At 63.4% G+C, this 57671-nt stretch carries 50 protein-coding genes and 1 tRNA gene (2 of these 51 cut by a window edge); 22 read left to right on the top strand and 29 right to left on the bottom strand.

The features are described 5' to 3' along the window. Positions 1–511: the 5' portion of a MarR family transcriptional regulator gene (locus QA643_RS02440; protein ID WP_283035088.1), read on the bottom strand. Its footprint begins 5 nt before the window's first position; 511 of the gene's 516 nt are visible here — the first part of the coding sequence; it begins with the start codon at positions 509–511; its stop codon lies off the left edge, out of view. Positions 512–646: 135 nt separating this feature from the next. Here QA643_RS02440 and QA643_RS02445 point away from each other — a divergent pair, with 135 nt between their 5' ends. The 5 genes from QA643_RS02445 (at position 647) to fahA (ending at position 6236) form a co-directional block, all read left to right on the top strand. After that, on the top strand, positions 647–2260 hold the full coding sequence (locus QA643_RS02445) for an FAD-dependent oxidoreductase (RefSeq protein ID WP_283031628.1): 1614 nt from the start codon (positions 647–649) through the stop codon (positions 2258–2260). An 8-nt stretch (positions 2261–2268) separates the two neighbouring features. Continuing rightward, entirely contained in the window at positions 2269–2496 is a 228-nt protein-coding gene (locus tag QA643_RS02450) for a DUF2783 domain-containing protein (protein ID WP_283031629.1), read from the top strand. Positions 2497–2517: 21 nt separating this feature from the next. Then, positions 2518–3486, top strand: a complete 969-nt coding sequence (locus tag QA643_RS02455; protein ID WP_283031630.1) for an MBL fold metallo-hydrolase — start codon at positions 2518–2520, stop codon at positions 3484–3486. Positions 3487–3488: 2 nt separating this feature from the next. Then, positions 3489–4835, top strand: a complete 1347-nt coding sequence (gene hmgA / locus QA643_RS02460; RefSeq protein ID WP_283031631.1) for a homogentisate 1,2-dioxygenase — start codon at positions 3489–3491, stop codon at positions 4833–4835. A gap of 129 nt (positions 4836–4964) precedes the next feature. Then, complete coding sequence (fahA, locus tag QA643_RS02465) at positions 4965–6236, top strand: fumarylacetoacetase (protein WP_283031632.1); 1272 nt, start codon at positions 4965–4967, stop codon at positions 6234–6236. Positions 6237–6335: 99 nt separating this feature from the next. Here fahA and QA643_RS02470 read toward each other — a convergent pair whose 3' ends face one another. Continuing rightward, positions 6336–6647: a DUF1272 domain-containing protein gene (locus QA643_RS02470; protein ID WP_283031633.1), complete on the bottom strand. Its 312-nt coding sequence runs from the start codon at positions 6645–6647 to the stop codon at positions 6336–6338. Positions 6648–6883: 236 nt separating this feature from the next. Continuing rightward, entirely contained in the window at positions 6884–7351 is a 468-nt protein-coding gene (locus QA643_RS02475; RefSeq protein WP_283031634.1) for an Lrp/AsnC family transcriptional regulator, read from the bottom strand. A gap of 122 nt (positions 7352–7473) precedes the next feature. Here QA643_RS02475 and hppD point away from each other — a divergent pair, with 122 nt between their 5' ends. Then, positions 7474–8598 (top strand): 4-hydroxyphenylpyruvate dioxygenase, encoded by a 1125-nt coding sequence (gene hppD / locus QA643_RS02480; RefSeq protein WP_283031635.1) that lies wholly within the window; start codon positions 7474–7476, stop codon positions 8596–8598. 92 nt (positions 8599–8690) lie between these two features. Here the strand turns inward: hppD and QA643_RS02485 are convergent, their stop codons facing one another. The 4 genes from QA643_RS02485 to QA643_RS02500 form a co-directional block, all read right to left on the bottom strand. Further along, positions 8691–9797, bottom strand: coding sequence for a CaiB/BaiF CoA-transferase family protein (locus QA643_RS02485; protein ID WP_283031636.1), 1107 nt, complete (start codon positions 9795–9797; stop codon positions 8691–8693). 156 nt (positions 9798–9953) lie between these two features. Then, positions 9954–10754 carry a xanthine dehydrogenase family protein subunit M gene (locus tag QA643_RS02490; protein WP_283031637.1) on the bottom strand — a complete coding sequence of 267 codons (801 nt, stop codon included), beginning with the start codon at positions 10752–10754 and terminating at the stop codon, positions 9954–9956. A 16-nt stretch (positions 10755–10770) separates the two neighbouring features. Then, on the bottom strand, positions 10771–13110 hold the full coding sequence (locus QA643_RS02495; protein ID WP_283031638.1) for a xanthine dehydrogenase family protein molybdopterin-binding subunit: 2340 nt from the start codon (positions 13108–13110) through the stop codon (positions 10771–10773). Positions 13111–13197: 87 nt separating this feature from the next. Continuing rightward, complete coding sequence (locus QA643_RS02500; RefSeq protein ID WP_283031639.1) at positions 13198–13683, bottom strand: (2Fe-2S)-binding protein; 486 nt, start codon at positions 13681–13683, stop codon at positions 13198–13200. 461 nt (positions 13684–14144) lie between these two features. On the opposite strand from QA643_RS02500, the gene QA643_RS02505 reads away from it, so the two are divergent. Further along, on the top strand, positions 14145–16184 hold the full coding sequence (locus tag QA643_RS02505) for a HAMP domain-containing methyl-accepting chemotaxis protein (protein ID WP_283031640.1): 2040 nt from the start codon (positions 14145–14147) through the stop codon (positions 16182–16184). Between the two features lie 122 nt (positions 16185–16306). On the opposite strand, the gene QA643_RS02510 is transcribed toward QA643_RS02505, so the two are convergent. Further along, positions 16307–16660, bottom strand: a complete 354-nt coding sequence (locus QA643_RS02510) for a DUF3175 domain-containing protein (RefSeq protein WP_283031641.1) — start codon at positions 16658–16660, stop codon at positions 16307–16309. 490 nt (positions 16661–17150) lie between these two features. On the opposite strand from QA643_RS02510, the gene QA643_RS02515 reads away from it, so the two are divergent. The 3 genes from QA643_RS02515 to QA643_RS02525 all read left to right on the top strand — a co-directional run bounded on the left by QA643_RS02515 (position 17151) and on the right by QA643_RS02525 (position 21132). Further along, positions 17151–18620, top strand: a complete 1470-nt coding sequence (locus tag QA643_RS02515; protein WP_283031642.1) for an MFS transporter — start codon at positions 17151–17153, stop codon at positions 18618–18620. Positions 18621–18656: 36 nt separating this feature from the next. Next, positions 18657–19472 carry a trehalose-phosphatase gene (gene otsB, locus QA643_RS02520; protein WP_283035089.1) on the top strand — a complete coding sequence of 272 codons (816 nt, stop codon included), beginning with the start codon at positions 18657–18659 and terminating at the stop codon, positions 19470–19472. Positions 19473–19668: 196 nt separating this feature from the next. Then, positions 19669–21132, top strand: coding sequence for a trehalose-6-phosphate synthase (locus QA643_RS02525; RefSeq protein ID WP_283031643.1), 1464 nt, complete (start codon positions 19669–19671; stop codon positions 21130–21132). A 255-nt stretch (positions 21133–21387) separates the two neighbouring features. Here QA643_RS02525 and QA643_RS02530 read toward each other — a convergent pair whose 3' ends face one another. Next, positions 21388–21732, bottom strand: a complete 345-nt coding sequence (locus QA643_RS02530; protein WP_283035090.1) for a hypothetical protein — start codon at positions 21730–21732, stop codon at positions 21388–21390. A 199-nt stretch (positions 21733–21931) separates the two neighbouring features. Between QA643_RS02530 and QA643_RS02535 the strand changes: the two genes are divergently transcribed. Then, a tRNA-Ser gene (locus QA643_RS02535) sits at positions 21932–22021 on the top strand. A gap of 312 nt (positions 22022–22333) precedes the next feature. Here QA643_RS02535 and QA643_RS02540 read toward each other — a convergent pair. The 5 genes from QA643_RS02540 to QA643_RS02560 form a co-directional block, all read right to left on the bottom strand. After that, complete coding sequence (locus QA643_RS02540; protein WP_283031644.1) at positions 22334–23050, bottom strand: PEPxxWA-CTERM sorting domain-containing protein; 717 nt, start codon at positions 23048–23050, stop codon at positions 22334–22336. A gap of 600 nt (positions 23051–23650) precedes the next feature. Further along, a complete protein-coding gene (locus QA643_RS02545) occupies positions 23651–23842 on the bottom strand; it encodes a hypothetical protein (RefSeq protein ID WP_283031645.1) in 192 nt (63 codons plus the stop codon). Between the two features lie 362 nt (positions 23843–24204). Continuing rightward, positions 24205–25317: a murein L,D-transpeptidase family protein gene (locus QA643_RS02550; protein ID WP_283031646.1), complete on the bottom strand. Its 1113-nt coding sequence runs from the start codon at positions 25315–25317 to the stop codon at positions 24205–24207. 33 nt (positions 25318–25350) lie between these two features. Next, positions 25351–26028: a nitroreductase gene (locus QA643_RS02555; protein WP_283031647.1), complete on the bottom strand. Its 678-nt coding sequence runs from the start codon at positions 26026–26028 to the stop codon at positions 25351–25353. Between the two features lie 315 nt (positions 26029–26343). Further along, a complete protein-coding gene (locus QA643_RS02560) occupies positions 26344–30207 on the bottom strand; it encodes a LuxR C-terminal-related transcriptional regulator (RefSeq protein ID WP_283031648.1) in 3864 nt (1287 codons plus the stop codon). Positions 30208–30960: 753 nt separating this feature from the next. Here QA643_RS02560 and QA643_RS02565 point away from each other — a divergent pair. After that, positions 30961–31143, top strand: coding sequence for a hypothetical protein (locus tag QA643_RS02565; RefSeq protein ID WP_283031649.1), 183 nt, complete (start codon positions 30961–30963; stop codon positions 31141–31143). A gap of 43 nt (positions 31144–31186) precedes the next feature. Here the strand turns inward: QA643_RS02565 and QA643_RS02570 are convergent, their stop codons facing one another. Beyond that, complete coding sequence (locus tag QA643_RS02570) at positions 31187–31834, bottom strand: 2-dehydro-3-deoxy-6-phosphogalactonate aldolase (protein ID WP_283031650.1); 648 nt, start codon at positions 31832–31834, stop codon at positions 31187–31189. Between the two features lies 1 nt (position 31835). Beyond that, positions 31836–32750, bottom strand: coding sequence for a 2-dehydro-3-deoxygalactonokinase (locus tag QA643_RS02575; protein ID WP_283031651.1), 915 nt, complete (start codon positions 32748–32750; stop codon positions 31836–31838). Between the two features lie 206 nt (positions 32751–32956). On the opposite strand from QA643_RS02575, the gene QA643_RS02580 reads away from it, so the two are divergent. Continuing rightward, the gene (locus tag QA643_RS02580; protein WP_283031652.1) at positions 32957–33949 is read left to right on the top strand and encodes a tripartite tricarboxylate transporter substrate-binding protein; all 993 of its coding nucleotides are present in this window, start codon (positions 32957–32959) and stop codon (positions 33947–33949) included. Between the two features lie 48 nt (positions 33950–33997). On the opposite strand, the gene QA643_RS02585 is transcribed toward QA643_RS02580, so the two are convergent. The 3 genes from QA643_RS02585 to QA643_RS02595 form a co-directional block, all read right to left on the bottom strand. Then, positions 33998–36127, bottom strand: a complete 2130-nt coding sequence (locus QA643_RS02585; protein WP_283031653.1) for a VCBS domain-containing protein — start codon at positions 36125–36127, stop codon at positions 33998–34000. A gap of 336 nt (positions 36128–36463) precedes the next feature. Then, complete coding sequence (locus QA643_RS02590) at positions 36464–37453, bottom strand: tripartite tricarboxylate transporter substrate binding protein (RefSeq protein ID WP_283031654.1); 990 nt, start codon at positions 37451–37453, stop codon at positions 36464–36466. A 221-nt stretch (positions 37454–37674) separates the two neighbouring features. Continuing rightward, positions 37675–38916 (bottom strand): glycosyltransferase family 87 protein, encoded by a 1242-nt coding sequence (locus QA643_RS02595; RefSeq protein ID WP_283031655.1) that lies wholly within the window; start codon positions 38914–38916, stop codon positions 37675–37677. 269 nt (positions 38917–39185) lie between these two features. On the opposite strand from QA643_RS02595, the gene QA643_RS02600 reads away from it, so the two are divergent. After that, positions 39186–40445: a trypsin-like peptidase domain-containing protein gene (locus QA643_RS02600; RefSeq protein WP_283031656.1), complete on the top strand. Its 1260-nt coding sequence runs from the start codon at positions 39186–39188 to the stop codon at positions 40443–40445. Positions 40446–40508: 63 nt separating this feature from the next. Here QA643_RS02600 and QA643_RS02605 read toward each other — a convergent pair whose 3' ends face one another. Then, entirely contained in the window at positions 40509–40811 is a 303-nt protein-coding gene (locus tag QA643_RS02605) for a hypothetical protein (protein WP_283031657.1), read from the bottom strand. A gap of 250 nt (positions 40812–41061) precedes the next feature. Between QA643_RS02605 and QA643_RS02610 the strand changes: the two genes are divergently transcribed. Further along, complete coding sequence (locus QA643_RS02610; protein WP_283031658.1) at positions 41062–41256, top strand: hypothetical protein; 195 nt, start codon at positions 41062–41064, stop codon at positions 41254–41256. 18 nt (positions 41257–41274) lie between these two features. Beyond that, positions 41275–41541, top strand: a complete 267-nt coding sequence (locus tag QA643_RS02615) for a hypothetical protein (RefSeq protein ID WP_283031659.1) — start codon at positions 41275–41277, stop codon at positions 41539–41541. A 144-nt stretch (positions 41542–41685) separates the two neighbouring features. Here QA643_RS02615 and QA643_RS02620 read toward each other — a convergent pair whose 3' ends face one another. Further along, positions 41686–42261 carry a hypothetical protein gene (locus QA643_RS02620; protein WP_283031660.1) on the bottom strand — a complete coding sequence of 192 codons (576 nt, stop codon included), beginning with the start codon at positions 42259–42261 and terminating at the stop codon, positions 41686–41688. A 103-nt stretch (positions 42262–42364) separates the two neighbouring features. Continuing rightward, the gene (locus tag QA643_RS02625; protein ID WP_283031661.1) at positions 42365–42829 is read right to left on the bottom strand and encodes an Lrp/AsnC ligand binding domain-containing protein; all 465 of its coding nucleotides are present in this window, start codon (positions 42827–42829) and stop codon (positions 42365–42367) included. A gap of 158 nt (positions 42830–42987) precedes the next feature. Here QA643_RS02625 and QA643_RS02630 point away from each other — a divergent pair, with 158 nt between their 5' ends. Further along, positions 42988–44001 carry a 1-aminocyclopropane-1-carboxylate deaminase gene (locus QA643_RS02630; protein WP_283031662.1) on the top strand — a complete coding sequence of 338 codons (1014 nt, stop codon included), beginning with the start codon at positions 42988–42990 and terminating at the stop codon, positions 43999–44001. A 187-nt stretch (positions 44002–44188) separates the two neighbouring features. Here the strand turns inward: QA643_RS02630 and recQ are convergent, their stop codons facing one another. Then, entirely contained in the window at positions 44189–46051 is a 1863-nt protein-coding gene (gene recQ, locus QA643_RS02635; protein ID WP_283031663.1) for a DNA helicase RecQ, read from the bottom strand. A 235-nt stretch (positions 46052–46286) separates the two neighbouring features. Between recQ and QA643_RS02640 the strand changes: the two genes are divergently transcribed. The 3 genes from QA643_RS02640 to QA643_RS02650 are packed head-to-tail and all read left to right on the top strand — an operon-like array spanning position 46287 to position 50361. Continuing rightward, positions 46287–47645, top strand: coding sequence for a cytochrome c (locus QA643_RS02640; RefSeq protein ID WP_283031664.1), 1359 nt, complete (start codon positions 46287–46289; stop codon positions 47643–47645). Next, positions 47642–48139: a (2Fe-2S)-binding protein gene (locus tag QA643_RS02645; protein ID WP_283031665.1), complete on the top strand. Its 498-nt coding sequence runs from the start codon at positions 47642–47644 to the stop codon at positions 48137–48139. The genes QA643_RS02640 and QA643_RS02645 overlap by 4 nt, the downstream gene beginning before the upstream one ends. Next, entirely contained in the window at positions 48136–50361 is a 2226-nt protein-coding gene (locus QA643_RS02650; RefSeq protein ID WP_283031666.1) for a molybdopterin cofactor-binding domain-containing protein, read from the top strand. The genes QA643_RS02645 and QA643_RS02650 overlap by 4 nt, the downstream gene beginning before the upstream one ends. Before the next feature lie 5 nt (positions 50362–50366). On the opposite strand, the gene QA643_RS02655 is transcribed toward QA643_RS02650, so the two are convergent. The 3 genes from QA643_RS02655 to QA643_RS02665 form a co-directional block, all read right to left on the bottom strand. Then, on the bottom strand, positions 50367–51743 hold the full coding sequence (locus tag QA643_RS02655; protein WP_283031667.1) for a VWA domain-containing protein: 1377 nt from the start codon (positions 51741–51743) through the stop codon (positions 50367–50369). Between the two features lie 6 nt (positions 51744–51749). After that, positions 51750–52697, bottom strand: coding sequence for a MoxR family ATPase (locus QA643_RS02660; RefSeq protein WP_283031668.1), 948 nt, complete (start codon positions 52695–52697; stop codon positions 51750–51752). Positions 52698–52806: 109 nt separating this feature from the next. Further along, a complete protein-coding gene (locus QA643_RS02665) occupies positions 52807–53439 on the bottom strand; it encodes an HAD-IA family hydrolase (protein ID WP_283031669.1) in 633 nt (210 codons plus the stop codon). Between the two features lie 113 nt (positions 53440–53552). On the opposite strand from QA643_RS02665, the gene QA643_RS02670 reads away from it, so the two are divergent. Continuing rightward, positions 53553–54314 carry a trypsin-like serine protease gene (locus QA643_RS02670; protein WP_283031670.1) on the top strand — a complete coding sequence of 254 codons (762 nt, stop codon included), beginning with the start codon at positions 53553–53555 and terminating at the stop codon, positions 54312–54314. A gap of 122 nt (positions 54315–54436) precedes the next feature. Here the strand turns inward: QA643_RS02670 and QA643_RS02675 are convergent, their stop codons facing one another. Both QA643_RS02675 and QA643_RS02680 read right to left on the bottom strand, forming a co-directional pair. After that, positions 54437–56659, bottom strand: a complete 2223-nt coding sequence (locus tag QA643_RS02675; protein WP_283031671.1) for an acetate--CoA ligase family protein — start codon at positions 56657–56659, stop codon at positions 54437–54439. Positions 56660–56841: 182 nt separating this feature from the next. Continuing rightward, positions 56842–57411 carry a class GN sortase gene (locus tag QA643_RS02680; RefSeq protein WP_283031672.1) on the bottom strand — a complete coding sequence of 190 codons (570 nt, stop codon included), beginning with the start codon at positions 57409–57411 and terminating at the stop codon, positions 56842–56844. Between QA643_RS02680 and QA643_RS02685 the strand changes: the two genes are divergently transcribed. Continuing rightward, positions 57401–57625, top strand: a complete 225-nt coding sequence (locus QA643_RS02685; protein ID WP_283031673.1) for a hypothetical protein — start codon at positions 57401–57403, stop codon at positions 57623–57625. The genes QA643_RS02680 and QA643_RS02685 overlap by 11 nt on opposite strands. On the opposite strand, the gene QA643_RS02690 is transcribed toward QA643_RS02685, so the two are convergent. Next, a protein-coding gene (locus QA643_RS02690) for a marine proteobacterial sortase target protein (protein ID WP_283031674.1) crosses the window boundary here: on the bottom strand, positions 57614–57671 show its end. The gene runs 2219 nt beyond the window's last position; 58 of the gene's 2277 nt are visible here — the last part of the coding sequence; the start codon falls outside the window, past its right edge; it ends in the stop codon at positions 57614–57616. The two genes, QA643_RS02685 and QA643_RS02690, sit on opposite strands and share 12 nt — an antisense overlap.

The following is a 57671-nucleotide window of genomic DNA, read 5'->3' on the forward strand; positions in this document are numbered from 1 at the left end:
AAGCTTCCTTTGCGTCGGCCTCTTCGCTGGTCTGCACCAGATCGAGGCTCGCCTCGATCTTGCCGAGCAGCCGCGCAAAGTCCCTGCGCTCCTGTGCGGAAAGGCACGACAGGATCTCCTGCTCGCGGCGAAGCAGGCGCGGGATCAGCTCTTCATAAAGTGCCGCGCCCTTGCCGGTCAGTTGCAGGCGGAATTCGCGGCGGTCGTCGGCGTTCTCGACGCGCTCGATGATCTGCCGCTTCAGCAGCGAGGTGACGGCGCGGCTGATGGTGGATTTGTGGGTGCGGGTGCAATCGGCGACGTATTGTGCACTGCAGGGCTCATGACGAAAACCGAGCGTCGCCAGCACACGCCATTCCGGAATGTCGAGCCCATAGCGCGCCGCGTACTCCGCCGACAGTGCGGAACTGACCTCCGCCGCCAGGCGGTTGAGCTGAAACGGCACGAACTTCAACAGGTCGAGCCGCGTCGCCTTTTTCGGCACGCTATCTTCCTGCGGACCGGCAGCCATTTCGCCTGACATCGCCTTTGGCAAGAATCGCCTCGATTTGAGTTGCGCCCGGGCCGGCCCGGGGGTTAAGATAGTTGCAAGTGAGACTAATTTAGCAGGGCCACAGGCTCTTGGCTAGTCGCAGGGTTGAGCCCCATGGCGTCGACTAAAACCCAATTCGGCTATTGTCGCCACCCTGACCAGGACCGGGCGGGCGCTGATATCGCCGAACACGCGGTTGTGGTGGTTGGCGCAGGCCCGATCGGACTGTCGCTGGCGATCGATCTGGCGCAGCGCGGGCAGGCGGTCGTGCTGCTCGACGACGCCGACCGCATCGGCGAGGGCTCGCGCGCGATCTGCTTTTCAAAACGCTCGCTCGAATTCTGGGACCGGCTCGGCATTGGCCAGCGCATGGTCGACAAGGGCGTGGTGTGGAGCGTCGGCAAAATCTTTCACGGCGACTCCCAGCTCTACCAGTTCAACTTGCTGCCGGAGGAGGGCCACAAGCGGCCGGCCTTCATCAACCTGCAGCAATTCTATGCCGAGGCCTATCTGGTCGATCGCGTCGCGGAATTGCCGGCGATCGACCTGCGCTGGCGAAACAAGGTCACAGCGCTCGAGCCCCATAACGATCATGTGGTGCTGACGGTGCAGACGCCGGACGGTCCCTACCGGCTCGCCGCGCAATATGTCATCGCCTGCGATGGCGCGCGGTCCGCGCTGCGGCAGATGGTCGGCGCGGATTTTGCCGGCCAGGTTTTCGAGGACCAGTTCCTGATCGCCGATGTCAAGATGACGGCGGCGTTCCCGACCGAGCGCTGGTTCTGGTTCGACCCGCCATTCCATCCCGGACGTTCCGCGCTGTTGCACAAGCAGCCGGACGACGTCTGGCGCATCGACCTGCAGCTCAGTCGCTTTTCCGATCCGGCCGTCGAAAAGCTGCCGGAGAATGTGCGGCCGCGCATCGCGCGGATGCTCGGCCACGACAAGTTCGAGTTCGAATGGATCTCGCTCTACAAGTTCCAGTGCCGGCGGATGAACAAGTTCGTCCATGGCCGCGTGATCTTCGCCGGCGATGCCGCGCATCAGGTCTCGCCGTTCGGCGCACGCGGCGCCAATTCCGGGCTGGAGGATGCCGAAAACCTGGCGTGGAAGCTCGATCGCGTGCTGAAGGGCATCTCGCCCGAGGCGTTGCTCGAAAGCTATCACATCGAGCGCAGCGCAGCTGCCGACGAGAACATCCGCGAATCCACCCGCTCGACTGATTTCATGGCGCCGAACTCCCATCAGGAGGCGCGGTTGCGCAAGGCGGTGCTGTCGCTCGCCAAGGAAACCGAGTTCGGCAAGCGCATGGTCAATGGCGGCCGGCTTTCGACGCCCTCGATCTACGACACGCCGCTCTCCACCGCGGATGGCGATAGCTGGCGCGGCGGCCTGCGGCCAGGCGCCTCGATGGCGGATGCGCCGGTGTCAGGCCGCGGCGGCGAGCCGCTGTATCTGACCGACGCCTTCATCGGCGCTGGAACGGGATTCACGTTGCTGGAGTTCAGCAATGGTGCGGGGCCGGAGCTGCCGGAAGGTGTGGGAACGATCCGGATCGGCGGCAACGATGGCCTTGCCGATTCGGCGGGACTTGCCGGCAAGCGCTACGATGCCGAACCCGGCACCGCCTACCTGCTGCGGCCCGATGGTTACGTCGCGGCGCGCTTCCGTCATCCGACGCGTGCGGCGCTGGATGCCGCGCTCGCCCGTGCCGCGGGCCAGATCTGAGGTTTCTTATGGCGCTATCGACCGCCTCGAACTTCGCCAAACCTGACGATGCATTCCGCGCCATCGTCGAGGCGCATCGCGGCCTGAGCGACGAGCAGAGCGCCGATCTCGACGCGGCGCTGGTCCTCGTGCTCGCCAACCATATCGGCGACATCGCCGTTCTGCAGGAGGCGATCGCGCTCGCCAAGCGGCGCATGCTCGACGCAGGCCAGCAGCAACAACAGCAACAGCAGTAAACGAATTGTAGGAATGAATTGATGGCCGAGAGCACCGCAAAGGGTTTTGCATCGACGACCGACCTCTCGGAGAAGAAGATCACCTTCTCCGAGATCGGCACCGACCTCTACGCGTTCACCGCCGAGGGCGATCCGAACTCCGCTGTTATCGTCGGCGATGACGGCTGCCTGGTGTTCGACGCCCAGTCGACGCCGGCGATGGCGAACAAGGTGATCGAGCGCGTCCGCACTGTCACCGACAAACCGATCAAATATGTCGTGCTGTCGCATTACCACGCCGTGCGCGTGCTCGGCGCGTCCGCCTACAAGGCGCAGGGCATCGTGGCCTCGGCCGAAACCTACCGGTTGATCGAGGAACGCGGCCAGCAGGATTGGGACTCCGAGTACGGCCGATTTCCCCGCCTGTTCCAGGATGCCGAGAGCATTCCCGGCCTGACGTGGCCGACGCTGACCTTCGAAGGCGAGATGTCGATCTTTCTGGGCAAGCGCGAGGTGCGGCTGATGCAGCTCGGCGCCGGGCATACGTCCGGCGATATCGTGGCCTGGGTGCCGGATGCCGAGGTGATGTTTTCAGGCGATCTCATCGAATATCACTCGGCCTGCTATTGCGGTGACGCGCATCTGCGCGAATGGCCCTCGACGCTGAATGAAATCCGCGCCTTCAATCCCAAGGCGATCGCGCCGGGGCGCGGCGATGCGCTCAAGGGTCTTTCGACCGGGCGCGATGCAATCGCGATGACACGCGATTTCGTCACCTCGCTCTATGGCGCCGCCGAAAGCTCGGTCGCCAAGGGGCGCACGCTGAAAGAGACCTTTGCCGCAACGCGCGAGGTGATGGACCCCAAGTTCTCCAGCTTCGCCATCTATGAGCACTGCCTGCCGTTCAACGTCTCGCGCGCCTTCGATGAAGCATCGGGCATCGACGATCCCGTGATCTGGACTGACAAGCGCGACCGCGAGATGTGGGCCGCCCTGCAAGGAGGAGGATAGTCATGAACATCAACACCTCGCCGGATCAGATTATCAGGAGCACCGCGCAGATCACGCCGGGATACATGTCCGGCTTCGGCAACAGCTTTGAGACCGAGGCCTTGCCCGGCGCGCTGCCGATGGGGCGCAACTCGCCGCAGCGCTGCGCCTACGGCCTCTATGCCGAGCAGCTTTCAGGCTCGCCCTTCACCGCGCCGCGCGGCACCAACGAGCGCTCGTGGCTCTATCGTATTCGCCCGTCCGTGAAGCATTCCGGCCGCTTCGAAAAGGCCGATGCCGGACTGTGGCGCACCGCGCCGTGCCATGAATATGAGTTGCCGATCGCGCAGCTGCGCTGGGACCCGGCGCCGATCCCGAAGGAGGACATGACCTTCCTGCAGGGCGTGCAGACCATGACGACGGCCGGCGACGCCAACACCCAGGCCGGCATGGCCGCGCATGTCTATCTCATCACCAAATCGATGGTCGACCAGCATTTCTACAATGCCGACGGTGAGATGATGTTCGTGGCGCAGCAGGGCAATTTGCGCCTCGTCACCGAGTTCGGCCGCATCGATATCGAGCCGGGCGAGATTGCGGTGATCCCGCGCGGCGTGAAATTCCGCGTCGAGATTCCGAACGGCCCCGCGCGCGGCTATCTCTGCGAAAACTATGGCGGCGCGTTCACGCTGCCGGAGCGCGGACCGATCGGCGCCAACTGCCTCGCCAATTCGCGCGACTTCCTGACTCCAGTCGCCTTCTATGAGGACAAGGACACACCGACCGAGCTTTACGTGAAATGGGGCGGCGCGCTGTTCAAGACCACGCTGCCGCATTCGCCGATCGACGTGGTGGCCTGGCACGGCAATTACGCGCCGTACAAATACGATCTTCGCACCTTCTCCCCGGTCGGCGCGATCGGCTTCGACCATCCCGATCCCTCGATCTTCACGGTGCTGACCTCGCCGTCGGAGACCGCCGGCACCGCGAATATCGACTTCGTGATTTTCCCGGAGCGCTGGATGGTGGCGGAGAACACCTTCCGGCCGCCCTGGTATCACATGAACATCATGAGCGAGTTCATGGGCCTGATCTACGGCGTCTACGACGCCAAGCCGCAGGGTTTTGTCCCCGGCGGCATCTCGCTGCACAACTGCATGCTGCCGCACGGCCCCGACCGCGAGGCGTTCGATCACGCCAGCAACAGCGAGCTGAAGCCGGTGAAGCTGACCGGCACCATGGCCTTCATGTTCGAGACGCGCTTTCCGCAGCGGGTCACAAAACATGCGGCGACGACCTCCGCGTTGCAGGATGACTACGCCGATTGCTGGAAGGGCTTGGAGAAAAGGTTCGATCCGAACAAGCCGTAGCGCTCTGTTCGTCATTCCGGGGCATCGCGCAGCGATGAACCCGGAATCTCGAGATTCCGGGTCTGGTCCTTCGGACCATCCCGGAATGACTGCGGTGAGAGTTCGTCGCGATATTAGCAGGACAGCATTGTGCCCCATCCCAACGACCCCAAACTCCGTTCCTTCATCGACGTCGCCCCCAATTCTCATTTCCCGATCCAGAATCTCCCTTACGGCGTGTTCTCCGCCAAGGACGGCCTCGCCCCGCGCGTCGGTGTCGCAATCGGCGATTACGTGCTCGACCTCTGGGAACTTGAACAGGACGGACGGCTGGATTTTCTTGAACCAGTCGTGTTTGCCGGCGGCGGGCTGAACCACTTCATGTCGTTGGGTCCAAAGGTCTGGTCGAAAACCCGCGCGCGGATCAGCGAGCTGTTGCGGCACGATCACCCCGAGCTGCGCGACAATGAAAGCCTGCGCAAGCGCGCACTGGTGCCGATGGCCGACGTCAAACTGCATCTGCCATTCTTGGTGAACGGCTACACTGATTTCTATTCCTCGAAAGAGCACGCCACCAATGTCGGCGTGATGTTCCGCGGCAAGGATAATGCGCTGCAGCCGAACTGGCTGCACATGCCGATCGGCTATAACGGCCGCGCCTCGACGGTGGTCGTCAGCGGCACGCCGGTCCGCCGCCCGCGCGGGCAGTTGAAGCCGCCGACGGCTGACATGCCGAGCTTTGGGCCGTGCAAGCGGCTCGATTTCGAACTCGAGATGGGTGTCGTGGTCGGCCAGCCGTCTGTGATGGGCGAGATGCTCACCGAGAAGCAGGCCGAGGAGATGATCTTCGGCTTCGTGATCCTGAACGACTGGAGCGCGCGCGATATCCAGCAATGGGAATATGTGCCGCTCGGTCCGTTCCAGGCCAAGGCGTTCGCGACCTCGATCAGCCCGTGGGTCGTGACGCGCGAGGCGCTGGAGCCGTTCCGCCTCCATGGCCCCGCGCAGGAGCCAAAACCGCTGCCGTATTTGCGGCAGACGCAGCCGAACAATTACGACATGGCGCTCGAAGTCGATTTGCGCGCCGCGCCGATGAATACAGCGAAGAACATCAGCCGTACGAACTTCAAGTACATGTACTGGTCGTCGGTGCAGCAACTGGTGCACCACGCCTCCAGCGGCTGCGCGATGAATGTCGGCGATCTCCTAGGCAGCGGTACCATCTCCGGCCCGGAGAAGGACCAGCGCGGCAGCCTCCTTGAAATAAGCTGGAACGGCACCGAACCGGTCGAACTCGCCGAGGGCGTCAAGCGCTCGTTCCTGGAAGACGGCGATACGCTCGTGATGCGCGGCTGGTGCCAGGGCGACGGCTACCGCGTCGGATTTGGCGAAGTCGAGGGGACGATTCTGGCGGCGGGGTAACTTGCTCCGTCATTCCGGGGCGATGCGAAGCATCGAACCCGGAATCTCGAGATTCCGGGTCTGGTCCTTCGGACCATCCCGGAATGACGACGGCGACGCTCACCGCTCCTGCGGCGAAATATCTTTCAGCCGCGCACAATGGGCGGCGACGTCTTCCAGCGAATATTTCAAATGCACCCGCTTGTCCGACGGCACCTGCTTGGTCACGCAAACGCCCGGCCGCCGCTCGGTCGCGGGCCGGATCGGGCGCCGCTCGAACCCGCCGCCGCAGTTCGGGCAGACATTGTGCAGCTTGTTGTCGGCACAGTCCGCGCAGAACGTGCATTCGTAGGAACAGATCCGCGCGTCCATCGCTGACGGCGGCAGGTCCTTGTCGCAATATTCGCAGTTGGGGCGGAGTTGCAGCGCCATGGGTGTCTCGTGGTTTTGATTCCTCAGGGATCATCGCAAATCGGCCGAAAAACGCGAATGCCAAATTTCCCTCGAATTGCGCCATGCGCGAGCGGTGGGGCTTTCATCCTTCGAGACGCATCGCTCCGCGATGCTCCTCAGGATGAGGTCCTCTTTCTCCTCGGGATGAGGTCTTCTTTCCCCTCATGGTGAGGAGCATCGCGAAGCGACGCGTCTCGAACCATGTGGCCCGGATGCTAACCTCGCAGCGGCAGCCGCGCGCTCTCCTTCAGCCTATCAAGCACGATCGAGGAGCGGACATGCGCCACGCTCTGGTGCGGCATCAGCACGTTGTTAACGAGATCGGAGAGGTCCTTCAGATCGCGCAGCACCGCCTTCAGCACGTAATCGGCGTCGCCGGTCAGCGAATAGGCTTCCTGGATGTCGTCGACGCGGTTCACCAGCGCGCGGAACTTCTTGGAATTGTCGGGCGAATGCGTCGCCAGCGTGACGTGGATGAAGGCGATCAGGTTGAAGCCGAGCGCCTCGCCGGCGAGGTCGGCGTGATAGCCCGCGATCACTTTTTCCTCCTCCAGCCGCATTCGCCGCCGCGAGCATTGCGAGGCTGACAGCCCGACGAGGTCGGCGAGCTGCTGGTTGGTCAGGCGGCCGTCGTCCTGCAGCGCGGCGAGCATTTTGAGGTCGAAGGTGTCTACGGAGATCATGCGCGAAATATCCATTCGGTGCACGAAGCATGCATCATCATAGCCAAATGCAGGCCCGTATGCATGCACTTTGCGCCGGTTACGACCGATATTGATCCAGATCAATTTTCGGGAGTTTCGCCATGGGTCCGTTTCCGCACGATGCGCCGGCCGCCACCATCTCGTCAGACAATCCGATGGGCACCGACGGGTTCGAATTCGTCGAATATGCGCATCCGAAGCCGGAAGAGCTGCACGCGCTGTTCAAGCTGATGGGCTATGTCCCGGTCGCCCGCCACAAGAGCAAGAAGATTACCGTCTACCGCCAGGGCGACATCAACTATCTCGTCAATGAGGAGTCCGGCAGTCACGGCCACGCCTTCGTCGCCGCGCACGGGCCCTGCGCGCCGTCGATGGCGTTTCGCGTGGTCGATGCGAACAAGGCCTATGAGCGGGCGCTCTCGCTCGGCGCCGAGCCGGCCGATATCCCGTCGGCGCAGAAGACGCTCGACGTTCCCGCAATCAAGGGCATCGGCAGCAGCTTGCTCTATTTCGTCGACCGCTACGGCGCCAAAGGCTCGGCCTATGACCTCGAATTCGAATGGCTAGGCGCGCGGGACCCGCGGCCTGCCGGCGCCGGCCTCTATTACATCGACCATCTCACCCACAACGTCCATCGCGGCCGCATGGATGTCTGGACCGGCTTCTACGAAAGACTCTTCAACTTCCGCCAGATCCGTTTCTTCGACATCGAGGGCCGCGCGTCCGGCCTATTCTCGCGCGCGCTGACCAGTCCGGACGGCAAGATCCGGATTCCGATCAACGAGGACGCCGGCGATTCCGGTCAGATCGAGGAATATCTCAACACCTATCGCGGCGAGGGCATCCAGCACATCGCCTGCGGCGCCCGCGACATCTACCGCACCGTCGAGACGCTCCGCGCCTCCGGCCTGCCGTTCATGCCGTCGCCGCCGGATACCTATTTCGAGAAGATCGACACGCGTTTGCCGCAACATGGCGAGGACGTCGAGTGGCTGCAGACGAATGGCATTCTCATCGACGGCGAGGGCGTCGTCGACGGCGGCCAGACAAAAGTGCTGCTGCAGATCTTCTCGGCGAACGCGATCGGGCCGATCTTCTTCGAATTCATCCAGCGCAAGGGTGACGATGGATTCGGCGAGGGTAATTTCAAGGCGCTGTTCGAATCGATCGAGGAGGATCAGATCCGGCGCGGGGTGTTGAAGGTTGGGCACGATCACGCGGCGTAATTGTTGTCGCCCCGGCGAAGGCCGGGGCCACCAGTTATTTCGGTCACAACGATTCGTGGTTATGGGTCCCGGCCTTCGCCGGGACGACGGCGTCATCGCTTCCACGCACTTACCAACTCCGCCAGCTCCACCTTCTCCGGCTCGCGGATCGCCGACGGCGTTCGCGAAAACCGCGGCGCCGGCGCCGGCTGGGTCACGCCGTGGCGTTCGACGAACACTTTTCGCGCCGCCATGTGCGGATGCTTGGGTGCTTCCGCCATGGTCAGGATCGGTGCAAAGCAGATGTCGGTGCCTTCCATGATCTTGCACCAGTCCTCGCGCGTCTTGCTCTTAAAGACTCTTGTCAGCTTCTCCTTCAGGCCCGGCCACGCCTTGCGGTCCATCTGCGCATCGAAATCGGCGTCGGTCAGGCCGGCATGCTGGCGCAGCAGCGCGTAGAACTGCGGCTCGATCGAGCCGATCGAGATGAAGTTGCCGCAGGAGCATTCATAGACGCCGTAGAAATGCGCGCCGCCGTCGAGAAAATTCTGGTCGCGGCCCTCGGTCCAGCGCCCCATTGCGGTCATGTCGAAGAACATCGACATCAGCGAGGCCGCGCCGTCGCACATCGCTGCATCCACCACCTGGCCCTTGCCGGATTTCGAGGCTTCCAAGAGCGCAGCCAGCACGCCGACCACGAGATAGAGCGCGCCGCCGCCGAAATCGCCGACCAAATTGAGCGGCGGCACCGGCTTTTCCTTTGTGCCGATCGCCGCCAGCGCGCCGGTAATGGAAATGTAGTTGATGTCGTGGCCGGCGGCGTTCGCGAGCGGGCCTTCCTGGCCCCAGCCGGTCATGCGGCCATAGACCAGCTTTGGATTGCGCGCGAGCACGACGTCCGGGCCAAGGCCGAGCCGCTCCATCACGCCGGGACGAAAGCCCTCGATCAGCGCATCGGCACCGGCGAGCAGATCGAGCACCCCCGCGATCGCCGCCTTGTCCTTCAGATCGAGCTCGACGACCTTGCGGCCGCGTCCCGCCGCCGACTTCATATTCTTCTTGGCGCCGACGCGGTCGAGCGTCACGACCTCCGCACCCATGTCGGCCAGCATCATGCAGGCGAACGGGCCCGGACCGATGCCCGCGAACTCGACGATGCGGAAGCCGGCAAGCGGGCCGGAGGTGCCGATAGCGGATTGGCTGGCTGGTTTGTCGAGCACGTGTTTTTCTCCCGGGAAAGCCTCACAAGGAGCGCCTTAATTAGTTGATTAGCTAAATTGTCCCGCCGAAGCCAGCGCATGGCAAGCGAATCTTGGCCCAAAAGCAGTGCGGCGCGCATCGCTGCGCGCCGCATGCATGGCTTAAAGCGGGATAGATCAGCCGGCCGCTTGCACCGCCCGCTGCGCCATCACCTTGATCAGGTTGGCGCGGTAGTCGGACGAGCCGTGGATGTCGCTCAGCAGGCCGTCGGCCGAAACCGTGACGCCGTCGATCGCGCCCGCCGACCAGTTCGCCTTCAATGCCGCCTCGATCGCGGAAACCCGCATGACGCCGCTCTGCGAAGCGCCGGTGGCGGCAACGCGGACGTCGCCGCCATGCGTCCGCGCCACGAACACGCCGGTCAGCGCGAAGCGCGAGGCCGGATGCGGGAATTTGGCGTAGCCCGCCTTGTCGATCACGGGGAAATCGACCGCGGTGATGATCTCGCCGTCCTCCAGCGCCGTCGTGAACAGGCCCTGGAAGAAATCATCCGCCGCAATCGTGCGCTTGTTGGTCTTGATGGTCGCGTTCAGCGCCAGCACGGCGGCGGGATAATCCGCGGCCGGATCGTTGTTGGCGAGCGAGCCGCCGATGGTGCCGCGATGGCGCACGGCCGGATCGCCGATCTGCGAGGCGAGGGCGCACAGCGCCGGGATCGCCTTTCGCACGGTGGCATCCTGCGACACCTCGTAATGCGTGGTCGCCGCCTTGATCTGGATGCCGGAGGTGGTTCCCGAGCAGCCGACGAGATCCTTGATCTTGGCGAGATCAATCACGTCGGATGGCGAAGCCAGCCGCTGCTTCATCACAGGAAGCAGCGTCTGGCCGCCGGCAAGATATTTCGCCTCACTGCCTTTGGCGAAGAGCGCGGCTGCCTCATCGACCGAGGAGGCGCGATGATAAGTGGTCTCGTACATGATGCGTCCTCCCTGATTAACCGTGGATCGCGTGCCAGACGCGATCGGGCGTTGCTGGCATTTCCAGCTTGTTGTGGCCGATCGCGTCGGTGATGGCGTTGATGACCGCGGCCGAGGCGCCGATCGCGCCGGCTTCGCCGCAGCCCTTGACGCCGAGCGGGTTACTCGGACACAGCGTCGTGGTGTGCTGCACCTTGAACGACGGCAGGTCGTCGGCGCGCGGCATGGTGTAGTCCATGAACGAGGCCGTCACCGGCTGGCCGTTCTCGTTGTAGAGGGCGTGCTCGAGCAGCGCCTGCCCGATACCCTGGGCGAGGCCGCCATGGACCTGGCCCTCCACCACCATCGGATTGATCAGGCGGCCAAAATCGTCGGCGGCGACGAAGTTGACGAACGAGGTCTTGCCGGTTGCGGCATCGACCTCGACCTCGCAGATATACGCGCCGGCCGGGAAGGTGAAGTTGGTCGGGTCGTAGAAAGCGGTTTCCTTCAGGCCCGGCTCCATCCCGTCGGGCAGGTTGTGCGCGGTGTAGGCCGCGAGCGCGACCATCGGCAGCGCGATCGACTTGTCGGTGCCGGTCACCTTGAACTCGCCGTTCTCGATGACGATGTCGTTCTCGCTCGCTTCCAGCGCGTGGGCGGCGATCTTCTTGGCCTTGGATTCGATCTTCTCCATGGCCTTGACGATGGCGGTGCCGCCGACCGCGATCGAGCGCGAGCCGTAGGTACCCATGCCGAACTGCACCTTGTCGGTGTCGCCGTGCACGATCGAGACCTGGCTGATCGGAACGCCCAGCCGCTCGGCGATCAGCTGGCAGAACGTGGTCTCGTGGCTCTGGCCGTGGCTGTGCGCACCGGTGAGCACCTCGATGGTGCCGACCGGATTGACGCGGATCTCGGCCGATTCCCACAGGCCGACGCCGGCGCCGAGCGAGCCGACCGCCTTCGACGGCGCGATGCCGCAGGCCTCGATGTAGCAGGATACGCCGATGCCGCGCAGCTTGCCTTCGGCTTTCGACTTGGCCTTGCGGGCCGCGAAGCCGGCGTAATCGATTGCCTTCATCGCCGCATCGATCGAGGCGTTAAAGTCACCAGCGTCATAGGCCATGATCACGGGCGTCTGGTAGGGGAATGTGGTGATAAAATTCTTCTTGCGCAGCTCGGCTGGATCGACCTTGAGCTGCCGCGCCGCGGTCTCCATCATGCGCTCGAGCAGGTAGCTCGCCTCGGGCCGGCCGGCGCCGCGATAGGCATCCACCGGCGTGGTGTTGGTGTAGACAGCCAGCACCTCGGCATAGATCGCGGGGATGACGTACTGGCCCGACAGCAGCGTCGCGTAGAGATAGGTCGGCACCGCCGAGGAGAACAGCGACATATAGGCGCCGAAATTGGCGTGGGTCTTCACCCGCAAGCCGAGGATCTTGTTGTCCTTGTCGAATGCCATCTCGGCATGGGTGACGTGGTCGCGGCCATGCGCGTCGGTGAGGAAGGCTTCGGTGCGGTCGCCGGTCCACTTCACGGGGCGACCGACCTTCTTGGACGCCCACAGCGCCACCATCTCTTCCGGATAAATGTAGATTTTCGAGCCGAAACCGCCGCCGACGTCGGGCGCGATCACCCGCAGCTTGTGCTCGGGCGCGACGTTGTAGAACGCCGACAGCACGAGGCGGGCGACGTGCGGGTTCTGCGAGGTCGTGTAGAGCGTGAAATGCTCTTCCGCCGCGTCGTAATCGGCAATCGCCGCGCGCGGCTCCATCGCGTTCGGCACCAGGCGGTTGTTGGTGAGGTCGAGGCTCACCACGTTGGCGGCCTTGGCAAAGGCGGCCTTGACCGCGGCCTCGTCGCCGAGGTGCCAGTCATAGATCACATTGCCCGGCGCTTCCGGGTGCAGTTGCGGCGCGCCCGGCTTGATCGCGGCTGTGACATCGGCCACCGCCGGCAATTCTTCGTAATTGATAACCACGGCTTCGGCGGCATCGCGCGCCTGGTTCTTGGTCTCGGCGATCACCACCGCCACCGCTTGGCCGACGAACCGCACCGTCTCCGGCGCCATCGCCGGCCAGGCGCCCATCTTCATCGGCGAGCCGTCCTTGGAGGTAATGGCCCAGCCGCAGATCAGGTTGCCCATCTTGTCGTCGACGATCTGCTGGCCGGTCAGCACCGCGATCACGCCCGGCATCTGCGCCGCCGCGGCGCTATCGATGCCCTTGATCTTCGCATGTGCATGCGGGCTGCGGATGAAGTGGGCGTGGGTCATGCCCAGCAGCTTGATGTCGTCGACGTAACGGCCCTTGCCGGTGATGAAACGGCGGTCTTCCTTGCGCACCACGCTTGCGCCAATGCCTTCAACGCCCATGTCCTGTCCTCCCAACCGGAGTTATTGGTTTGCCGCCATTCGTTTCGAAAACGCGGCCTTGAATTCGGAAAACGTGCTGGCCGGCGGCTATTCAGCCGCCTGCGCCACCTTCATGCGGCCGGCCGCGTCGAGCACAGCCTTGACGATGTTGTGGTAGCCGGTGCAGCGGCAGATATTGCCTTCCAGCTCGTGCCGGACGGTCGCCTCGTCGAGCTGGCCGCTGTGGCGGTGCACAATATCGATCGCCGACATGATCATGCCCGGGGTGCAGAAGCCGCACTGCAGGCCGTGATTGTCGCGGAACGCGGCCTGCATGGGGTGCAGCTCGTCGCCCTTGGCGATGCCCTCGATGGTGGTGACACTGGAGCCGGCGGCCTGGGCCGCCAGCACGGTGCATGACTTTACCGCCTGGCCGTCGATATGAACCACGCAGGCGCCGCATTGGCTGGTGTCACAGCCGACATGGGTGCCGGTCAGGTTCAGATGGTCGCGCAGGAGATTGACGAGCAGGGTTCGGTCTTCGACCTCGGCCGAGACGGCCTTGCCGTTTACGGTCAGCTTGACTGTAGACACACGTAGTTCCTCCCGATGTTTTGTAATTATTCCAATTAGAAACAGCGGCGCGGGAACTTGCAACTAGGATTTTTTTAAAGGCCCGTCATCGTGATGACATTCGTGCATGTGCAGCGACCCACGATGCGAATCTTTCTTACCCTCCCCTGGAGGGGAGGGTCGGCTCATATTGAGCGAAGCGAAATGTGAGACGGGGTGGGGTGATCTCTCCACTCGGGCACTGTTGGATGCGGAGAGACCGTCACCCCGCCTCGGTTCGCATTTCATGCGAACCGATCCACGAGCGAGCTTCGCTCGTCTCGGACCCCTTCCAGGGGAGGATAAGAAGCCGGCCCCTTCCACACCCCTTGCCACCTTTGCCCGGATTTACGCCCCCTTATCCATTCTGCCTTAAGTTTGCGCACCGGATTGGGGGCTGGGCCTCCCGATGCCTGTTTTTCAGGATGAAAACGGGGGGTGACATGCGATTTCTGAAGCGTAGCGGCGGCGCGTCTTTCAGGCTCCCAGCGCTGCGGTTCCGCGCCAAGATCATGCTCGGCTTTGCCGTCGTGCTGGCGATTTCGGCCGCCAGCATGGGCTTTGCCTATCTCGGGTTCGAGCGTACCTCCGGCGTCGTGGAGTCCTACCGGCGCGGCGTACAGGAAGCCGACCTGTCGCGCGACATCGACCGCGAGCTGCTGTCCTATCGATTGTTGGCGCGCTATTTCGTCGTGACCGGCAAGGAAGAGGATGGCAAGGCCGCGCTGGAGGCGGAAGCCCGCCTCAAGGATGCGATCCTGGCCTCGATGAAGGGGACCACCGATCCGGCGCGGCTGGAGCAGCTCGCCAAGCTGGAGCGGGAATTCCGCACCTTTACCAAGATTTTCGCCGACATGCTCAAGGTCAAGGACGAGAGCGCACGCATCGCGCAGAACCAGCTTGGGCGCACCGGCAACTCGCTGCGCTACAAGCTCGACGATCTCCCGAGCAATGCCGAGGACGACGAGATGCCGGTGATCACGCTTGGCGCCAAGAAGGTGACGGAGCAGTTCCAGGCGGTCATCGCGCTTGCCAATACGTTCGTGGTCAATTCCGACCAAACGGTCGCCAACAGCGCGCTGGCGCGCCTGAAATTCGTCGAAAATGCCCTGAAGGCGATCTCGACAACCAACGCAAAAATCCTTGATGGCATCAAGGAAGTTGCCGGCCTGCTGGAGGAATACCGCACGTCGCTTGCCAAGCTGATCGGCAATGCCAAGGAGATCGACGGGCTGATCCAGGAAATGACGGAGACCGCGGCCGAGATCAACAAGGCCTCGGCCGTGATGAAATCTGCCCTGCTCGCCGATCAGAAGCGGCTTGAGGCGGAATCGGATGCGACCATCGGCGAGACCGAGCGGCTGATCGCGATCCTCGCCGCGGGCGGCTTCCTGCTCGGCTGCATCTGGGCGTTCCTGCTCGGCACCGGCATTTCCAGGCCGATGACGGCGATGTGCAACGCGATGCGCAAGCTCGCCGCCGGCGATTTCGAGGTCGTGCTGCCCGGCCTTGGCCGAAGGGACGAGCTGGGCGAGATGGCGGGCGCCGTCGAGGAATTCAAGGTGCAGGCGATCGCCCGTGCCGAGCGCGACGCGGCCGCCCAGGAAGCGCAGAACAAGGCGGCGAGCGCCGCGCGCCGCGCCGAGCTCATTCGCTTCGCCGACGAGTTCGAAGCCGCAGTCGGCGCCATCGTCGCCAACGTTTCATCTTCCGCCGTGCAGCTCGAAGCCGCGGCCGATACGCTGACGCGGACGGCGGAAACCACGCAAAATCTTTCGAGCCAGGTCGCCGGCGCCTCGGAAGAAGCCTCCAGCAACATGCAGTCGGTGGCCTCGGCGACCGAGGAATTGTCGAGTTCGGTCGACGAGATCGGGCGGCGCGTCAAGGAATCCAGCGAGATCGCGGACGCGGCCGTCCGGCAGGCCGAGCAGACCGACGGGCGGATCGGCAAGCTGTCGCGCGCCGCGCAGGAGATCGGCGACGTGGTCAAGCTGATCACCGCGATCGCCGAGCAGACCAACCTCTTGGCGCTGAACGCCACCATCGAAGCGGCGCGCGCCGGCGATGCCGGTCGCGGCTTTGCCGTGGTCGCGTCCGAAGTCAAATCGCTGGCCAGCCAGACCGCGAAGGCGACCGACGAGATTTCCAATCACATCGCGGGCATGCAGGGCGCGACGCAGGAATCGGTCGCCGCGATCAAGGAGATCGGCGGCACGATCGGAAAGATCTCCGACATCGCTGCGACGATTGCCAGCTCCGTCGAGCAGCAGAGCCTGGCGACGCAGGAGATCGCGCGCAGCGTCCAAAACGTGGCGCAAGGCACGCAGGAGGCCGCCAGCAATGTCATGCAGGTCAACCGCGGCGCGACCGAAACCGGCTCGGCGTCCGAGGAAGTGCTGAACTCGGCGCGCACATTGTCGAGCGAAAGCGCCCGCCTGCGCGAGGAGCTCGACCGCTTCATGGCGAATATCAGGGCGGCGTAGCCGTCGCCCCTGCGAACGCAGGGGCCCATAACCACCGCTGAGCGTTGTTGACGTGCAACTGGCCGCGTGCCTCTTGCGAGGGTCGCGGCGTATGGGTCCCTGCGTTCGCAGGGACGACGAAGTCACTCCCGCCCGAACTGATGCTTCAATTCCAGCTTCGCCCGCTCCAGCCGCGCGCGCTGCGTTTTCGGCAAGGTCTTGCCGGCGCGGTTGATGTAGAAGGTCAGCATCGACAATGCGGATCGGTACGCGCCCGACTTGCGGCGCGAACTGTGCTCGGCGGAGCGCTTCAGCGATGCGGCGATCTTTTTCGCGCTGGTCTGCTTGAAGACGCCGCGCTTGAGATCGAGCGCGTCGCTCCCCTCGGTCACGCGCTGCGACCATCGCTTCGGCGATGATTTCTTCGCCTTGGTGGTGCGGCTGCTCTTTCGGGCCGCGGTCTTCCGCGGCTGTGTCTTTTTTCGACGTTCGGCCATGATCGGCTCCATTGCTATTGTGCCGAGAACAGCCGCGTCGTCGCTCGGTTCCTCGCGAGATGCAGTTCGTAGCGTAGGCAGAGGAGCGCCGGCGACGTGCCCACAATGCATCACTGAATGCACTGTCATCGTCCGCGAAAGCGGACGATCCAGTATTCCAGAGACGCCAATGATCGAACCGATAAGCCGCGGCGTACTGGATCCCCGCCTTCGCGGGGATGACAGTCGAGGGATTCGGCGCAACCGCAGCCTCACTTCAAGCGCAGAGGCTGCATGCGTGCATCATTAGCCATGCAATTTAACAGTCCCGCTACCCCCGGAACATCGCCCCCAGAATGGCGTTATCTCCGTCGCGGGCATCATGTTTGCCGCAATTGAGCGTGAAAACCCTGGGGCTGGGGCGTTCCGGGGTGTTTTTCGTTGGTCCAATCCGATGGGAGCGAGAGCAATACGGCATGGTGCGGCGGTGAATGAGACTGCCCCCTTTTCCGTGACTGCGCAGCAGGGTCGCGACGGCGTCGTCGAGACCTCGATCGACCGCGTCGTCGAGACCTCGATACCGGCGCGGCTCGATTGCCTGCGTTGGGGCGGGTTTCATACCCGCGTCGTAGCCGCGCTCGGCATCACCTGGATCCTGGATGGGCTGGAAGTCACGCTGGCCGGCGCCTTGTCCGGCGCGCTGAAGGAAAGCCCGACGCTGCAATTTTCCAATTTCGATGTCGGCCTCGCCAACAGCGCCTATCTTGCCGGCGCCGTGCTCGGCGCGCTCGGTTTCGGCTGGCTGACGGACCGGATCGGGCGCAAGAAACTGTTCTTCATTACGCTGGCGCTCTATCTCACCGCGACCGCCGCCACCGCGCTGTCGTGGAGTGTCGCAAGCTACGCACTGTTCCGCTTCCTCACCGGGGCGGGCATCGGCGGCGAATACACCGCGATCAATTCGACGATTCAGGAACTGGTGCCGGCGCGCTATCGCGGCTGGACCGATCTTGTCATCAACGGCAGCTTCTGGATTGGCGCGGCGATCGGTGCGGTCGCCGCCATCGTGCTGCTCGATCCCAAGGTGCTTGCGCCTGACCTGGGCTGGCGGCTGGCCTATTTCATCGGTGCGGCGCTCGGGCTGATCGTGTTCGTGATGCGGATGTGGATTCCGGAAAGCCCGCGCTGGCTGATGATCCATGGCCGGCCGGAGGAAGCGCATGCCATCGTCGACGATATCGAGCGTGCCTCGATACGCCATCCCGATCATGCGGCCGACGAGGTATTCCCGAAGATCCGGTTGCGGATGCGCAGCCACACGCCGCTGGGCGAGGTGGCGCACACGCTGTTCACGACCTACCGGCAGCGTTCGCTGGTCGGCCTAGTGCTAATGGCCTCGCAGGCGTTCTTCTACAACGCGATCTTCTTCACCTTTGCGCTGGTGCTGACCGATTTCTTCGGCATCCCGGCGAACGATGTCGGCTGGTACATCCTTCCCTTTGCGGCGGGCAACTTCCTTGGGCCGCTGCTGCTCGGCCGCCTGTTCGACACGCTCGGCCGCCGCGCGATGATCGCGACCACCTATGGCATGTCGGGCGTGCTGTTGGCGCTATCGGGCTACCTGTTCTCGATCGGCGTCCTGAGCGCGCAGACCCAGACGATTGCCTGGATGGTGATCTTCTTCTTTGCCTCGCCGGCGGCGAGTGCGGCCTATCTTACCGTCAGCGAGAACTTTCCGCTGGAGGTGCGCGCGCTTGCGATTGCGCTGTTCTACGCGATCGGCACCGGCATTGGCGGCGTGGCGGGACCTGCGCTGTTCGGCGCGCTGGTCGATACCGGATCGCGCAACAGCGTTTTCGCCGGCTACCTGTTGGGGTCGGCATTGATGATCGTGGCCGCCGCGGTGGCGTGGCGGTATGCCGTTGCGGCCGAGCGCAAATCGCTCGAATCTGTCGCACGGCCACTCGCATGTGTGGAGTAGGATAAGATGGACGACATGAAGCAGGATCTGCTGGAAATGCCTTTGGAAGATGATATCGCCCGCGAAGACGAGGCTACGCCCGAAACCGTGCCGGTGCCGGCTTCGCTGGTGCCGCATTTGAGCGAGTCGGCGATTCTGCTCGATATCGACGGCACGCTGCTCGACTTGATGCCGACGCCACGTGAGGTCTGGGTGCCGCCGGGCCTGTCGAAGACGCTGAACCGTCTGCTGCGGCGGACCAACGGCGCGCTGGCGCTGGTTAGCGGGCGCTCGATCAACGACATCGACCTGATCTTTGCGCCCGACGTGTTTCCGGCGGTCGGCGGCCATGGCGCCGAGATGCGGCTCGAGATGGACAGCGAATCCGTGGACGCCCATGCGCCGCCACTGGACAAGGAATTGAAGCGGCGCCTGGCGGCGATCGCGAAACTGAGCCCGGGAATATTGCTGGAGGACAAGGGCTATTCGCTGGCGCTGCACTACCGCCTCGCGCCGCATGCCGAAAAAGCGATCTATGCTGCGGTATCGCTGATCCGCGCCGATCTTCCCAATGCGCCGATCGAGGTGCTGCCCGGCAAATGCGTCTGCGAGATCAAGCATTCCGGCTTCACCAAGGCGAGCGGCGTGCGCGAATTGATGACACGCGAGCCGTTCAGGGGACGCCGCCCGTTCTTCATCGGCGACGACGTCACTGATGAAACCGTGTTTGCGATCATGCCCGATTTCGACGGCCTCTCGTTCTCGGTCGGCCGCCGCGCCAAGGGCGTCGCCGGGCATTTCGATTCACCGAGTGATGTCAGGGAATTCCTGACACACCTGCTTGACGACGAAAGGGACGCAGCACTGCCATAATATTTTTCATCTCGACGGGTTTCGAACATAGATTCTCGCCGATGATGCCGAGGTTCGCGGCAAAATTTATTTTTCGTGAGTTCCGGTGAGTTCCCCTACGCCGCAGCCCGAATTTGGTTTCAATTCGTTGAAAGGGTGATCCGGAACCATATTGATGAATGGCTGTTAATGCGGGCGTACCAACGGGAGGGGACCTTTGAACCTCGTCGTCGTTTCTAACCGCGTTTCGCGCGGAAAACCCAACGAACCCATGACGGGGGGACTCGCGGCGGCGTTGTTGCCGATCGTCGAGAAATCGGGCGCCATCTGGGTTGGTTCCAGCGGCAGGGTTCGCGACGGGAACCTGAAGGAACCTTTCGCCGAAGTCGAAGCACTGGGTGCGGGCGCACTGGCGATGCTGGATCTGCCGGCGGCGCATTACGGCGGCTACTATGAAGGGTTTGCCAATTCCGCGCTGTGGCCGGCGCTGCATTCGCGCGCCGATCTGATCCGCGCCTCGCAGGAGGATTACGTCAGCTATCGCGAAGTGAACGCCTTCATGGCGCGCGCGCTGCTGCGGTTCCGAAAAGCAGACTCCGCGTTCTGGGTTCAGGATTACCACTTCCTCGCGCTTGGCGCCGAGCTGCGCGATCTCGGCGTCACCGAGCCGGTCGGCTTCTTCCTGCACACGCCCTGGCCGTCACGCACGGTAATCTCGGGCGTGCCGCATCATCGCGAGCTGATCGAGGCGATGCTGGCCTATGATTTGATCGGCTTCCAGACCGAGGAAGACTGCGAGAATTTCCTGTCTTACGCACAGGCGGATCTCGGCCTCGTGGTGCATGACGGCGTCGTCATTTCACGCCACGGCCGGACCCGCGCCGCGGTGTTTCCGATCGGCATCGACCCGCAGCAGTTCGCGCAGCTCGCGATGAAGGCATCGACGCATCCGGATGTCTCGCGCCTGCGCCGCAGCCTGAACGGCGAAAAGCTCGCGATCGGCGTCGACCGCCTGGATTATTCCAAGGGTCTGATCAACCGCATCAAGGCGTTCGACCGGATGTGGACGATGCATCCGCAGCTCGCGCGCACCGCCTCGCTGCTGCAGATCGCCACGCCCTCGCGCGGCGGGATCGAGGCCTATGGCAATTTGCAGAGCGAGGTCGCCAAGCTCGTCACCGACGTCAACGGCATTCATGGCGAGGTCGACTGGACGCCGATCCGCTATCTCAACAAGGGCTACGGCCAGGCCGTGCTGGCCGGCCTCTACCGTACCGCGCAGGTCGGCGTGGTGACGCCGCTGCAGGACGGCATGAACCTCGTCGCCAAGGAATATGTCGCCGCGCAAAATCCGGTCGATCCCGGCGTGCTGGTGCTGTCGAAATTCGCCGGCGCCGCCAACGAGCTCGACACCGCGCTGCTGGTCAACCCGCACGATATCGACGGCATGGCGCGCACCATCGCGATCGCGCTGTCGATGCCGCTGACCGAGCGGCGGATGCGCTGGGAAGCGATGATGGCGAAGCTGCGCGGCCATACGATCCAGCAATGGTTCGCCGATTTCACCGAAGCCTTGCGCGAATGCCAGCTCGACAAGGACGCGCTCGCGCCCGTCATCGTCGAGCCCGCCCGCTGGCCGCTGCGCTCCGCCGGCAACAGCAACACGGCGCGGTATCATTAGCGTCGATGCTTCTCGTTCCTCATCCTGATAGGCTGTGAACGTATCCAGTTCCGTCATTGCGAGCGCAGCGAAGCAATCCATCTATCCCCGAGCCGAGACGTGGATTGCTTCGCTGCGCTCGCAATGACGTGGATATATCTCTCCCGTCATCCTGAGGAGCCGCGAAGCGGCGTCTCGAAGGATGAAGGCCACCGGCCGGGCCTCATGGTTCGAGACGCGCTTCGCGCTCCTCACCATGAGGGACGCGCACCCCCCTCAATAACAATACGACACCCCATCCAGCACCGGGCAGCGCGCCTTGGCCGGCGCGCTCGGATTCTCCATCGGCACATAACCGCCCTTGCCGTTGCCGGCGAACACGCCGGGGCCGATCACGACGGAAGACTTGTTGCCGATGATGACGCTCGGATGCGGCGAGGCCAGCCGGGACTGCGTGCCGTCAGCCCAGACGATGGCGTCGTTGGAGAAGACGCCGCGGCGGCCGTCGTCGCAGGTCACGTCCACCCCCTGGCGGGTGCAGGACTGCGCCAGCACCGGGGCGGCCGTGCCGATGGCGAGCGCCGATAGCAGGACGGAGATTTGAAGCGTGCGCGTGATCATCAAGCCGTCCTCCACCGTTAGGGCCGCCACTTATCATCGTCGATCGTGGCCGGATTTCGGTTCAAGGCCCGGCAAAGCGCAAAATATTGCGTTCGGGCGGTCAAAATTACCAAACGAATTCAACGAATTGGGGAAATTTTAGCCACCGTGCCCGGCCTGACTTGCAAAATCACTCCTGCCCCTTCAAGAGAGGGCCTCCGGAGAGATGGCCGAGTGGCTTAAGGCGCACGCTTGGAAAGCGTGTGTGCGGGAAACCGTACCGTGGGTTCGAATCCCACTCTCTCCGCCATGGATGCCGCCTATCAAACTGGTCGGCATGTTTGCCGGGTTTGCAGCGTTCTACGGATTGCTCGGCTGGGGCATCCGACACGCACTGGTCCGGTGAGCAGGTATTGTCGGCTAGCGGGAAGCAGATAGCCACCGCCCAGATTATCGCTGCGGCATCCCTTTCCTGGGCCACCAGCTAACTAGATATCGTCGCGACACCCCACACACCAAGAGCCAACGTCCCGCGCCGGCCACGTGATTGAGGAAAAGAAGGAAAAACAAGAGACCGCCCGAAGGCGGTCTCTTTAACTCTGACAAAGGCCGCGTGCTGGATTTAAGAGGCAATAAAAGACGGCTGTTTGCGCCGGCGATAGGCTAAGTAACCGACACCGGCGAAGCCCAAGATCATCATTGCCCATGTTGAGGGTTCCGGCACTGCGCCCGTTACAACACCGGTGTTCGTCCATGAGGTGAACAGGTCAGGTGCGATGTAGGGTGCAATGACTGTGCCCTGACCGAACGTGCCGTTGACTTCAAGAAAATCCTTACCGGTGATGCCCGTATTCACGAGTACAGAGTAGACATCAAACGATGCCGGGGTGCTGCCAAACTGAGCGTTGAAAGCAGATGAAAGGTTGCTCCAGTTAATCGAATTGTTGCCGGAGTTCAAACCGACCAAAGTGTACAGGTCAGGTGAGGAGCTAGTGAAGTTCAATGTCGTATCGGTGACCGCGCCAAATGTGACCGCAGTAGTTGCTCCGACCACACCGCCATTGCTGACTGCGGTGAGAGAAATTGAATTTATCACCGGCGCTGCACCTGCTGAAAGGAAGTACAGTGTCGTAGGACCAGCAGCGCTTTGTCCTGACACGTTATCGACGAAAAACTGCGTGGACGAGCTAAGGAAAGCTGGGTCTTGGAGCGGATTATCTGCCGTTCCAGAGTTACTTAAATGCAGTACCGTTGCTGCCTGCGCAGGCAGTGTCAAAGCCGAGTAAAACACCGCGGTAGATACTAAAATTCCCCTTAATGTTAAGCGAGTTCCAAGCATGACAATTACTCCAATACATATATTGCCACTGCCCCCCTTTTTAATTTGTAACAAAAATTTAATGGCTAGTAAATGTGTTATCACGGGCCAGGGATTAAATGGAGCTGCCGGGGAACTAAGCGGAGCGCGTTTGCGGGCCGATGGCTCGATAACGGCTGCCTCAGCTAGGCGGAACCATTTTCGGAAGCCTTTTGACCTCGATCGGGAGCTCTTCTAAGGGCCGCGCCGTCCAGATCGGTTTGAGCTCCCATCGCGGCCTTCGAAGCTTCGTTCTCATCGCTACCTCACCAAAAACCGTGCCAAATGGTGCGTCGCAGGGCTCGAAATCTACTGTCCCGACGGCGCCTTGTCTCAGACTGAGCACTGAAATCCCAGTCGCCGGACGAGGTGCAATGCCTATGCCACAGTGGCCGCCGATTCACGCTGGCAGGCATACCTCCGTAGTATTACGGGAGATCAAGTGGCCCAGTGATAGACCGATAGAGGTTCGTTTCTTGCTCAACTCCATGCATATCAATACTTGAAATATTCGCGATCAGCCCGGGCGTCGCGGGCGGGCTTTTCGCTTAGAGAGGCGGCCCTGCCGCCAACGTGGTTCATTTAACCGAGAATCTCCTTGGCCTTGATGCCGCGCAAGGCCTCGACGCAGTCAGCTACCAAATGCAAGAACTCTTGGCGCTTTATGCTTTTCACCTGACGCCCTTCCATGTTGATGAGAATGAACCTCGCCATTTCGTAGGCGACTTCAAATTGCGATTTGCCGGTAACCTGAAGGTCGTTCCTTTCAGCCATTTCGCTCTCCCAAAGTTGTTATTGGCAAGGCAGCGGTTCACTCCAGAATCTCATATTCAAAGGCCACGCCTTCGGGGTCATTTTCCTTAAACCATATTTCTGCGGCGTCTTCGCTAGCCAAAGACCTTAAGATGTTCAGGGTCGCCAATCGCGATTGAGCCGGACCCTTCTCCCATCGAAGGCAATACCAGTCCGAAAACAATCAACCGTCGGCCGGACGGCAGCATCGGAGTTGAAGCCGGTCCGTTCTCAGCTCGATCACTTCTCCCGTCGAATTCCGCCGCGCAACATCGCAAAGCTCTTTCGGCGTGCCGAGATCGAGCTAGTCAACTCCTCAACGATCGCTTACGGGGAACGAGCGTTTAGCACCGGTCCGTCGGGAAGCTAGCCCGGGCCGTGTCACACATGACCGGCTTGTCGAACGAACTCCCAAACCATCTGCTCGTCAACGAGCCGTCATTGTCGATCCACGGGATCGGCGGCAACTGCGGGAGGTAGGATGCATACGGCATCACTTTCGCAAGCGTCACCCGGCCCGGAAATTTTGCGAGGAAAGCCTTGTTCATGCCGCCGTCAAGTCCGCTGTAGATCGGGGCCGCTGGCACATTGTCTTCAACCAATCGCGCGTAGGCGCGTTCGTCGGCGCGCTGCTTTTCCTTTGCCCGCCGCGCGATTTCGGGACTGACGACGAAGGGCGGGCATTTTTCGGCTGCGTTGAACGCGAGAGGGTGCGGCGAGTTCGGCGGCGGCTGCGCATCGAATACGTAGCGGCGGTTGCACACATCCACCTTGGGTTCGCGTTGCGTCGCCTCGAAGTGATCGTTGCCGACCTTGAGCATTTTCCAGAAGGCCAGGTTGGGACTATTTCGATGCCGCGCCAGATTTTCCGGCGTCAGGCGGAACGGATAGGCCTGCACCTGGAACGACGGCCGGCCGCTGAGCGCGTCGCGCGCCAGCGAATAGATTTCGCTGATCTGTTCGTCGGTCATGGCATAGCAACCGCTCGACCAGCAGTCGCCGTGGATCATGAGAAAACTGCCGTTGCGCTTGTTCGCGTTGTCGAAGTTGTTGGGGAAGCCGAGATTGATCGACAGATGGTAGTTGGAGTTGGGATTCATCAACTCAGGCGTAATCGTATAAAACCCTTCCGGAGCCTGTCGGTCGCCCTCGTATAGCTTCGGCCCGAGATCGCCCGACCACCGGCAGATCGGATAGGTTTTGAGGATCTGGAAACGGCCAGCCGTGTCCTGCTTCCAGACTTCGAGCTCCGCTTCCTCCTTGAAGAGGCGCAACACGATCGGCGAATATTTTGGCATCTTCTTCTGTTCGAGCAGTGCGAGCAGCTCGGGCGGCAGCTCCTGTGTTGCCTTGGCCGGCAACGGCTTGCTGCCCTCGCCAAGGCAGGCGACCGGCGTCAAGGCCGCAGCAATGGCGGCTACTACCAGCACAAGCGCATGTCGGGCCGCGCGGATCACTGCTGCACCTCCAGCCCTTCCGCCCGCGCGCCGCTAACTCTCAAACCCCACAAACACCGTAGCCTCCTCAACCGACTTCCGCTCCGACACCACCGCATTCGCCGGAAACGTCTCATCCGGCCAGCCCAGTGCGATGCTTTTCATGATGACCTGATCGTCGGCGATCCCCGCGTGCTCGCGCACCACGGGGGATTGCATGATGCCCTGGCTGTTGATCACGGCGCCGAGCCCGCGCGACCAGGCGGCGTTGACCAGCGCGGTCGCCACGGCGCCGCAATCGAAGGGCGTATCGTCGCTGCCGTCCAGCACGCGATCATAGGTGATGATCACGCAGACGGGGGCGTCGAATTGACGGAAGCCGCGCAGCACCCAGTCCTGGCGCTTGTCCTTATTGTCGCGCTCGATTCCCATCGCGGCGAATAATTGCTTGGCGACACCGATCTGCCGGTCGCGGTGCTTGCCGGCAAAGGGCTGGCCGGTGCGGAATTCGCGCGAGTGCGGAATGCCCGCCACGTTTCGCTCGGTGTTGCCGGCGCGGATTCGATCCAGCGGTTCGCCTGATATGACGTAGAAATTCCAGGGCTGGGTGTTCATCGACGACGGCGCGCGCATCGCCAGACCAATGATTTCCGCAATCAGCGCCTTGGGCACCGGATCGGGCTTGTAGCCGCGGATGCTCCGGCGACCGAGGATGACGTCATCAAACTGCATCTGTGTAAAATTCCCCTGACAAATTCTGAAGCCGCCGGGATTTTCGTGATTTCTGCATCTCGCACAAGCCACGGCGGCGTGTCCTCAACGGTCCGGCCACGCCGAACCTGATCGCGTCAATTTGCGCGCGCCGTCGTCTAGCGGATGTTGGGATAATGAAATTGTGCCGCTGATTTGCCCGACGTGTCAAGTTTCTGTCCAAGCCGTCGGTTGCAGCGGCCGCCGGCTACTGTGCATGGGGTTGTTTTCGATATTTTTGCTGAGGGCCGCGGCGGCCCGGCGCGATGGCACCGTTCGGAAGGGGCGCAAAGCGACTCACGTGAGCAGGTCGTGGGATCCGTGCGCGGCTGCGTGGTGCGGAGCGTTATTGGCGTGACTGGCCGCGTGTTCCTCGGGAGCCGCCGGCCCTGCCTCAAGGATTGCCGCTAGCTCGGCGGCTTGGCTGAGCGGAGCTGGCGCACCGTCAAGCTCTTGCAGCTCGACGCTCGCGGTGGGGGTGGAAGGCGCAGCCTCGTTATTGAAGTGGAATGCTGTCTCTTGGCCGGGGGCCCCCGACCCGGACACAGGCGCAATCGGCTCGGCGGCCGCTGACGCGCTCGCCGCGGCGGATTGCGAAGGCTGCGGCGGGTTATCGTGGCCGCCACCATTGCCCGATGCGACGCCGGTTTCGATCGGCTCGGCCGCTGCGCTTGCAGAGACCGGGTCTGAAGGCGGCTCCGGATTGTTGTGTCCGGATATGACGCCCGGCTCTGTCGGCTCGGCGGCCGCTGATGCGTTCGCAGCGACGGATTGCGAAGCCTGCGGCGGGTTACCGTGGCCACCACCATTACCCGGCGCGGCGCCGGTTTCGATCGGCTCGGCCGCTGCCATAGCGCTTGCGGCGGCCGGGTGTGAAGCGGGCTCCGAGTTGCTGTGCGCGGGCGTGACGCCCGGTTCTGTCGGCTCGGCCGCCGCGGATGCATTCGCAGCGACGGATTGCGAAGCCTGCGGCGGGTTACCGTGGTCACCACCATTACCCGGCGCGGCGCCGATTTCGATCGGCTCGGCCGCTGCCGCAGCGCTTGCGGCGGCCGGGTGTGAAGCGGGCTCCGGATTGTTGTGCCCGGATATGCCTGGCTCTGTCGGCTCGGCGGCTGTTGACGCGTTCGCGGCGGCGGAGTTCGGCGCATGCTGTGCGTTGCCGTGACCGACACTGTTACCCGATGTGGCGCCCGGCTCGGGCTGCGCAGCGGCTGCCGATACGTCGGCAGCGGCGGATGGCGCAGCGTGCTGCGAGTTGCCATGACCTTCACTATTGCCGGGTGCGACGGGCTCGGCCGCTCCCATATTGCTTGCCGAGGCCGAGTGTGGCGTCTGCGGCGAGTTGCCGTGGGCGGACGTGACGCCCGGTTCTGGCGGATCGACGGCCGCCGATGCTTTCGCCGCGGCCGAGTTCGGGGCGTGCGGTTCGTTGCCGTGGCCAGCGCCGTTACCTGATGTGGCCCCGGGTTCGGGCAACTCGGCGGCTGCTGATGAACTCGCAGCGGGGGATTGCTCAGCGTGCTGCGAGTTGCCGTGACCTGCACTATTGCCGGGCGCGACGCCGGGTTCGAGGGGCTCGGCCGCTCCCATGTTGCCTGCCGAGGCCGGGTGTGACGCCTGCTGCGAGTTGCCGTGGCCCGGCGTGACGCCCGGTTCTGGCGGATCGACGGCCGCCGATGCCTTCGCAGCGGCCGCGTTCGGCGCGTGCTCTGTGTTTCCGTGGTCGATACCGTTACCGGAGGCGATACCCGGCTCGGTCGGCTCAGCGGCGGACTGCGCAGCGTGCTGCGAGTTACCGTGACCCGCGCTATTGCCGGGTGCGACGCCAGGTTCGGCGGGCGCCGGGCCGGGGACCGGGGGCACGACGGCGGCGCCTAATTCGAAAAGTTCAGGTCCGGAGGCTACGTTCGCCTTGCCATGTCCGGTCGTCACAGTGCCGGAATTCGCATGGGCGGGCTCGTTCTTGAATGTGAATTTTTCCTCGATCGGGTCAGGTGTGTGGCTATGAGCAGACTGGATTGATGATACATGCGCCGGCACGGTAACCGCATCATCATCGCGCGCTTCCGTTGCATAAGGCAAATCATCGTCGAAGCTGGTGAGCCTCGTCGAAACGGCAGAGCCGATCCGGTCCCGCCCAATATGAAACCGGAAGCCGTCGTCGGCTGGCATCGTCCAGATATCAGCCGCCGCGAGCGCGCGCTCGCTCGTCTCCGCTTCGACGGAAGTATCCGCGCTGCCCGTCAGGACGGTCCCATCGCTCGCGGCCGCCTTCAGCAGCTCAGGATCGATTCCCTGCAAAGCCGCCGCGACAGCCGCTGCGTCAGGCTCATGAACGAAATCCGACTCTGCAACGGACACAACGCCCTGCAAGTGGATTTCCAGCAGGCCCGAATCGCCGATATCAAGGCTGTGATCCGTCGGATTGACATAGACAATCGTTTCATTGGTCGTGGGATCGTAGATCCAGGCGAGGGTATGCGGCGGCACCGACGTGCTTGTCGATGTCAGGTGAAGGAACGCCAATGCGCCTAAAGCTGCCAGGTTGATCTTGTCCGCCCCCGATGTGAAATCGATGACGGTGTCGAGCTGGGCAGAGTTGGAATCTTTCGCTGAGTGATGGACAAAGGCGTCATTACCGTTGCTGCCGGCCAGCCGGTCGCCGCCGTGTCCGCCGGTGATGGTATCGTTGCCGTTGACAGAGTCGCTGCCGGATCCTTCGGAGATCGCGTTGTCTCCGCCGCGGATCAGTTGGCCCGCATTTCCTTCTCCCGTGACGCTTTCGTGTCCAAGCGCGCCGAACGCGGGCGGCGAATGTGGGGCGTAGATATCAGCTCCAGGTGCGGGGCTGTCGACATCGTTCGAGCCTGCGTCGCCGGCGCCATGAGTAGCGATCGCCGCCATCTGCGTGGTGCGATCCATGGCGGCAACCGCGGACGCGTCGATCAGCGCTCCACCGGGGTCGGGCGCCTGCACCGCGGCGCTGGAATGGTCGAGCGTGTAGATTAAGGCGCCGGCGGCCGTCATGGCGAAGGCGACGTTGCCTGCCTGGCCCTTTACGGGATCCGAGGCAAACGCCGGCAGGGGAAACGGCTGCGGTGCTGTGGAGCCGGCGATTTGGCTATTGTTAATCGCTTGCAGCAGCGGCGAAACGAAAAGAAAGGGCGTGCTGGATCCGACCGGGCCGTAGCCTCGCGCCGTGTTGGACAGAACAGCATGCTCGGCCGCGTGCAATTCTTCCCTTCTTGCCGCCGGGTTGTGGCTCACCTTGACGGCGGCCGCTCCTTGCGGCGCCACGCCCGTCTCACCGTGATCCACAACGACGGTGTGCCGGAGGATCGCCTTCTTCCAGACTTCAAATGCGGGGTGCTCGAGATCCTTGTCGTCGGTGCTGGCGTCATCCGGGAATGCGTCGTTCGTCTCCGAAGCCTTGACGTCGTCCAAAATCGCAAACGCCAGGGCAGCGAGCGCGAGCGTGCTGAAGCCCGCGGACCGCTGCAACAACGCGATCGTGGCCAGCACGGTCCTGTTACTGATTTCAAGCTTCTGAAATATGTTGTGGAGGTGTACTTTGACGGTGCCTTGGGAAACGTTCAGCTGGCGCGCAATCTCCTTGTTCGACAGTCCTTCGGACACGAGTCGAACAATCTGGCTCTCGCGGTGCGTCAGCAGCCCCAACATTTTTTCAATTTGGGCGCCGTTTATTCCCTTGCCGTTTGACGAGAGGCCTCGGGACCGATCCGGTGGCGCGCTGATCTCCTCCGTCATCAGCCTCAGGGTTCGCAGCATCGTGTCGGGATTCGTGTACTTCGAGATTGCACTGCAGGCGCCGGCCGCGATTGCCGCAGCCAGTTCGTCGCTTATTTCGGATTCGGTAAAGAACACCAGGCGCGTGGCAAGACGCTCGGCTTTCGCGACGGCGAGAATTTCGGATATCGTCAGGTCGAGCATCGTGTCGGCAAGAAGCGCGACATCGGGTGTCAAATTGCGAATTGCTTCGACGCAGCTTGTGCCGGTATTGCACGACGCAACGATCTCGAAGTCGCGCTGTGCGGCAAATAGCGACTTCAACCCCTGCAGCACGATCGGTTGTCGATCCGCGATCACCAGCCGGATGCTGCGCGTGAATGTTCCCTGGTCCGCGGACACATCTAACATAGGCTTGACCCCGGCTGCGCAGCGCGGTGCGGCAGCCCTTTTGCCGCCCCGGCGCAGAATCGAGATGGTCTGGCGAGGGCAGCCCGGGGTACACGCCACGGCATCCGAACCGGATAACTCATGCTCCGCGAGGAAGGCGAGCTAGCTGCCATCGTTTGTGTCATGGTGCGCCGCAAGACGCATCCGACCCCCTTGAAAGTATTAACTATCTTATCTTCAGAATGAACCGTTTTTGTGCCCCACCGCAAGCCCCAGGTCGGGGTCCAAGCTCCCGGTCCGGGTTGATACGGTGGCCAGCGAGAATGGTTTATTGTGCACGCCGCAGTTGTCGCCAGCAACCCTCATAGCATGCCGGTATTGCACCCTTGCGCGCTCTGTCGCATCTTACGCTTATGGATCTCGATCGGGAAAAATCGGTAATCTCTGAAAGGCTGGAGCGCTGCAGAGAGCTGGCCAAACAGTATTCTCGTGAACCGACGGCAGCTCACCTTCGGGAATTAGAGGCAGAGTTGCTGGCTCAGCTTCGCCGATTGCAGGAGCAATAGGGTCGCTCCTTGCGGCTTCTTTTGCAGCAGCCGATGCCGGTTTTGACGTGTAACCATATTTGACGATGACGCCACCTGCGGGAAGGGTCTTGTCGGTAAACTGCAGGGGTCACCGAAGCCGGCTCCCCCCGCACCCGTCCCTATGTCCATCGGTATATGGCCTGCGACGCAGCAAAAGCGGTACCGCTATCCTGATAAAGGAGCGCCGATGCCGCTAAAATATTATCAAGCCTTCGAACTGACTGCGCAGGACGAAGCCATTGCCCGTATCGATATTCATTGCCAGAGCTTGGAAGATGCCAAAGAGCGAGCGAAACAGCTCGTCCAAGACAGGCCGGTGGAGCTATGGGAAGGGCCGATGCGGATCGCTCGGTTTGAACCGCTTAATTAAAGCCCGCTAGCCCGGCCACCGTAAGCGCGCCGGCGCGCAACGGTCAGGCGGCGCCCTCGCGCTGCCCAATCGCCCTGTCATACGCCTCGATCGTCGCCTTCGCGCGATCAGCCACCTGCGCCGCCGTCATGCCGGGCTTGTAGAGGCTGCTGCCGAGGCCGAACGCAGTGATGCCGGCCTTCACATAGTCAGCGAAATTCGTATCGGAGACGCCGCCCACTGCGGCGATCATGATGTCAGCGGGTAGAACCGCACGAATAGCTGTGATGCCGGCGGCGCCCAGCACGCTGGCCGGAAAGAATTTGAGGCTGGAGGCGCCCGCCTTGGCGGCGAGCAGTGCCTCCGTGGGGCTGAAGACGCCGGGCATCGTCACCATGCCGCGGGCCCGCGCGCTGGCAATGATCTCGGGATCGACGTTGGGGCTCACCATCAGCCGGCCGCCGACATCGTGCAGCCGCGCGACATCATCCAGCGTCAGGACGGTGCCGGCCCCGATCAGGATGCCGGCGGGCGCGCACTTGACGGCGATCTCGATCGAGCGGAACGGGTCCGGCGAGTTGAGCGGAATCTCGATCGCCGTCATGCCGCGCTCGATCAGCGCGCTGACGATACCCTCCGTCTCTCCAGGCTTCACGCCGCGCAGGATCGCGACCAGCGGATACTTCATCGGTGGAAATGGGACGACGCTCATTTCATACGCTCCAAATCGCTGCAGCGGCCATCGAAAGCCCCCGCCGAACTGCTTCTTCGGCACCGATGGTTCGAACGGAAATGGCAACCGTGTCAAACGCCAATTGATACAGCGTTTGAAGCCTTCCCGAGGCCACCAGCGTGATGGCGGTCTTCGGCACTTCGCCAGCGAGTCCGCCCGCCAGCTCAAGGCCGATCAGCGTGCCCGATATTTTTTCGCGGGCCGCGGAAGCCGTGCCGCCATGCAGGAGCTGTCCCGATCGCACCTGGAACAGCAGGTTGGCCGTTAGCGCCGGCCGCTCGAACGCGGCCATGACCGCCGATTTGAAGGCGTCGACGTCCTGCGCCTCATCGGCGCCGGCCGCCGCGTGCGACAGGATCGTCTCGCGCGACACCGCGCTGAACAATTCGCCCGTCATGAAGGTGGCGAAGCGCTCGACGGTCCCGCCGCGCACGCTGACCCACTTCGAATGTGTGCCGGGCATGCAGACGAGCGCGTCGCCGGCCGCATCCAGGCCGAGGGCACCGAGCAGTTGCGTCTCCTCGCCACGCATGACGTCGGGCGCCCTGCGGTCGCGCTGCGCTACGCCGGGAAGGATGCGGATATCGCGATCCTGTCCGGGCACGATGGCCGCCTGTTTCAGGACCGACGCCAGCGGCGCCGGCGTATCGACATAGCCGGCTTCAACCCAGCCCTGGCGGGCGCCGGCCATGCCGCAGATGATCACGGGTAGCGCTGGCGCGGCGCCGACCGCGTCGAGATGCGATTGCAGCACCGCCGCAAAGCCCACCTTGCCGGCTGCCATCATCCCCTCGTCGCTGCGCCGCTCCCCCAGCACCTTGCCGGCGCGATCGATCAGCCACAGCCGAAAGCTGCTCGTTCCCCAATCGACCGCGACATAGGCTGCCTCGCTCATTCCGTGTCCGTCCCGCTGCTATCTGCGCCCGGCGACATGATACCACGCCGGTCTGCCTGCGAGCTACGCCCGCTTTCCATTTGATTTGCAGAGGCGCAATCAGCATGATCGGAGGTTGTGAGGAGCCGCGCATTGCAGCTTCGCCACCAAGCACAATCCGCGACAACGCGGCATGACATAAAAAGAAAGATATGGGAGGAGCCATCGTGAACAATTTTTTCCTCAAGCGCGCGCTCATCGGTGCTGGCTTGCTGGCTGCAGCGCTATCGCCGGCGGCGCATGCGCAATCGACCGCGAAGACCGTGACGATGGTGGTGCCGTTTGCTGCCGGTGGTGGCACCGATACCGTGGCGCGTCTAATCGGCGAGCGGATGTCGCGCACACTCGGCCAAACCATCATCATCGAGAATGTAGTCGGAGGCGGCAGCACGCTGGCCAATGATCGCGTCGCGCGCTCGGCGCCCGATGGGTCGACCATCCTAATCAATCACGTCGCGCTGCTCGCGGCGCCCAGCCTGTTCACCAACCTCCGTTATGACACGACTACCGCGTTCGAGCCGGTCGGCCTCGTCAACAATGCGCCGATGATCCTGGTCGGCCGCAAGTCGATTCCCGGCGAAAGTCCGAAGGATTACGTGGCCTGGATCAAGGCGCAGCGCGACAAAGCGAACTTTGCGCATGGCGGGATCGGCACCAACAGCCATCTGTGCGCGGTGATGATGGGCAATGTGCTCGGCTTCAAGCCGACGGTCGTGGCCTATCGCGGGTCGGCACCGGCGATCGCTGACCTGCTGGCGGGGCAGATTGATCTGCTGTGGGACCAGTTGACCAACGCGCTGCCGCAGGTCCAGGCTGGAGCGCTGCACGGCATCGCCATCACCTCGCCGCAGCGGCTCGAGCAGGCGAAAGATGTCCCGACCACCGCCGAGCTCGGTATGCCCGAGGTCAGCTACACGATGTGGCATGGCCTCTATGTCGCGAAAGGCACGCCGAAAGAGACCATCAATGCGCTGAATGCCGCGCTTCGCGCAGCGCTGGCCGAGCCAGAGCTCGTCGAGAAACTCAAGCAGCTCGGAACGGTGCCGTTCCCGAAAGACGAGCTGACGCCCGAGGCGCATGCGCGCCTGTTCGCTGCCGATCTGCCGCGCGTGGCCAAGCTGATCGAAAGCTCGGGCATCAAGGCGAGCGAAGCGAAGTAGGCCGCCGGTCGGCGAAGAAAGCTGCACCGGAAAAGCGGCGCGGCCCCATTACACGTTCAGATCGTGCGGTGCGAAGGCCGTGACAACGAAACCATCGGACCATTGTGCAGACGGTTCGGTGGTCGGAGTTGCCTCCGAAAACGCTGGCGCTCCGCTGGTTCCTGCTTCGGAGGAGTTGATCGACGTCGAGTTGCTCTCTGGCAGGTCGATGGCATCCGAAGTCTTGAACTCGGACTTATCGTCCTTGAAGTAGAAGGTGTCGTTGGCGCCGTTGATGATGATTGTCACGACCTGCGGCGTGCCGTCGATGGTGGTCACCGTAAAGCTGTCGGTCAGCGTGTCGCAGTCATTGAGGGCCTGCACTTCGCAATTGGCGTTATCGAGTTTGTAGGTCCAGACGCCATTTTTCGTCATCGTGAAGCTGCCATAGCCGTGATCGCTGGCTGTCGGGTCATTGACCGTTGTGAACGTGTTGGGCGTGTTGTCGACATCGGTATCGGTGAGCGTGCCGGTCGCAACCGGCTTGCCGTGTGTGGAGGCGCCAGCTTCGGTGACGGAGCCGGTCGTTTTGCCACAAATGACGGCCTTGTCATTGGCGCCGTTGATGGCGATCGTCACCACCTGCGGGGTACCGTCGATGGTGGTCACCGTAAAGCAATCGGTCAGCTGGTCTCCGGCGTTAAGCGCCTGCACCGCGCAATTTGCGTCGTCGAGTGTGTAGGTCCATGTGCCGTCCGCGGAGATCGTGAAGGTGCCATAGCCGGCGTCGCTGGCCGTCGGGCAATTGATCACCGTGAAACCGGGCGCGTTGTCGATGTCGGTCGCGGTGAGCTTGCCGGTTGCGGTCGGCGGATCGCACTTGGTGCCACTATCTTCGGTCACTGAGCCGGCTGTGGCGCCGGAGATGACCGCGGCGTCGTTGGTACCGTTGATGATGATTGTCACCACTTGGGGGGTGCCGTCGATCGTGGTCACCGTAAACGAATCGGTCAGTTTGTCGCCGATATTGAGTGCCTGCACCGAGCCGTTGGAATCGTCGACCGTGTAGGTCCAGACGCCGGCTTCCGTCATCGTGAAGGTGCCGAAGCCGTTTGCGCTCGCAGCTGGAGTATCCACCGCAGTGAAAGTATTGGGCGCATCGTCGACGTCGGTGCTGGTGAGCGTCCCGGTGGCGCTCAGCCTGGCGAACGCTGCATGGGCGACGCCGCTGGCTTCGACGGCGGTGCCATTGGTGGCACCGGAGATGATGGCTGCATCGTTGACGCCATTGATGGTAATCGTAAAGAGTTCATCGCTCGAGAGCGTGCCGTCGGATACGGCAATCGTGAAGTCGGTCGTCGTGGGTGCAGTCAGCGCGTTGATCGCATCATTATTCGGAACGAACGTATAGGCGCCGGTCGTGCTGTCGACGTAAAGCGTGCCGTAGGGGCCGGCTTTCGATACATCGTAAGTCACCCCGTTGATTGCGGTGCTGCCTGCGGTTCCTCCGATGATGCCGAAGGTCAGCGTCGCGCCGTTGGGGCTGCTGGCGAGGAAAGCGCCGTTCGTCGCCGTGAAGAGATCGAAGACCGCGGTGTCGATCTCGGTTGGCCCGATCACCGCATTCAATGTCGGCGGCGCCGGCGGAGGGACCGGTATCTGTCCGACAATCATCTCCGGGGCCGATGCCAGGATTACCGCCGGCGAAACGGGCAAATCCTGCTCTGGGGAAGCGGCATCGGTCTCGATGAAATTGATCGGTTGCACCGGCAGCTTCTCGAGGGGAGGCGGCGTGCTCGATCCTGTCGATCCCAGTCCTTGCTCGTGAGTGGCGAGCACCTCCTGCTGGGCTGCCTGCAATTCGGCCATCCGCGCAGTGGAGTTCGTGCTCTGGGTGATACTGACCGACGACCCCTGCGAATGCAGGGCGATGGTCTGTCCGGGATCGTCGATGATGATGTGTCGAGGGACGGCCTCCTTGGTGACCAGCTCGAAGGCGCCGTGTTCGAGATCCTTGTAAGTGATGTTTCCGTCGTCCAGGAATGTGGCGTCAGGGTCGGCGGCTTGGGCCTGCTTCCCAAGGGCGAAAGCGAGTGCCGAGAGCCACAGCATGCCGAACCTGCCGGCATGAGGTCGGCTTCGCGAGCCGCCGACCGCGGCCTGAACGTCCTGCGTTTTGGCGTGGGTCCCGACGAGCATGCCTACCCCGTCTGCCACTCACCCCGTGCAATTTTTTACGAGCCGGCCTTGCCTGGCCCGTGAGGTCAGAAAATCGCGCTGCCGCTGGCCTGGACGGCCAGCTGCCGAAAAATCGCAGTCCAAACTAGCCAATCCGCAGGCGTCAGGCTTTAGGCTCAAAAGGAGTAATCCTTTCGAGATAGAAAGGTAGATAATGCCGTCTCCGGACAGCGGGTCCAAGATCGTTGTGACCGACCCTTGAGCGGACTCCCACGCTAAGGCGTGCGCGCGACCAACTGACTATCCGGCGTGGGGCGGCACGCTCGCTTCAGGCAACGTGCCGCGCCTGCTGCCGGATCAGTCGAGCTTCACGTTCGCTTCGGTGACGACCTTGCGCCAGCGCTCGACTTCCGCGGAGACCATCTTCGCGAAGGCCGGGCCGGTGACGTCAGGCACGTCAGAGCCGTTGCGTTCCCAGGCCTCCTTGATCGCGGGCACCTGCATCGCTTTCTGCAATTCCTTGGTGATCTGCTCGACGATGGCCGGCGGCGTGTTTTTCGGTGCGAACACGCCGTACCAGGTCGAGACTTCATAGCCGGCGAGGCCTGCTTCGGCGGCGGTGGGAAGATCGGGGAAGGCCGGCACGCGCTTCGGCGCGGCGACGGCGAGCGCGCGGAGTTGTCCGGCCCTGACGGGAGCGGCCGACGAGCCGAGCCCATCGAACACGACGGGCACGTGGCCGGCGATCAGGTCCTGCATGGCCGGGCCGGCGCCGCGATAGGGCACGTGTTGAATGTTGGTCTTGGTCAGGATCTTGAACAACTCGCCGGCGAGGTGGTGCGTGGTGCCGGCGCCGGCCGAGCCATAGTTCAACTTGCCCGGATTGGCCTTGGCGTAGGCGATGAATTCGGCCAGCGTCTTGGCAGCGACCTTGTCCGGATTGACGACGACCACCTGCGGCGGCCGCGCGATCAGCGCTACCGCGACAAAATCCTTCTCGATGTTGTAGTCGAGATTGGGATAGAGCGAGGGTGCGATGGCATGATGCGCGGCGCCGACGAAGAAGGTGTAGCCGTCGGGCGCGGCCTTGGATGCCGCGGATGCGCCCACGGTGCCGCCGGCGCCGGCGCGGTTTTCGATCAGCACGCGCTTGCCGAGCTGGGTATCGAGCTGGGCCGCCAGCGGGCGGGCAAAGGCGTCGGTGCCGCCGCCGGCCGCGAACGGCACGACGAAGGTGATCGCTTTCTCAGGCCATGCCTGGGCCTGCGCCGCGGTTGGGGCTTGGACGGCGATGGCAGACAGCGCCAGAAGTGTAAGCAGGGCGCAGCGCACAACTCTTGGCTTCACGGCATTTTCCTCCGGCTATGCAATCGGCGTCCGCTAACCAGCGGCGCGATCTTGATTTTTGCGGGACCCGATTCCGCTGCTGGCGGATAGGGCGATGGCCTCACCGTATGCAAGATGCCAGGCCTGATCCATCAAAATGAGCGGCCGGACCCCGGCAGGTGCCGGGACGTTTAGCCGCTCCCCCGGGGGATGCGAGCGCGTTCGCGGAAGGCCGGATCGAGCTATCCGGCAGGCGATGGCGCCATCGCGCTGGTCGCGGGTGCTGCGGGACGAAGCAGAAGCACGATCAGCATCACAGGAAACAGCGGAGCGATCCGGGCCACGGGAAACAGCAGGGGTGGGCTCAGCATCGGCAGCAGCCAGATCATGAATGCCAGCGTCCAGCACCACAGCGGCAGCGGCGCGCTGCGTGCCATCAACCAGAACGCCGCGGCAATCGCCAGCAGCGTGCCGTCATAGGGCCCGGAATGCGGCGCGGCGAGCACGGTCGCGGCCAGAAAGACCGCGGTTTTTTCCCTCGTCCCGAGCCGCGAGCGGAAAGCGATGACGACCGAAATGGCCGCGCCGAGCGTGGCGAGCAGTTGGATCAACGACGCCAGCCGATCGGGCGCGCCGAGCAGAACGGCACAGGTATAGACGCTGTGGCCCCACATGCGGCCAAACTCGATCCACTTCTCGTTCGGACTAACAAGGTTTTCGAAGATGACGGGAAACCAGCGCAGCCACAGGTCCCATCCGAAAACCAGTCCGCCCGCGATCATCAGGACGAGCGCCGACAGCCCCGACGCCACAAGCGCGCGCCATTGCCCGGCCGCGATGAGCGCGATCGGGACCAGGATGCAGAACTGCGGCTTGAACGTCAGCAGTCCCAGTATCAATCCGGCGAGATGGGGATGCCGCTCGAGCAGGCTGAAGCCGCCGACGATCAGCGCTGCGACCAGAAAGACGGCCTGCCCGTCGATCACATTGACGGCCGATGCCGGACAGATCAGGACGGCTGCGAGCAGGGCGCCCGGCGGCAGGGCGGCCTTCGCACTCGACCGCAGCGCCAGCGCCAGCAGCGCGCCGCTCACGATCTGAAACGCGACATAGGAGCCGAAGAAGCCCAGTGGCGCGAACGGCAGCAGCATCAGCAGGAAGCTCGGCGGATAGGCCCATGGCCGAAAATCGAGCGGGGAAGAGAGCCAGCCTGCAAACGCCGTGTTGAGAAAATCGGTGAAGCGATCGCCGTCGAAGATCAGCAGCGCATTGCCGTCGAGCACTGAGCGGATCGCGCCGTAGAACACCATCCAATCGGTGCCGAGCGTATTGTAGTCGAGCCCGATCTTGCCCGGATAGGGAATGGTCGTGGCGAGAACCAGCCAGACGTAGAATGACAATAACAGGCTTGGAATCAGAACCACCGCCGGCGGATGCAGCGCATTCTTCTGCCCGAACGTGCCTCCGCCCTGTGCCAAGTCCATGCGTTGTCCTGCCAAGCGATGCGGTTGAGGGGAATGCGAATCGGCGCTGATCTTACGACGATCGGGACGGCCGACCGAATGATCCCGCAAAGACCTTAACGAAAGGGTTTCCCGGCAGATCAGGGCGCATGTCCGCCACGGGCAGGAAGCCGGTGCCGCTCCGATTTGCGTCTCGTCGAGATGAAAATTCCACTTGGCCCCGCCGGGCCCAAATGGACTTCGGTTGCAAAGGCAAATATGCTCATCTTGGGAATGTGGGGGAACGGCTTATGAAGTTCCGTGCTGCTGCGATCGCGGCCTTGCTGTGTGTGATTCTTGCCGGTTCGAGTGCAGATGCGCGGGGGCCCTACGGCTCGATCAGCATCGGAAACTGGCAGGGCGGCGCCTATACCAATGACCAGACCGGCGCCTTCTCCCACTGCGCGGCGGGCGCTCGATACGCCAGCGGCATCTACTTCCTGGTGACCATCGACGGCAATGGCGGCTGGGGCCTCGGTTTCATGCATGAGCAGTGGAAGCTCACGCCGGGACAAGCCTTTCCTCTGACCCTGACGTTCGACGGGCAGCAGCCGTTCAACGTTCATGGCGTCCCGATCGCCGACAAGCTGGTTCGCGTGCCGATGCCGAGCAATTCCTCGCTCATCAGCCAATTCCGGCGCGCCAAGGCCATGACCGCCTATACGCAGGGGCAGCTGTTCCAGTTCAATCTCGATCAGACCGGGCAGCTGTTGCCGGTGCTGGCGAACTGCGTCGCCAAGATCAAGCAATCGGGATTGGCGAGCGCCGGCGACTTCTCGGTGCTGCCCGCCGCCAAGCCGGTCGCCACCGCGGCGGCGCCGGACTCCGCGCCGGGCAAGCCTGACAAGTTGCTCGATCAGGCCGGCACCGGATTTCTGGTCAGCACGAACGGACATCTCGTCACCAACGCCCATGTCGTGCAGGGATGCGTCGGCGACATTCAGGGCAATCTCACCGGCGAGGCGCCGAGCAAGCTGCGCCTGGTGTCAAGCGACGAGACCAACGACCTTGCGCTGCTGCAGGCGACGGGCTCGTTCAAGGAGGTCGCCAAGATCAGGGACAAGGCGGTCCAATCCGGCGACAGCGTGGTGGCGATCGGCTATCCCTTTCACGGCCTGCTGACGTCGGACTTCACGGTGACCACCGGGATCGTCAGCTCGCTGAGCGGCATTCTGAACGACACGCGCTTCCTGCAGATCAGCGCCGCCGTTCAACCCGGTAACAGCGGCGGGCCGCTGCTCGCTTCCAGCGGCGATGTGGTCGGCGTGGTCGCGGCGAAACTGAATGCCATCAAGTTCGTGCGTGCAACGGGCACCATCCCCGAGAACATCAATTTCGCCATCAAGACCGGCGCGTTGCGGGATTTTCTCGACAACAGCGTGGTGCCGTATCAGATCTCCGACGCCAAGGCCGAGCTGAAGACAGCTGATATCGCGCGCAGCGCACGGGCGTTCACGTTTCTGATCTCGTGCAAGGTGAAGGCGAAGGAAAGAGAGACGGCGAAGAATTAGGAACGCGGGCCAGCATCAGTCTAGCCGCCGGGTAGCCTCGGCGGCGTTCGGGTCGTTTAACGCTTATCGCGAGTTGCGCCCATGTGCCGGTTGGACAGTCCAACTGCTCCAGCTCACGCTGGCGAGGCTGCGCTGGTCGGTCGCCAGCGGCCGCCTTGTCTGCCGCTCATAGGCGGCGATGATGTGCTGCGATTGCCGGATCTTCTGCTCGAGCTCGGCAATCGTCTTCTGGGTCTTGCCGGTCCTGCTCGCCTGCGCTGATTCGCCCACCATGAACCTCGTGGTCTCGATGCCCCTCAAGGTCTCGCGAAGCTTTTTGAGCTGGGCGCGGTGCCACGCAATGGCGCTGTCACTGTCTACCGGCATGCAAGCCCTCCTGATTCGCGGCCGAATCTAGCACGCATGGGCCAAGTTGGGCCAAGGGGAGGCCCCGGCGGGGTGTTCGGCCCACCGTTTCGTGAATCATGGAACAAGAGCTTTCCCGATTTCGGCCATTTTTCGCCATCGAAGCGACGATCGGCCAGCGTTCAAACAACAAACTTGCATGGCGAGCTGTGCCCAGCGCGGTTCCTCTTATCGTCCTGGCGGCAGAATGCCGGGAGCCATGGAGTCTAGGATGGGCGAAGCTGAGTTCGATCGGGTTGTCGATGCCGCGCGAAAGGAAATCGCGATTGCACCGGCGGTGCATTCATTGACGGGCCTGCGGGCTTTCGATTGGCGAGCCAAGGCCCCGATCAAGCCGACGGTCGGGCGTCACGCCCCGGCGGCCAGGATTCGCCGCATCGGTGAGGGACGCAAACGCTACCGGTGAAGCGATACAGGAGAGCCAATGGAGCGATCAGTATTCGAAGTCGTGAAGGCACCACTCGGCTGGTCGGTATTTGCCGACAACGTCAAGATCGGCGGCGTCTACGAATCGCGGGGCGCCGCGCTCGAAGCCGCCGTGCAGGCCGCTTCTGATACCGTCACTGACGGTGGCGGCGTGCAGATCAACGTTCCCGGCGCGGAAGAAGAAAAGCCGAGATGGGCCGTCGCCTTCGAGATCGCAAGCTCGATCCTGCCAACAAGGACCGCGCGCGAGCGGGGCCGACGGTAAAACGGGTATGAACACAACCGGTCGATTTTGACTGGCGGTCTCCACTCCTCGGGAGGACTTTGCAGCTAGCCTGAACTTGTCCGCGCAATCGCGAGCCATGTGCGGATCGACACTGGCCGCCGTCGGTTTACCGCCGGCGGCCTTTCATTTCACATCATCGAACGGCGAGACCGCGGGGCTGCCGACCCGCATCCGCTTGATCCGGCGCACCGCCATCGGCGCACCGTCGGACTGATATTGCAGCTCGTATTTCTTGCCGTTCCTGTCGACCGCGGTGCAAGAGATGCTGGAGAGTTCCAGCGTCACGAAGTTGCCGACCTGGGTGCAGAGGCCGGCGGTCGATTCGACAAACGGGACCGGCAGGCCATCGGCCTTCGGCCGGTCCTTGGATTTCAGAAGCATCCGGTCGATCGGCAGTTCGTATACGTTGGCATCCGGCCTGCGCCCATTGTCGCCGGAAAAGGTGATGGTGTGGCTATCGTCGCTAGGGTCGTCGAGCGCGACGGTAAAGTTCGCCCTGCCTTCCTCGGTCTGGAAGAACGCCACGGCGCGGCAGGCAAAATCCCGCCCCGCGATCTTGAATGTGCTGCACCTGCCGGACATCATCGCGAAGATGATGGTATCGGGCTCGGGCCGTGGGAGTTCGTCCGAGGCCCGCGCCGGCATGGCAGCAAAAATAATGGCGAGGGCAAAAGCCTGCCGGAAAAATTTCGTGGTCATTCCCGGTTGATAGGACATCGGGCGCTGGCTGGCCAGCGTCTCCCCTGGGTTCCCCGTCGCACGGCAAGGCATCGTGTGCCCTTCGTTGTGGATGCAAAACGCATCAGAAATCGAGCGGCGCGTTATCAACCACTTCCTTCATCACGAAGAAGGTTCGGGTCTGGCGGACGCCAGGCAGCCCGATCAATTGCTCGCCATGGATACGGTTGAAATCCTCCATGTCGCCGACCCGGATCTTGAGGAAATAGTCGAAATCGCCGGCCACCAGATGGCAATCCAGCACGAATTTGAGCTGCGCGACCGCGCGCTCGAAGGCGGCAAAACTCTCCGGCGTCGAGCGGTCGAGCACGACGCCGACCATGACCAGCGCGCCCTTGCCGACCTTGCGCGGCGCCACCATCGCCCTGACCTGGGGGACATAGCCCTCGTCGAACAGCCGCTGGGTGCGGCGGTGGCATGTCGCAGCGCTGACCCCGGCGGTTTCGGCGAGCTCGGCATTGGTCAGCCGCCCGTTATTCTGCAGCAAACGCAATATCTTGAGGTCAATACGGTCGAGCCTGCCGGCCATGAGAGAATCTTTCGTCTAAAGGCTTACTTCCGAACGAAAACGTAAATGAAGCGCAGGTTAGGGCAAGATACCAGCATCTTGTCCGAAAATTTCGAGAGCACCTTTCCTCGGTTGGATGGTAGGGCGTGTCGCCGGATCAGACACCAACGGGGACGATGATGCTGGAGAAATTCGAACGCTATCCGCTGACCTTTGGGCCCACCCATATCGAAAAGCTGGAGCGGCTGTCGCAGCATCTTGGCGGCGGGGTCGAGATCTACGCCAAGCGGGAAGATTGCAATTCGGGGCTCGCCTTCGGCGGCAACAAGCTGCGCAAGCTCGAATACATCATTCCCGATGCGATCGCCTCCAACGCCGATACGTTGGTTTCGATCGGCGGCGTGCAGTCCAACCACACCCGCATGGTCGCCGCCGTTGCGGCCAAGATCGGCATGAAGTGCCGCCTGGTGCAGGAAAGCTGGGTGCCGCATGAGGACGCCGTCTACGACCGCGTTGGCAACATCCTGCTCAGCCGCGTCATGGGCGCCGATGTGCGCCTGGTCGATGAAGGCTTTGACATCGGCATCCGCCAGAGCTGGGAAGAGGCGATTGCCGACGTGAAGGCCAAGGGCGGCAAGCCCTATGCGATCCCGGCCGGTGCCTCCGTGCACAAATATGGCGGGCTCGGCTATGTCGGCTTTGCCGAAGAGGTGCGGGCGCAGGAGAAGGAGCTCGGCTTCGCCTTCGACTACATCGTGGTCTGCACCGTCACCGGCTCGACTCATGCCGGCATGCTGGTGGGATTCGCCAAGGATGGCCGCGAGCGCAAGGTGATCGGCATCGACGCGTCGTTCACGCCGGCGCAGACCAAGGCCCAGGTGCTCGAGATCGCGCGTGGCACCGCCAGCCTCGTTGAATTGGGCCGCGGGATCGTCGAGGACGACGTCGTGCTGATCGAGGACTACGCCTATCCGGCCTATGGCGTTCCGTCGGAAGAAACCAAGGACGCGATCCGCCTCTGCGCACGGCTTGAAGGCATGATCACTGACCCCGTCTATGAGGGCAAATCCATGCAGGGCATGATCGACCTCATCAAGAAGGGCTATTTTCCGAAGGGATCGAAGGTCCTCTACGCCCATCTCGGCGGCGCGCCGGCGATCAATGGATACGGCTACACGTTCCGTAATGGGTGATCTGAGGCAGTTTGGCGACGTGCGGTGCTAACCTCGCCCCGCTTGCGGGGATAGGTCGGATCGCCCTTGCGATCCGGGTGAGGGGGTACAGGTCTCGCTGCGTTCGGTACGCGTGGAGGCAGCCCCTCACCCCGACCCTCTCCCCGCAAGAGCGGGGCGAGGGAGAAGTCGGCGCCTCCGCGTCACCCTACGCGTCGGCCGAGCGCACCAGCGCGAGCAATTCCTCGCCGTAATGCTCGAGCTTCTTGTCGCCGATCCCTGGCACATTGCGGAGCTCGTTCAGCGTCGAAGGCCGCGCGGCGGCGATGCCGTCGAGGGTGGCATCGTGCAATATGACATAGGCCGGCACGCCGCGTTGCCGCGCGATTTCCGATCGCCAGGCGCGCAGCGCGGCCTGCAGGCCGGCGTCGGCGGGCCTCGTCTCTGTGCGCGGCGCCAGATCGCCGCGGCGTGATTTGGCGCGGCTGGCGCGAATGCGCGCACCGGCCGGCATCTCGCGCAACATGATTTCGGTCTCGCCCTTGAGGACGCCGCGCGAACTCTCCGTCAATTTCAGCGCGTTGAAGGCCTCGCTGTCGGCACGCAGATGGCCCATCGCGACCAGTTGCCGGATCACGGCGCGCCATTGCTTCTCGTTGAGGTCACGCCCGATGCCGAACACGGACAGCTTGTCGTGCCCGAATTGCGTGACCTTCTCTGTGAGGCGGCCGACCAACACGTCGATCAGGTGCATGGCGCCGAAACGTTGGCCGGTGCGGTAGGCGCAAGATAGCAGCTTTTGCGCAGCGATCTTGCCGTCGCGAAGCTGCGGCGGCGACAGGCAGTTGTCGCAATTGCCGCAATTCTCCGATGTCACCGTCTCCCCGAAATAGCCGAGCAGGCGGCGGCGCCGGCAGCCCGCGGTTTCCGCCAGCGCGACCAGCGCATCGAGCTTGCCGATCGAGACGCGCTTGAACCCATCCGAGCCGGTGGACTCATCGATCATGCGGCGCTGCTGCACGATGTCGGTCAGGCCATAGGCCATCCAGGCGCTCGATGGCTTGCCGTCGCGCCCGGCGCGGCCGGTCTCCTGATAATAGGCTTCGATGCTCTTCGGCAGATCGAGATGCGCCACGAATCGCACGTCCGGCTTGTCGATGCCCATGCCGAACGCGATGGTGGCGACGATCACGACGCCATCCTCGTTGATGAATCGGTCCTGGTTGCGGGCGCGAACGCCGGCATCAAGGCCGGCATGATAGGGCAGGGCCGGAATGCCGGCGTCGGTCAGCGTTTGGGCGATGTCCTCGACCTTGGCGCGCGACAGGCAATAGACGATGCCGGCATCTCCGGCGTGGCGCTCGCCGATGAAGGCCTTGAGCTGGGCGGGCGCGTTCTGCTTCTCGATGATCTCGTAGCGGATGTTCGGGCGGTCGAAGCTGGAGATGAAGCTCGGGGCGCCGTCGAGGGCGAGCCGGGTCACGATCTCCTTGCGCGTCATCTCGTCGGCGGTCGCGGTGAGCGCGATGCGCGGCACGTTCGGGAAACGTTCGGCCAGCACGGACAGGCCGATATATTCGGGGCGGAAATCGTGCCCCCATTGCGACACGCAATGCGCCTCGTCGATCGCAAACAGCGCGATGTTGCTCTGGCTGAGCAGATTGAGGCAGCGCGGCGTAAGCAGGCGCTCGGGCGCGACATAGAGCAGATCGAGGTCGCCGGCGAGCAGCCGCCGCTCGACCTCCGAGGCCTCATCGAAGGACAGCGTCGAATTCAGCACCGCCGCATTGACACCAGCCTCGATCAGCCCCGCGACCTGGTCGCGCATCAGGGCAATCAGCGGCGACACCACGATGCCGCAGCCTTCGCGCAGCAACGACGGCAGCTGGTAGCACAGCGACTTGCCGCCGCCGGTCGGCATCAGGACCAGGCAGTTGCCGCCGTCCGTAACGTGCCGGATGATTTGCTCCTGCGCGCCGCGGAACGCCGGCAGGCCGAATACGGAATTGAGCACGGACAATGCGTCGGGGGCAGTGCCTGAGGCAGGGTTGCGGGCTGCGGGGGCAGGCATAGGGGTGAAGTCCAACTAATGGCCGCGCGGCAGCCGGCTTTGAGGCAGATGGGCGGAATCCATAGGCCAAGTAGGCCAAAAAGCCCATGGTAAGTCCATGCCTGATTCCAGGTCTCGCGGCACATCTCATGACAGCTCCCGAGGGTCAACTGCTGGTGATTGACGCCTTCATGGGCGAACGGCGGCGAGGGAATTGTGTTAGTAGAAATCCCAAACAATAAACACAGGGACGCGCATGACGGGACCAGTGCGGATCATCACGGGCATTGTCGCCGTCGTGCTGATCGCAGCCGTCGTGGCGGCGTTTGCGATTGTCTGGCGGCCGGCGCTTGCGGCGGTTGATCCGCCGGCGCCGCAGAGCTTCGATGCGGCGCTGGTCAAGAAGGGCCGGGATCTGGCGGCGATCGGCAATTGCAGCGATTGTCATACCGCGCGCGGGGGTCGGAATTTCTCCGGCGGCGTTCCCGTCCAGACGCCGTTCGGCACGATCTTCTCCACCAACATTACGCCGGACGCCGAAACGGGAATCGGGCAATGGTCGGAGGCCGCGTTTCAGCGCGCGATGCGCTCCGGCGTCAATCGTCAGGGACGGCACCTCTATCCGACGTTCCCTTACGATCACTTCACCAATGTCAGCGATGAGGATGACCGGGCGCTTTATGCCTTCCTGATGACACGCAAGCCGGTTCGTGCGCCGGCGCGCGAGAACGAGTTGTCCTTCCCGTTCAACCAGCGTTTTGCCATTGCGGGTTGGAAATTGCTGTTCCTTCGTCACGACACGTATCGGCCCGATCCCAAGCAGAGCGCCGAATGGAATCGTGGCGCGTATCTGGTCGAGGGGCTCGCGCATTGCGGCGCCTGCCACACGCCGCGCAACGCGCTGGGTGCAGAGCGCGCCAGCGCGCAGTTCGCCGGCGGCGATGTCGACAATTGGCACGCCTATGCGATCAATGACCAGTCCCGCTCGCCGGTGCCCTGGACCGCCGATGCTCTGTTTGCCTATCTGCGCCACGGCTTCCATCCCGATCACGGCACGGCGCGCGGGCCGATGGCGGAGGTAGCCGATAACCTGTCGTCGGTGCCGCCAAGCGATGTTCGCGCCATTGCGGTCTACATGGCCGGCCTATCGGGCGCGCGAGCGGCGGACCGCAAGAAACGGGGCGAGGAGGCGTCGGTGCGCAGCGAGAAGGCTGCGCAAACCAACGCAGCCGGCGCGTCGATCTACGCTGCGGCCTGCGCGTCATGCCATGAAGGCGGCCGGCCATTGCCGTTCGGCGGCGTCAATCTCGGCCTCAGCACCGCGATATCGAGTCCCGATCCGCGCAACCTCGTCAACATCGTGCTGTCGGGCGTCCGCGCGGTGGAAGGCGAGCGCAGCCCGATCATGCCGGGCTTTGCCGCCAGCATGAATGATGAGCAGGTTTCGGCCCTGTTGAATTATCTGCGGGCGCGGTTCAGCGATCAGCCGGCATGGACCGGCCTCGAGAAGACCATCGCGGACGCGCGCCGCACGCAATCCGCAGGTCTCCAGACATCGTCCGACCCAGGACCAGGCAAAACGTCCATCGATCCAGCGCAGCGAGGCAAGCCATGATGACGTTGAAGGTCAACGGCCGGGATCATCAGGTCGATGCCGAGGCCGATACGCCGCTGCTCTACGTGCTGCGCGATGATCTCAAGCTCAACGCGGCCAAGTTCGGCTGCGGGCTCGGGCAATGCGGCGCCTGCACTGTCATCGTCGACAGCAAGGCGGTGCTCTCCTGCGTCACGCCCATGGTGCTACTGGAAGGCAAGCAGGTGACGACGCTGGAAGGGCTCGGGACGATCGCCGAGCCCGCGCCGATCCAGCGCGCCTTCATCGAAGAACAGGCGGCGCAATGCGGCTATTGCATCGCCGGCATGATGATGCGCGCGCAGGCCCTGCTGCAGAAGAATTCGAAGCCGACCGACGAGCAGATCCGCGCCGAACTCGAGTCACATCTGTGCCGCTGCGGCACCCATATGCGGATTCTGCGCGCGATACACCGTGCTGCGCGGCTGATGGATACGGCGGATGCGTTAACGACATCAGACAGGAGCGAGCGATGAACGTTTCCGTGATGCTCGATCGCCGGCGGGTGCTGGCAGGCGGCGGTGCACTGATCGTCAGCTTCTCGCTTCGTAACGCCCTGGCACAGCAGCAAGACGCGCCCGCCGCACCGAGCCCGCCCGGCAGCTTGAAAACCTCGCCCTATCTCGACGCCTGGATCCGGATCGATGCCAATGGCGCCGTCGAGGTGTTCACCGGCAAGGCCGAGCTCGGCCAGGGTTTTAAGACGGCATTTCAACAGATCGCGGCCGAGGAGCTCGACGTTGCCTTTGAATCCCTCAAGGTGACAACGGCGGACACGCGCCTGACCGCCAACGAAGGCTACACGGCCGGCAGCAACTCCATGAAGGACAGCGGCACGGCGATCCAGAACGCGGCGGCGCAGGTCCGTGCGCTCTTGATCGCGGAGGCGGCGCGGCGGTTTGATCAGCCTGAAGCGAATCTGCAGACCGAGAACGGCGCGGTCATCGCGCCGGATGGCAAGCGCCTGTCCTATGGCGAACTGGTAGCCGCCGATATGCTGCACGTCCAGGCGCAGCCGAACTCCAAACTGAAGGACCCCGCGACGTTCAAGCTGGTCGGCCAGCCGATACTGCGCGTCGACATCCCCGCAAAAGTGACCGGCGGCGCGGCCTATGTCCAGGACATGCGGCTGCCCGGGATGGTCCATGCCCGCGTCGTGCGGCCGCCGAGCTACGGCGCGCAATTGACCGAATGCGACACCGCCGCTGTCGAAAAAATGCCCGGCGTCGTCAAGGTCGTGCGCGACGGCAATTTCCTGGCTGTAGTAGCGGAAAAGGAGTTTTCGTCGATCAAGGCGATGAACGCGCTGGCCGCGGCGGCGAAGTGGAAGGAGGTGGCGGGCCTGCCGAAGCAGGATGATCTTGCCAACGTGCTGACCGGCCTGCCTTCGCGAGACGCGACGATCTTCGAGCGCGGCAATCCATTGGTCGCCGCGCCGAAAACCATCGAGGCTACCTATACGCGCCCCTATCAGGCGCATGGGTCAATCGGCCCGTCCTGTGCCGTGGCGCAATTGGTCGACGGCGAGATGACGGTGTGGACGCATACGCAAGGCGTCTATCCCGATCGCCAGGGCATCGCGGAAATGCTGCGCATGCCGCCGGCGAACGTTCGCCTGATCCATGTCGAAGGCTCCGGCTGTTATGGTCACAATGGCGCCGACGATGCCGCCGCGGATGCGGCGCTGATTGCCCGCGCACTCCCCGGCCGCCCAGTCCGCGTGCAATGGATGCGCGAGCAGGAGCATGCCTGGGAGCCGTTCGGACCGGCGATGGTGACGAAGCTCAAGGCCTCGCTCGACGGCAGCGGCAAGATTGCAGACTGGCGTTTCGAGGTCTGGAGCAATACGCATTCGATGCGGCCCGGCGGCGCTGGATCGATGCTGGCGGCGCAGCACATGGCGGAAGCCTTTGCCGTGCCGGCTCCCAGACCGTTGCCGCTGCCGGAAGGCGGCGGCGACCGCAACGCGATTCCGATCTACACATTTCCCAACGCGCGGGTGGTGCACCATTTCATCCCGGCGATGCCGATCCGGATTTCGGCGATGCGGGCGCTCGGCGCCTATCACAACGTATTCTCGATCGAGAGTTTCATGGATGAGCTCGCGAGCCTCGCCGACGCCGATCCGGTCGAATTCCGGCTGCGTCACCTTGACGATCCGCGCGGCCGTGCCGTGATCGAAAAGGCGGCACAGGGTTTTGGATGGAACAAAGACCAGAAGGCGCCGCAGGACCACGGCTTCGGCTTTGCCTTTGCGCGCTACAAGAATCTGGCGGCCTATTGCGCCATCGCTTCCGAAGTGGAGGTCAACCGCGAAACCGGCCGCGCGCGTTTGGTGCGTGCCGTGGCGGCGGTCGATAGCGGGCAGGTGGTCAATCCCGACGGCCTGATCAACCAGATCGAGGGCGCGATCGTGCAGTCGATGAGCTGGACGCTCTACGAAAGCGTCACGTTCGACGACACCAGGATCACCAGCATCGACTGGCAGACCTATCCGATCCTGCGCTTCGATGCGGTGCCCGAAAGCGTCGAGGTTCACATCATCAACCGGCCCGGCCAGCCATTCCTCGGCAGCGGCGAAACTGGACAGGGGCCGGCGGCAGCGTCGATTGCCAACGCCATCGCGAACGCCACTGGAAAGCGGCTGCGGAATCTGCCGCTGACGCGCAAACGCATCAAGGAGGCGATCGATGCGTGAGAGGCTTACTGATAGCTCGCCACGATGTCCGACACCGCGCGCTCCAGCTGCTGCGCGGTGGCGCATTGGCGTACCACGGTGCAGAAGGTCGAATAGCGCGGCATCTCCGAATCGCCCCAGCCCCAGGCCATGCGGCCCTCGGGATTGAGCCAGACCAGCCGCTTCGACCGCTCGGAGATCCTGCGAAGAATATCGGCGCGGGGATCGAGATTGTTACTGCGGGCGTCGCCGAGCACGATCACCGTCGTCTGCGGCGTGAGCGTGCTCATCCAGCCGTGCTCGAAATCATCCAGCGAGCTGCCGTAGTCGGACGAGCCAAAGCCGACCTTGGACATGATCTCGGCCATCGCCTCTTCCGGCGATTTGGATTCCAGGATGTCGCTGACCTCGATCAGGTGGCCGGAAAACGCAAACGATCGGACATCGTCCACGACCTCGTGCAGGCTGTGGATCAGCAGCAGGAAGAAATCCGAGACCCGCGCCACCGAGCCTGAGACGTCGCATAGCGCCACGATCTTCGGCTTGTCGCGGTGCCGCCGTTTCCAGGCGGTGAGGAACGGCACGCCACCCCAGGCGGCGTTGCGGCGGAGCGTGCGGCGGACGTCGAGATGGCCGCGGCGCTGGCGCTTGCGCGGTTTTGAATAGCGCTCGCGCAAACGGCGCGCGATCTGGCGGATCAGATGCCGCATCTGTTCGACCTGCCGCGGCTCGATCCGTGCCAGCGGCGCGTTGCGCAGGATCTCGTTGCGCAAATTCTCGGCTTCCTCGCGCCCATACAGCATCAGCGCCTGCGAGACGGTGTCGCGGACCGTGCCGCGCAAGCCATCCAGCGCGTTGGTCAGCCGCTCCGCCAGCGCCGGATTGGTGGCGGTCAGATTGTCGAGATCGTCGCGCAGCCGCTGGATCCCCATCTGGTCGAGGATGCGGCCGGAGAAGATGCCGCGCTGCGTGAAATAACGGATGTCGGACAGCGCGGCCGCCTTCGCTGCATTGGCGATGGCAGCCGCGATTTCGTTGCGGTCCTGCGCCAGCAGCATCTGCGCAAGCGGGCCGAGCCCCTCGGCCTGCTCGTCGCCGCCGCCGGCATCGCCGGGAGAATCGGACGCCGCGTTTGATCCTGCCGTATCCTGCTCGCCCATCTTGCCGTCCTGGGGCGGCGCTTCCGGCTCCGGCGTATCGAAGAACAGATCAAAACAGTCGCCGAGCGCCTTCTTCTCGTCCTGTGATTTGGCGAGCGTCAGTAGGAAGGTGTCGCGCAGGATCGTTCGATCAGTGAAGCCGACCTTGGAGACGGCCCGCATCGCGTCGATGCTTTCGGCCGGTGATAGCCGCACGCCTGCGCCCCGCGCCGCACGAAAGAAGCGATGCAGGTTCTCTCTCATGCGGCCTCACCCAAAGACGCCTTGACGCGACGCCTTGGCGATGAAGGTAGAGACCTGGGGCATGGTCGCCTCGATGTCAGCCTCGTATTTCAAGAGAACGTTCAGCGTGTCCTTGACAACCTCGTGGCCGAGCTCGGACGCCTGCAGCAGCACCAGCACGCGGGCCCAGTCGATGGTCTCGCTGACCGACGGCAGCTTCTTCAGGTCGAGCGTGCGGACCTCGTTGATGAAGCCGACCATCTGCCGGCGCAGCGTCTGCGAAATGCCCGCTACGCGGCTCTCGACGATCCGCTCTTCCAGCTTCTGCTCGGGGAAGCCGATGTGCAGATGCAGGCAGCGCCGCTTCAGCGCGTCGCCGAGATCGCGCTCACTGTTCGAGGTGAGGATCACGGTCGGCGGGGAGACCGCGACCACGGTCCCGAGTTCCGGAATCGTGACCTGGAAATCGCTGAGAATTTCCAGCAGCAGCGATTCAAATTCGGCGTCCGACTTGTCGATTTCGTCCACCAGCAGCACGCAGCCCGCCGGCTGCTCCAGCGCCTGCAACAGCGGCCGCGGCTCGACGAATTCCTTGGAGAAAAACACGTCGCCGAAATCGTGAAGCTGGTTCAACGCCGCCTCCAGCGTTGGCGCGCCGCCGAGCACTTCGCCAAGCTTGTCCTTCAGGATCTGCGTGTACAGCAGCTGCTTGGCGTATTTCCACTCATAGAGCGCCTTGGCCTCGTCGAGGCCCTCATAGCATTGCAGGCGGATCATCTTCATGCCGCGCCAGGCGGCGATCGCCTTTGCCAGCTCGGTCTTGCCGACGCCGGCCGGGCCCTCGACCAGAATGGGTTTCTCGATCTGTTGCGACAGATAGACCGCGGTCGCGATCTGGCGGCTCGCAATATAGCCCTGCGCCGCAAGACCGCTTTCCACTGCCTCGATGGAGGCCGAAGGCCCGATATCAGCCACGGGGTTTCAACTCCGAATTCGCTGGATTTCAGAGTGTTCTGCCCGCGTTCCCGGCAAAGAACAAGCGCCGTTTCGACATAACGAGGGCGCCGGTTCCGGTATTTTCCGCCTAGCGCAATGCCAGCCCGGTCGCGGCCTCAAGCTCGGTGATCGCCTGCGCGGCACCCGTTACCTTGATCGTGGTCATGCCCATCTCGCGTGCCGGCTTTAGGTTGACGCCGAGGTCGTCGAGGTAAACGCAGTTTTTCGGATCGACCTCTAGCGTCTCCACCATCATCCGATAGATGCGCGGATCGGGTTTGCGAAGGCCACTTTTTGCGGACTGGATGACATGATCGAACAGCGCCATCACCTCGGCGATGTAGAGCAAGCGTCCGCCCTCGCTGCCTATGGCATTGGCGGGAAGGTTGTTGGTGATGCAGCCAGTCTTGAACCTCGTTTTGATGCGCTTGAGCGCCTCGACCATCTCGGGCCGCAGGTCGCCAGACAACAGCGGCAGCACATCCTTGCCGCGAACGGCTGCGCCGAGCGCCAGCGACTCGGCGGCGAACAATTCGTCGAAGGCCTCGATATCGATTTCGGCGCGTTCGAACTTGGCCCAGGCGTTTTCGAGGTGATTGGCGGCGTTGGTGCGCCGGATGATGTCGACGGGCAGCCCGCGCTCGGTTTCGAATCGTGTAAATGCCTCGAATGGCGAAGTGGTCAGCACTCCGCCGAAATCCCAGATCACGGCCTCGATCATTTGTTTCCTGCCTGCGAGAAACGCGTTGCGCCAGCGGCTAACACGGAATGCCCGGCAGGGCCAGCCCGGCGCGGCGCTTGGCGGCATGCGCGCGCCGGGTTATTGCTGCAGCGATGAAGATCCCGTCCCGCATCATCGCCGCCCTCGCTCTGCTATTGTCCACTCCCGCGCTCGCCATTATCGGCGGCGCTGCGCCCTCGACCGAGGGCGTGGCCCGCTCGGTCGTCACCATCGTTGGCTCGCGCGGCAATTTCTGCACCGGGGCGTTGATCGCGCCGAAGCTGGTGCTGACCGCGGCGCACTGCGTGCCGCCGGGCGCTGACTACAAGATCGTCGAATACGGTGCCGACCGGCAGCCCTCGCTAAGGGATGTCAAGGCGGTCGCCATTCATCCCGGCTTCAACATGCAGGCGATGTCGGGGCATCGCGCGACGGCGGATGTCGCGTTGCTGCAACTGGCGGTATCGCCCAAGGGCAAGATGCCGGCTGTGCTCGGACTGCCTGACATCCCGATCAATGTAGGCAACCGCTTCACGATCGCCGGCATCGGCGTCACCGTGCGCGGTGACGGCAAGAGCGGCGGCACCATCCGCGTCGCCGGCCTGGTCGCGACGGGCAGGCCGGGGACGCTGCAGATCAGGCTGGTCGATCCGGTCGGGCAGGGCGCGCGCGAGGGGCTCGGTGCCTGCACGGGAGATTCCGGCGCGCCGGTTTTCGAGGACAAGCAACGCGGGCCCGCCATTATCGGCGTGGTGAGCTGGTCGACCGGGCCGAACGGAAGCGCCGGCTGCGGCGGCATGACCGGTGTGACGCCGCTGACGCTCTATCGCGACTGGATCGTGCAGACGGCGCAGAAATGGGGCGCGGGGTTGTGAGCTTGCTCGGTGCCGTAGGGTGGGCAAAGGCGCGTTAGCGCCGTGCCCACCCTCAGCACTTCCGCAGGCGATGCTCGCGATGGTGGGCACGCTTCGCTTTGCCCACCCTACGGCCTCTGCGCCTAATGCCCCGCCGCCTTGTTCGCCGCGGCATTGTTCAGCACAATCAACCCGTCGACGGCGACGCCGAGCTTGCTGTTGATCAGGAACGGGTTGACATCGATCGAGGCGATGCGGCCATCGGCATCGGCCATCAGATTGGACAGGCCGACCAGCGCCTTCACGGCGGACGGCCCGTGCAGCGCCGGCTTGCCGCGATAGCCCTTCATCTTGACGCCGGCCTTGGTCTTGGCGATCAGCTGTTTCGCCTCGGCTTCGTCCAGCGGCGCGCCGGCGAGTGCGACGTCCTTCATCAATTCGATATCGACGCCGCCGGTGCCGAACAGCACCACCGGGCCCATCTCGGCATCGAGCGAGGCGCCGACCACGAGTTCGAGGTTGGCCTTGACCTGCTGCGCGATCAAAATGCCTTCCAGTTTCGGCTTGCTCTTGATCTTCTTCACCCGCGCCGTGATGTCGCCAAAGGCCTTCTTCACCTCGGCCGCGCTGTTGAGGTTCAGCACCACGCCGCCGATATCCGACTTGTGCAGGATATCGGCGCTGACGACTTTCGCCACAACAGGAAAGCCGATCTTCTTGGCGATCTTCACGGCATCCGCCGCGGTCTGCGCGATCTCTTCCTTCGAGACGGGAATGCCATAGGCCTTGAGCAGTTTCTTCGAGGCAACTTCATCTAGGGCGGCAGCGCCGCCCGCGGCTTTGAGCGTCTTTTCCAGTACCGCGCGGGCGGAAGCTTTCGAGCTCGACACGATGTCGGGCACTTCCTTGCGTAGCGACGCATATTCGATCAGCGACTTGATCGCGCCGACCGCGCGGTCGAGACCCTGCATCACCGCGATGTTCGGCAGCGACTTGCGCAAGCCCTTGGTGAATTCGGTGAACCCGATCGACATCGCGCTGATATAGACCACGGGCTTGTTGGCCTCGCCCGCCATCTCGTTGACAATGCGCAAATTGCGCTCGCGCAGTTCGTGCGGCGCCTTCGGCAGCTCGGCGTCGATAATGACGATGTCGGTGTCGGGATCGTCGATCATGATCTTGATCGACTTCATGTAGACGGAGGGATCGACCACGGCGGCAAAGCCGGCGTCGAGCGGATTGCCGACGATGCTGCCCGGGCCAAGCATCTCCGCCAGTTGCGCGGTCGCATTCGCGCTGAGCGGGGCGAAGTTCATGCCGGCCGAATAGAACGCGTCGATCAGAAGACCGCGCTTGCCGCCGGACAGCGACACCGCGGCGAGGCGGTTGCCCTTCGGCGGATCGGCATGGACGAAACATTCGGTGGTCTCGATCAATTCGTCGAGCCCGCGAACGCGGATCACGCCTTCGCGGGTCGAGATCGCGTCAAAAGTTTCGATCGAGCCAGCGAGCGCGCCGGTATGCGCCATCGCGGCGGCGCGGCCGCCTTCGGAGGCGCCAAGCTTGAGCGCGATCACCGGCTTGCCGGCAGCGCGCGCGGCCTTGCAGGCCTCGCGGAACACTTTCGTGTTCCGGACGCCCTCGAGATAGACCACGATGACGCGGATCGAAGGATCGGCGGCGAAATAGGCCATCAGGTCCGGCGTCTCGAGGCCGGTCTCGTTGCCGGTCGTCACCATGTAACCGACGCCGACGCCGCGATCTTCCAGCGTCTGGCGGATCGCCATCACGATCGCGCCGGATTGCCCGACGATCGCCACCGGACCTGCTTCCATGGTGACGATGCGATCGTCGATATTGGTGAACAGTTTTTCGCCGGCGCTGAGATTGCCGAGGCAGTTGGGACCGGTGACGGCAAGGCCGGTCTCCTTCACGGCCTGCTTCAGCTCCACGGCGAGCCGCTGGCTTTCCTCGTCCTGCAATTCGCTGAAGCCCGACGTGACAATGGTGGCGGAGCGCGCGCCGGCGGCTGCCGCGTCGCGGATTACCTGCACCGCAAAACGCGCCGGCACCAGCACCAGCACGTGGTCGGGTTTTTCGGGAAGGCTGGCAAAATCCTTGTAGCAGGGCACGCCCCAGATCGTCTCGCGCTTGGAATTGACTGGATAAAGCCCGCCCTCGTACTTGTACCTGACCAGGTTGTTCCAGATGCGCTCAGCATAGTTGCCGGGCTTGTCGGTCGCACCGACCAGCACGATATTGCGCGGGTGCAGCATCGCATGGATGCGCTTGACGATGTCGCTGGCGTCAGGCGAGGGCGACCATTTTTCAGCCGTGTGCGATGCGGTGCTTGCCTGAGCGTCCATGGATGTCCCTAACTGTGTTGTTCCTTTGGCGCGGCGATCAAGAACGATCGTCTCGTCATGCTTTTCTTTTGATTGTGCGCTTTTTGTTGAGCCCTTTTTATTGAGACTTGGCGGGTGTGGCAACACGCGTTGCGCGATGAGCGCCATTCGCGCCGTGCACGATTTCCCGGCTGGCGGAGAATTCAGTTCGAGCGCGGCCCGATCATGCGCGCGTGCACGAGATAGCGATCCGGCCCCGATGTCAGCGCATCGAATGGCCAGCACGTCGACAGCACCAGATGATAGCCATCCGCCAGCGGATCGATGCCTGAGTCATTGAAGCGTACCACCGAGGTGCCATCGACCCGGTAACGGAAGTGTTTGCCGTCGCCTCGCGTCACCTCGATCTCGTCGCCGATGACGACGTTCTTCAGGAAAGCGAAATGCGTATCGCGATGCGCTGAATAGACGGCGACGCCGCGTTCGCCGGCATCGGGTGTCTGCTCGACATGGCCCGGGCCAAAGGCGAGCGCCTGGCCGCTGCTGCCGGCGAGCACGATCGCCCGGCTACCCAACCGCTTCACCTCGATGCGCGCGACCGGCCATGTGTCGGCCCACGACCACGGCTTGGTCTCGCGTCCGGTGATGATGGTTTGCTCGAAGGCGCGCTCCAGCAGCACCTGCGCGAGCCAGGCCTTGGCATGGATGTAGGCGCCCTGGCCGAACAGGATGAGGCCGATCAGCGCGAGGAGGAGAGGGAGGATGAACCGCATCGAAGTTTTTGCCACCGTCATTGCGAGGAGCGAAGCGACGAAGCAATCCACACCGTCCGGCCTGCGAGATGAATTGCTTCGCTTCGCTCGCAACGACAGACGTCGTAGGGAAAAAGCGGCGCGCGCGGCTCTTGGGGACGGGTGGAAGCCGCGCGCGCTCTGTAAGGAGGAGGTCGGGGAGGTCTCCTCCTCTCAGCCGATGTCAGGGCAATGACATCTGGCGTCGAGTGAACACCAGCAGGATCAGGCTGAATGTGAGC

The organism is Bradyrhizobium sp. CB3481 (assembly GCF_029714305.1).
In the GTDB taxonomy this organism is placed as follows: domain Bacteria; phylum Pseudomonadota; class Alphaproteobacteria; order Rhizobiales; family Xanthobacteraceae; genus Bradyrhizobium.

Excerpts from the sequence above, each read along its gene's own strand:
- QA643_RS02445 (WP_283031628.1), top strand. The coding sequence starts at position 647 with ATGGCGTCGACTAAAACCCAATTCGGCTATTGTCGCCACCCTGACCAG.
- QA643_RS02450 (WP_283031629.1), top strand. The coding sequence starts at position 2,269 with ATGGCGCTATCGACCGCCTCGAACTTCGCCAAACCTGACGATGCATTC.
- QA643_RS02455 (WP_283031630.1), top strand. The coding sequence starts at position 2,518 with ATGGCCGAGAGCACCGCAAAGGGTTTTGCATCGACGACCGACCTCTCG.
- hmgA (WP_283031631.1), top strand. The coding sequence starts at position 3,489 with ATGAACATCAACACCTCGCCGGATCAGATTATCAGGAGCACCGCGCAG.
- QA643_RS02470 (WP_283031633.1), bottom strand. The coding sequence starts at position 6,647 with ATGGCGCTGCAACTCCGCCCCAACTGCGAATATTGCGACAAGGACCTG.
- QA643_RS02475 (WP_283031634.1), bottom strand. The coding sequence starts at position 7,351 with ATGATCTCCGTAGACACCTTCGACCTCAAAATGCTCGCCGCGCTGCAG.
- hppD (WP_283031635.1), top strand. The coding sequence starts at position 7,474 with ATGGGTCCGTTTCCGCACGATGCGCCGGCCGCCACCATCTCGTCAGAC.
- QA643_RS02490 (WP_283031637.1), bottom strand. The coding sequence starts at position 10,754 with ATGTACGAGACCACTTATCATCGCGCCTCCTCGGTCGATGAGGCAGCC.
- QA643_RS02495 (WP_283031638.1), bottom strand. The coding sequence starts at position 13,110 with ATGGGCGTTGAAGGCATTGGCGCAAGCGTGGTGCGCAAGGAAGACCGC.
- QA643_RS02505 (WP_283031640.1), top strand. The coding sequence starts at position 14,145 with ATGCGATTTCTGAAGCGTAGCGGCGGCGCGTCTTTCAGGCTCCCAGCG.
- QA643_RS02510 (WP_283031641.1), bottom strand. The coding sequence starts at position 16,660 with ATGGCCGAACGTCGAAAAAAGACACAGCCGCGGAAGACCGCGGCCCGA.
- otsB (WP_283035089.1), top strand. The coding sequence starts at position 18,657 with ATGCCTTTGGAAGATGATATCGCCCGCGAAGACGAGGCTACGCCCGAA.
- QA643_RS02530 (WP_283035090.1), bottom strand. The coding sequence starts at position 21,732 with ATGATCACGCGCACGCTTCAAATCTCCGTCCTGCTATCGGCGCTCGCC.
- QA643_RS02540 (WP_283031644.1), bottom strand. The coding sequence starts at position 23,050 with ATGCTTGGAACTCGCTTAACATTAAGGGGAATTTTAGTATCTACCGCG.
- QA643_RS02545 (WP_283031645.1), bottom strand. The coding sequence starts at position 23,842 with ATGGCTGAAAGGAACGACCTTCAGGTTACCGGCAAATCGCAATTTGAA.
- QA643_RS02555 (WP_283031647.1), bottom strand. The coding sequence starts at position 26,028 with ATGCAGTTTGATGACGTCATCCTCGGTCGCCGGAGCATCCGCGGCTAC.
- QA643_RS02560 (WP_283031648.1), bottom strand. The coding sequence starts at position 30,207 with ATGTTAGATGTGTCCGCGGACCAGGGAACATTCACGCGCAGCATCCGG.
- QA643_RS02565 (WP_283031649.1), top strand. The coding sequence starts at position 30,961 with ATGCCGCTAAAATATTATCAAGCCTTCGAACTGACTGCGCAGGACGAA.
- QA643_RS02570 (WP_283031650.1), bottom strand. The coding sequence starts at position 31,834 with ATGAGCGTCGTCCCATTTCCACCGATGAAGTATCCGCTGGTCGCGATC.
- QA643_RS02575 (WP_283031651.1), bottom strand. The coding sequence starts at position 32,750 with ATGAGCGAGGCAGCCTATGTCGCGGTCGATTGGGGAACGAGCAGCTTT.
- QA643_RS02585 (WP_283031653.1), bottom strand. The coding sequence starts at position 36,127 with ATGCTCGTCGGGACCCACGCCAAAACGCAGGACGTTCAGGCCGCGGTC.
- QA643_RS02595 (WP_283031655.1), bottom strand. The coding sequence starts at position 38,916 with ATGGACTTGGCACAGGGCGGAGGCACGTTCGGGCAGAAGAATGCGCTG.
- QA643_RS02600 (WP_283031656.1), top strand. The coding sequence starts at position 39,186 with ATGAAGTTCCGTGCTGCTGCGATCGCGGCCTTGCTGTGTGTGATTCTT.
- QA643_RS02605 (WP_283031657.1), bottom strand. The coding sequence starts at position 40,811 with ATGCCGGTAGACAGTGACAGCGCCATTGCGTGGCACCGCGCCCAGCTC.
- QA643_RS02610 (WP_283031658.1), top strand. The coding sequence starts at position 41,062 with ATGGGCGAAGCTGAGTTCGATCGGGTTGTCGATGCCGCGCGAAAGGAA.
- QA643_RS02615 (WP_283031659.1), top strand. The coding sequence starts at position 41,275 with ATGGAGCGATCAGTATTCGAAGTCGTGAAGGCACCACTCGGCTGGTCG.
- QA643_RS02620 (WP_283031660.1), bottom strand. The coding sequence starts at position 42,261 with ATGACCACGAAATTTTTCCGGCAGGCTTTTGCCCTCGCCATTATTTTT.
- QA643_RS02625 (WP_283031661.1), bottom strand. The coding sequence starts at position 42,829 with ATGGCCGGCAGGCTCGACCGTATTGACCTCAAGATATTGCGTTTGCTG.
- QA643_RS02630 (WP_283031662.1), top strand. The coding sequence starts at position 42,988 with ATGCTGGAGAAATTCGAACGCTATCCGCTGACCTTTGGGCCCACCCAT.
- recQ (WP_283031663.1), bottom strand. The coding sequence starts at position 46,051 with ATGCCTGCCCCCGCAGCCCGCAACCCTGCCTCAGGCACTGCCCCCGAC.
- QA643_RS02640 (WP_283031664.1), top strand. The coding sequence starts at position 46,287 with ATGACGGGACCAGTGCGGATCATCACGGGCATTGTCGCCGTCGTGCTG.
- QA643_RS02645 (WP_283031665.1), top strand. The coding sequence starts at position 47,642 with ATGATGACGTTGAAGGTCAACGGCCGGGATCATCAGGTCGATGCCGAG.
- QA643_RS02650 (WP_283031666.1), top strand. The coding sequence starts at position 48,136 with ATGAACGTTTCCGTGATGCTCGATCGCCGGCGGGTGCTGGCAGGCGGC.
- QA643_RS02655 (WP_283031667.1), bottom strand. The coding sequence starts at position 51,743 with ATGAGAGAGAACCTGCATCGCTTCTTTCGTGCGGCGCGGGGCGCAGGC.
- QA643_RS02665 (WP_283031669.1), bottom strand. The coding sequence starts at position 53,439 with ATGATCGAGGCCGTGATCTGGGATTTCGGCGGAGTGCTGACCACTTCG.
- QA643_RS02670 (WP_283031670.1), top strand. The coding sequence starts at position 53,553 with ATGAAGATCCCGTCCCGCATCATCGCCGCCCTCGCTCTGCTATTGTCC.
- QA643_RS02675 (WP_283031671.1), bottom strand. The coding sequence starts at position 56,659 with ATGGACGCTCAGGCAAGCACCGCATCGCACACGGCTGAAAAATGGTCG.
- QA643_RS02685 (WP_283031673.1), top strand. The coding sequence starts at position 57,401 with ATGAACCGCATCGAAGTTTTTGCCACCGTCATTGCGAGGAGCGAAGCG.
- QA643_RS02680 (WP_283031672.1), bottom strand. The coding sequence starts at position 57,411 with ATGCGGTTCATCCTCCCTCTCCTCCTCGCGCTGATCGGCCTCATCCTG.